Here is a 56,728-nt window from a genome sequence, read left to right as displayed (position 1 = left end):
CCACAGCCCGGTTTTTCTCTTGTCGCCCCCAAGGGCAGGGGGTCAGGCCTTGGTGGCCTTGGTGTGCTTTTCAATCAGGCTGCGCGCCGTGTCCAGCAGTTTTTTGCCGTCAAAGCCTTTCTTGTTCATGTCCTCGACCCACTCGACTTCCACCGTACGCGACTTGCGGCGGAAATCCTGAGCCTCGGCTGCGCTCACGGTGTAGATGGTGTTGCCGCGGTCGCTGGCGCTCTTGCGGCCGGGCACGTCATTGCCCTGCTGTACCTTGCCCAGCCAGGCCGAGGTGGCCATGCCGGAGTTGTTGTCAATGACTTTTTTCAGGTCGGGTGGCAGCGAGTTGTACTTGGCCTTGTTCATGGCCATCACGAAGGTGGTGGTGTAGAGGCTGCCACCGGCGGGGTCAAACTCGGCGTGAAACTTGGTGAGTTCGTTGACCTTGACCGAGGGCACCACTTCCCAGGGGATGACGCAGCCGGTGATGGTGCCTTTGCTCAGCGCGTCCGGAATGCCCGGCAACGGCATGCCCACTGGCGTCGCGCCCAGAATGCCCAGCAGCTTGGTGACCTGGCGTGTGGGGGCGCGCAGCTTGAGGCCGCGCATGTCGGCAATCGACTTCACGGGTTTGTCGACGGTGTGGATCACGCCCGGGCCATGCACATGAAGGGCGAGGACCTGGGTGTCCTTGAATTCGTCGGCCGCCATGGTCTGCACATACTCCCAGTAGGCCTTGGATGTGGCTTCGGCGTTGCTCATGATGAAGGGCAGTTCAAACACCTCGATGCGCGGGAACCGGCCCGCGGTGTTGCCGGGCAAGGTCCACACCACATCGACCACCCCGTCCTTGACCTGGTCGTACAGCTGGACCGGCGTGCCACCCAGTTGCATGGCGGGATAAGCTTCAAACTTGATGCGGCCACCGGATTCCTTTTCGACCTTCTCCATCCAGGGCTTGTGCATGCCCAGCCAGACGTTCGATTGGGGTGACATGAAGGTATGGAACTTCAGGGTCACGGGTTGCTGGGCCAGCGCCGACAGCGTCGGTGCCCCAAGGGCCGCAGCTGCGCCGGATTTGAGAAGGGTGCGTCGCTGAATCATGGGTTGTCTCCGGTTTTGATGGTCTTAACTTAATGGAACGAGGCTGGTTTGAGAAGCCGTGAATGCCCTGAGGGGGGCGCCGCTAACCGATGTACTGCACCAGCCAGAGCGAGATGGCCGGGAACAGCAGCAAGACGATGGTGCGGAGGGTGTCGCTGATAAGAAACGGCATGACGCCCCGGTAGCTCTCGCTGATCGGCACGTCTTTGGCCAGGCCGTTGACGATGTAGACATTGAGCCCGACGGGCGGTGCCAACAGGCCGAATCCCACCGTCATCAGCACCATGATGCCGAACCAGATCGCCACGGATTCCCGAGGCATGCCGAAGTCCAGCCCAATCACCATTGGAAAAAAGATCGGAATGGTCAGCAGCAGCATGGACAGCTCGTCCATGACTGCTCCCAGCACGACGTAAAACAGCAGGATGGCCGTGACCACCATGATTGGGGACAGGCCCCAACCGCCGACGACCCCTGCGAGTTGGCCCGGCACCTGGGTCAGTGCCAGTGCGGAGTTCATCAGGTCGGCACCAATGAAGATCAGGAAAATCATCGCTGAGCTCTCGGCCGTGGCATAAAAGCATTGCTTGAACTTGGCCCAGGTCATTTCGCGCTTGAGCAGCGCGGCCACAAAAGTCGCCGCCGCACCCACGGCAGCGCCTTCCGTCGGCGTGAAGTAGCCACCATAAATGCCGCCAAAAACAATCACGAAAATGATGGCAATCGGCAGGACGCCCACCATGGTCGCAAGAGTCAGGGCCGTGCGCTCCTCGTCCACTTCGGGGGCCTGACCGGGTACCAGCCTGACGTAAATGGCGATGGCCACCATGTAACCGAACATCGCGATGATGCCCGGCACCATGGCCGCCGCAAACAGCTTGGCAATGTTCTGTTCGGTCAAAATGGCGTAAATCACCAGCGGCACGGAAGGCGGAATCAGGATGCCCAGCGTGCCGCCCGCAGCCAGCGTACCGGTGGCGAGCCGGCCCGAATAGCCATGGCGCTTCATTTCGGGCAGGGCCACGCCGGTGATGGTGGCGGCGGTGGCCACCGAAGAACCGCAGATCGCCCCAAATGCGGCGCAGGCGAGCACCGAGGCCATCGCCAGCCCACCCTTGAAACGACCCATCACGGCCGCCGCGAACTGGAACAGCGACTTGCTGATGCCACCCTGTGTCGCGAAGTGCCCCATCAGGATGAACAGCGGAATCACCGACAGGTCATAGCTGGCAAAGCGCGCAAACGCCTGGGTGTTGATGAAATTTGAAAACGGAGCCCAGCCCGTCTGCATGACATAGCCAATGCTGCCGGCCGCGAACATGGCCACCGCAATTGGGACCCGCACGGCCATGAAGACCAGCATGACGCCGAAAATGATCAGGGCAAGCGTGATGGAGCTCATGGGCTAACCTCCGCGCCACGCGCTGCGGTGCTATTCGCCTTGGGAGCGGCCCGGCGGCTCATGGGTTACCCTCCGCGCTACGCGCTGCGGTGTTATTCGCCTTGGGAGCGGCCCGGCGGCTCATGGGTGCGCCTCCACATCCTTGCCAAATCCGAATATCGTTTGGTACAGGCCGATGACACTGGTCAGCACAAAGGGCGGCACCATGGCGGCATATACCACCCATTCCGGAAACCCCAGGATCTGGGTTTCGGAATGAGTGCGCCAGGAGTTGAGGCCTCCGAGCGTGGTGCGCCAGGCCAGCAAGGCAAACAGCAATGCCAGCAACAGGGCGCCGAAACGGTCCAGCCTGTCGTTGCTCGCATCACTGAGTTTTGCCGTGAAGAAATCAACAATGATGTTGCCGCGCCTGATCTGACAAAAAGGCATGAACAGCGCAATGGCAGCGCCAGCGGCGACGCCGGTCAGCTCAAAATCGCCGGCCAGTGTGGCTCCGGCGACATTGCGGCCAATCAGGCTGACACAGGTCATGAGCGTGATCACCGTGAGCAAGAGGCCGGCCAGCACAGCGCAGAGCTTTGCCAGGTGTTGCAGTAGATTCAAGCGAGGTCTCCCGAAGTAAGCGTCTGCGGGCCATGTGACAGGAGAGGGCCCCGCAATTTGTCCGGCCGATTATGCAAATACCTGCACGCTGCGGGCAGGTGGCTTACCCGCAGCGCAACGGGTATTTGCGCGATGATCGGAGTGGGTGTGCGTCCATCGCGCAAGCAGGCTGCGGCATCAGGTCGCCCGCGCCGGGGCGGGAGCCTGGCACCGCGGCCGGCGCGCCACTTCAGGCGACGCGCACCGTCAGCGTGCCGAGGCCGGCCACGCCGCCCACCATGGTGTCACCCGACACCACGGCAGCCACACCCTCTGGTGTGCCGGTGTAAATCAGGTCGCCGGGCTGCAACTCCCAGGCCACGGACAGGTGTTCTATGGTTTCGGCGATGTTCCAGATCAGTTTGGAGACATTGCTGCGCTGGCGGTCTTTTCCGCCGACCTGCAGGTAGATCTCGGCGTTGCTCACATCGCCGGCCTGGGCGACGGGCGTGATGGGGCCGATGGGCGCGGAGTGGTCATAGGCCTTGCCGATGCACCAGGGACGGCCCTGTTTTTTCATCTCGCCTTGCAAGTCCCGGCGCGTCATGTCCAGGCCGACGGCATAGCCGTAGATGTGCTTGTGGGCATCGGCGGCCTTGATGTTTTTGCCGCCCGTGCCAATCGCCGCGACCAGTTCAATTTCATGGTGCAGGTTGTTGGTCAGGCTCGGGTAGGGAATGGTGCCCGTGCTGCCGGCGTCAACCACCACAAGGGCGTCTGCCGGTTTCAGGAAGAAGAAGGGGGGTTCGCGGCCAGTGAAACCCATCTCCTTGGCATGCTCTTCGTAGTTGCGGCCCACGCAGTAAATGCGGTGGACGGGGAAGCGTTCTTTGACTCCCACGACGGGTACGGAAACCGTGGCGGGTGGGGTAAATACATAACTCATGACAACCTTTCCTCTTTGTGTATGCCCAGGGCCTGATGCACCGGGCGGTCTGAAAAACTGAACAGCACACAACCTTGCTGCGAGTGCAGTTGGGCAGTGTGCCACGACGGAATCACAAAATGGTCGTGCGGGCCAAAGTCGAATGTCCAGGACTGGCCATTGCGCTCGATGGTGACGCTGCCGTGGCCTTCCACCACGCTGAACACCGCTCCGTCGGTCTGGCGCCAGGGCTTGCCCGCAAAGCCCGCCGGCAGGCGCTGCATGAAGGTGGCCATGGTTGGCATGGGCGAGCCGCCCATGGCCGGATTGACATAGCGCAGCTTGGTGCCGTCCCAGGCATCGATCTCGGCATGGGCTTCCAGCTGGTGCAGGGCCTCGCGCGTGCGCTCGTAGGGGTAGCTGAAGATCGGAGAGGTCTGGCCAAAGGGCGCGTCGTAGCGCACCGGCAGCATGTTGGCGCCGTAGCGCTGGTAGCTGATGCCTTCGGCCTTGGTCACGGCTTGCTGTTGGGCGCTGCCGTTTTCTGCAAAGCCGGCGTCGAAGAAGCGCAGCATGGGGATGTCCAGGCCATCCAGCCAGACCACGGGCGCATCTGATTCCACACGGCCGGGGTGGCCGTGGTCGTGCCAGGTCCAACTCGGGGTGATGATGAAATCGCCTGGCTTCATCTGTGTGCGCTCGCCGTCCACCGCGGTGTAGGCGCCCTGGCCTTCGACGACAAAGCGCAGTGCGCTTTGCGTGTGCCGGTGGCTGGGTGCGATTTCGCCCGGCATGATGACCTGCAGGCCGGCATAGAGCGACTGGGTCACGCAGGACTGCCCGCGCATGCCGGGGTTTTCCAGGATCAGCACCCGGCGCACCGCCTCTTCGGCGGTGATGAGCTGGCCCGCCTGCATCAGGAAAGGGTGTACCTCGGCGTACTTCCAGAGCGCGGGCTGGCACGGCGTCGTGGGGGATGGGGGCACCAGCGCGTGCAGCACCTCCCACAGCGGCGTCATGCTGTGGAACGAGATGGCGTCATAGAAGGCCTTGCGTGCCGGGTTGTCGGCGCGGGCCGGCTGGCCTGGGTTGGGGGGAGGTGTCATGTCCATGAGGGTGTTCCGCCGCTGGTTAAATCCTGTTGACTTGCTCGCCGGTGGCTGCTCAGTCGGCGCTTTCGTCGAGGTAAACGCCGTCCTGCCTGAGCAGTTGCTGAAGTTGCCGGATGTCGATGTCGGCAAAAGTCTGGTCTTTATTCAGCAGCGCTGCCGCCGTGCCCGCCGCCTGGCCCATCACAAAGCAGCCACCGCTGGCGCGGGCCGCCGACTGGCCTTCGTGGGTCATGGAGGCGCAGCGTCCGGCCACCAGCAGGTTGCCCGTGGTGGTGGGCACCAGCATGCGCCAGGGCAGGTCGTTGTAGGCGCGTCCTTCGGCTGCATCCACGTTGCGCGGGAACTGCCAGTCGATGCGGCCGTCGGCATGCAGTTCCATGGGCCAGGCATTGATGCCGATGGTGTCGTCGAAGCGGGCCGACGAAAGGATGTCTTCGCCGCTCAGCGCGTACTGGCCCTGAATCCGCCGTGTTTCGCGTATACCCACTTGTGGCGCGATGTCGACGATGGCTGATCGTTCAAAGCCCGGCACTTCGTTACGCAGGAAGCGGAAATATTCCGTGATCTGGCGCCGGCCCTCCAGTTCGCCGTCGCTGAGCTGGCGCGCATCGGTGGCGTCCATGGCCGTGCCCTGGGCATTGCGGATTTGCGTGACGTTGGCACGCCATTCGGCCGGGTTTTTCTGGGGGCGAAGAATGGCGCCTTCGCGCGGGAATTGGTAGCGGCCCGGTTCACGGGCCTGGCTTTGCGCCATCAGCGCGTTGATGGCCTTGAAGTCACCCACGGCTGCCAGTGCGCGTGCTGCATCCACATGGCCAACGCGAAACATGGTCGAGGGAAACAGCGCGCTGCCATGCCCGTCGCCGAGTTCAAACGGCACGCCGGCAAAGTGCGCCACGTCGGCGTCGCCCGAGCAGTCGATAAAGCACCGCGCGCGAATCGCCTGGCGGCCGGATTTGGTTTCCACCACGAGTGCGCTGATCTGCCGGTCTTGCATGACCACAGCCGCGGCCCAGGCGTGAAACAGCAACTGCACACCCGAGGCCAGGAGCAACTGGTCGGCCGCGCATTTGTAGGCCGATACATCGTAGGAGCGAACGCGAATGCGGCCCTGCATGCCATCCTGCGGCGCGTTGAGGCCGCCCAGCGCGTCGATGCGCGCCAGCAGGTCATCGACCACGCCGTGCACCACCTGCTGCATCTCGCCGTTTTTTCGGCCATACAGGCCGGCAAAGTTGGTGACGCCGCCCGCCGTGCCCATGCCGCCCAGGAAGCCGTAGCGCTCTACCAGCAGGGTGCGTGCGCCATGCTTTGCGGCACTCACGCTGGCCGCCAGGCCGGCAGGGCCGCCGCCCACCACGACCACGTCAAATTCGCCATAGACGGGCAAGGTGCGGGCGGGTTCGGTGATGAAGTTCAAGTTGGACCCCCGTCCAGGCTCACTGCGTGTAGCCTGTTCCTCCCTCGAGAGGGCGGTGAATTAGCCCACCCCTGTCCAAGCTCACTGCGTGTAGCTTGTTCCCCCCTCAAGGGGGCGGCGCCTGCGGTCTGGCAAAGCCAGTCCCGCGGCACCCTGGTTGTGCTCCCTGAAGTCTTTAACCCAGCATGGACAGGCGACAGAGGCGAAGCGTCTCGCGAGCCGCGGCCTGCAAGGCCTCGAGAGCTACACGCAGTGAGCGAACGTGGGGGCTCTCCAACCCAGCAGGGGCCGCGGAACCGGCTTTGCCGGGCCGCAGGCGCAGCGGCCCCCTCGGGGGGCAGAGAGCTACACGCTGTGAGCGAACGTGGGGGCATCATTTATTCGATCCTGATGCCGCGCGTCTGGATGATGTTGCCCAAAATGGCGGCCTCATCCTTGACGCGGCTCTTCAAGCCGTCGGGCGAGGTGCCCACGGCTTGCCAGCCCTGGTTGAAGAGTTTTTGCCGCGTGTCCGCGTCGCGGATGATGCGTGGCACTTCCTGCGCCAGCCGCGCCTGGGCGGCTTTGGAAAGGCTGGCCGGGCCGATCAGTGCTGTCCAGACTTCCAGGTTGACATTCTGCAAGCCGGCCTCCGAGAGCGGGGGCACGTCGGGCACCAGCGAGGAGCGCCCACCCGCCAGACCAATGGCCCTGAGCTTGCCGGAACGCACATGCGGCATGGCCACACCCGGCGGGATCAGCGCCATCTGGATTTGCCCGCCCAGCATGGCGGTCACCACCTGCGGGTTGCCCGGAAACGGCACATGCACCGGCAGCACGCCCGGCGCACGGCTCTTGAGCAGTTCCATGCCCAGATGGGCGACCGAGCCGTTACCCACCGAGCCGTAGTTCCACTGCCCGCCACCCTCGCGGGCGGCTGTGAAGAATGCGGCTCCGCCAGGCTGGCCGGCCGGCGCCACCAGCACCAGCGGTGCGGTGGTCAGTAGCGAGATGGGGGCAAAGTCTTTGGCCGGGTCGTAGGGCAGCTTGGGGTACAGCAGCTTGGCCGAGGTCAGGTTGCCGTTGATGACAACGCCCAGCGTATGGTCGTCGGTGGCCTTGGCTACCTGGTCGGCGGCAATGTTGCCGGAGGCGCCGGGCTTGTTTTCAACAATGACCGGCTGGCCCAGTACTTTGGCCAAGGGCTCGGCAAGGGTGCGCGCGGCCATGTCGGGCGTCGAACCACCGGGAAAACCGACCAGAATACGGACCGGCCGGGTTGGCCAAGGGCTGGCAATCTCTGCTTTTTTTGAGCTATTTTGTGCTCCAACCCAGGCGGGAATGGTGCAGGCGGCTATCAAAAGTGTGGCGCGGATTGCGGCGTTGGAGAGCGCGGCAAGCGTTTTCATGGGATTCTCCGGAAACTGTAAAACTTTTATTGGAACAGTTTTGAGGGCTCGATTCCGTCGTACATCCACTTCAGCCCGGCAAACCCGGCACTCTCCGTTCCGCTCTGGAACAACTGGTTGCGCAGCTCGCGCTGCACCCCCGCCGCATGGTAAATGTCACCATAAAAGCGGGCTGTCAGCTGCACGCGGCCGGTGCGCAGGTAGCGGGCCTGCTGGTACTTCAAAAAGGCCTTCTGGATGTCGCCGCGGGTAAAGCGCAGTGCTTCGCGCAGCACCACGGCATCTTCGATGGCCTGGCCGGCGCCCTGGGCCAGGTACTGCATCATGGGGTGCGCCGCATCGCCGAGCAGCGTCACGCGCCGGTCCGTCCAGTTCTTCACGGGTTCACGGTCGCACAACACCCACATTTTCCAGGTTTCGATCTTGCCCAGCAGTTCCTTGACCTGCGGGCATGCCTCGGCAAAACGCTCGTTCAGCTCGGCCGTGTCGCCAAAGGTGTTCCAGCCTTCGTCGTACTTGTTGCTGTGGAACACCGCCACCAGGTTGAACAGCTCGCCCCGGCGAAGCGGGTAGTGCACCAGGTGTGTTTTTTCGCCGCCCCACAGCAGCACGTCGTCACTCCACAAATGGGCGGGCACGTCTTCGCGCTTGAGCACCGCGCGGTAGGCGATGTGGCCCGACACGCGCGGCTTGCCGTCACCCACAACGACTTCCCGTATCCTGCTCCAGAGGCCGTCGGCGCCAATCAACGCGCTGCCCTGCACGGTTTCGCCATCGGCCAGGCGAACGCTGACACCCCCTTCGGATTGGTCGAACGACTCGACCTTGGCATGGGTGCGCAAGGTTACATGGGGCTGCGCCCGGCAGGCATCCAGGAACACCTGATGCAGGTCGGCGCGGTAAATGACGCCATACGGAAAACCATAGGTGGCCCGGGCCATGTCGCCCAGCGCCACGCGAACGACTTTCTCGCCGGTACGCACATCGTTCATGCCCAGACCCGCCGGGAAAAATGCCACGCGATTAACGACTTCGGTCAACCCCAGATAGTCGAACATTCGGAAGATGTTGGGACCGAGCTGGATGCCGGCGCCGATTTCACCAAAAGCGGCGGCCTGCTCCAGCACGGTGACGGGATGGCCGTCCTGCGCCAGCACCAGGGCCGCCGCCAGGCCGCCAATGCCGCCGCCCGAGATGATGAGGGGAGATGTTTGTGCCATGATTTTTACAGGATGAAAATCGGGAAGGGTTCGGGAGAGGTTCGGGAATAGCCCGGGAAATACCAGGGCGCCCATAAATGATAAGTATACATATCATTTATTGACTTAGTACTTACCCTGAGCGTTTAAACTCCGCACATGGCAAAAAGCTTTAATTTCAGTGACGCTCCGGGGCACCTCATTCGCCGGGCACAACAGCTTGCAGTGGCGATCTTCATGGAGGAGACGGCGGGTTTTGACGCGACGCCGGTGCAGTTTGCCATCCTGAACGCGCTGATGGATGACCCTGGCGAAGATCAGATCACGCTGTCAGGGCGGGTGGCGTTCGACCCAGCCACTTTCGGTTCGGTGATCGGGCGGCTGGAGGCCAAAGGCTGGGTCAAGCGTGAGGCAGATCCGGGCGACAAGCGCCGCAAACTGCTCTGGATCACGCCGGAAGGGGAGAAGGTTGCGCTGCAGATGAAACGCGCGGTGAGCCGGGCCCAGCAGCGCATTGTGGGTCCGCTGGATCCTGACGAGCGGGCGCAACTGGGCGCGCTGCTCGGCAAGATGATCGCCGGGCACGAAAAAGCTGCCAGGCAATGATGGCATCTCAATGATGGCATCCTGAAGGCAGTAAATAAGAAAAACAAAGAAAAACAAAGAAAAGCGGGGCTAAAAAACCCCGCTTTTCTTTTGGTCGAACGGTTGGCTCAGGCCGATTTGGCCAGCAGGTCGAAATGCTCCACGGTGGGCGGGCCGGCAAAAAACGGCCCGACAATGGCGCGCCAATCGGCAAAGGCTGGTGACTGGCGGAAGTCCACGGTGTGATTTTCCAGCGTCTCCCAGAAGATTTGCAGGATGTAGCGCTCGGGGCTCTCAATGCCTTTGTTGACTTTGAAACCCTGAAATCCCTTGGCCTTGGAAATCACGGTGCTGACGCCACGCTGGATGGCTTCGTCAAAAGCGGCTTGCTGGCCGGGGTGGATGCGGATGTCGGCGAGTTCGAGAATCATGAACGGTCCTGTGTTGATGTTGCGCACTATCGGGGTCAATACTGCGTAGGGGGTAACTCTAGCGCCAAACTATCGAGCGCTGCGGTCAGCCTGATCTGGCAGCTGTCAAATCACCACAGCCGCACGCCGGTTCAGCAACGCGTTGGCCAGGCTGTAGGCTGTCACCATCGAGGTCTTCGGGTTGGTCGAAGAAGCTCGGCCATCGATGCGGATAGAGATGCGCCCGCTCGCGCCATCGGCCTCGATTTCATGGACATTACCGTCCACCTGTGGGTCTGCGATCAGTTCGACCTGGGTTTCGTCGAAACCCAGGCCCGCCAGTGCAATGGTTGCTGCGACATTGGCATTTTTCGGATAGGCCAGCGCCGCCATGCGAGCGCTGCCGCTGAAGAACACCGTGGGCCCGGTCAGCGCGTCGAGGTCGATGCAGGATTCGGCGGCCGTGTCGCGCCAAGCGGCAGGGGGCTTGCGTGAGCGGTATTGGACGAAACTGAGTCCGGCCCGCCGCGCCGCGCCGAGGATGTCTATGCCGCCGACGGCACCAGAGGCCAGCAACAGCTGGCGGCCACTGTTCTCAGCGGCCCGACAGAGCCTGTTGTGGCGCGCGGCATCCGCCAATGAGCCGGCCGAAACCAGCAGCAAGTCGCATCCCGCGCGCAGGACCTGTTCACCGTAGGCATCCACGGCCTGGTGGCCCGCGCATTCAACAACGATGTCCGGCGCGCTGTGCAGCAGGTCCGCAAGCGAGTTCCATCGCGGTGGGCCGGGATCCGAGCCTGGGGGAGGGGGGGTGATGGCTGTGCCGCCCATGACCAGCGCGCCTTGCACATCGACCAGGTCCGGCGACGTTTGAAGCACCCGGTACAACTCGGCGCCGATCGCGCCAAAACCGATCAATGCGACCCGCAGGGGTGGTGGGGATTTCCTGTGACATGGTGATTTTGTGGCCTTGTTTCCGCTGATGCCGAATTAGAAGTGGGAGGCCTGTCTCCATACAAACGGATTTTTTTGCTGGATTGATCACCTGGCGCGCTGAATGTCAAAACTGCGGTTAACGGCTGCGTCGAATCCGAACGATCGGGTATCGTTGCCATCGGATTTAACTGCGCGCAAATTTATATTCACATGGCCAGCAACAAGTCGGGGTTGATCGACAGCCTTTTTACAGCGTCGCCATTGGCACGGGCCAATGTGACCTTGAGACAGCTTCGCGCCTTTGTTGCCCTGGCGCAGGCCAAGAGCTTTACGGCTGCGGCGAAACAGATTCACATCACCCAGTCCGCGCTAAGCGCGCTGGTCCGGGAGCTCGAGGAGGAAGTCGGCTCTCGTCTGTTCGACCGGACCACACGCAGCGTCGAGTTCACGGTCGCCGGGTTGGAGTTGCTGCCTGTGGCACAACGCGTCCTGCACGACCTGAACGGTGGCCTGGAGGTGCTGCGTGACCTGAACCTCAAGCGCAGGGGCCGCGTCACAGTTGCCGTGACGCCGCTGCTGGCGGCCAGCTTCGTGCCATCGCTGTGCGCGGCGCTCGGCCGACGGTTCCCCGAACTGCGTGTGGTGGTTCACGACCGGCTGGCGGCAAACAACATCCATGGCGTACGCTCGGGCGAAGCCGATCTGGCGATAGGGAACTTCGGCCCGGTGAGTGACGACATCGCGCTGACATTGATTGAAGGCAGCCGGGTTGGCGTTGTCGTTCCCCGCGGGCACCGTTTCGCCGCCCAGCGTGGCGTGAACTGGGCGCAGCTCGTCGGAGAGCCCTTGATACCTGTTGAACAAGGAGAGTGCCTTCCGCCGGGTGGTCGAGCAAGCCTTGTCGCGGGCCGAGGTGATGCAGGAGCCCGCCTACGAAGTGGCCTACATGGGCACAGCCATCGGCTTGGCGCAGGAGGGGCTGGGGATCGCCATCTGCCCCTTGCATATTGCGCGGTCGCTTGACAGCACGCTGGCGCGGTTTGTTCCAATGGTCGGCCCTGCGGTCACCGATGGTGTTTACATCGCAACCCTGAAGGGGCGCTCGCTGTCCCCGGCCGCGCAGGCGTTCGTTGACCTCATCCTGGCCGGTCGGCCATGGGCTTCACTGACGGGTGTGAAAATCGGCAAATGAGCGCAGGTGCCCTGTCCTTTGGGGACACCCCAGACGGATGGCAGTGTCAGCAAGACCGTTTCAGTCCTGGGCCACCTGCAGCACCAGTTTGCCAAAGTTTTCCCCGTTGAAAAGCTTGAGCAGCGTCTCGGGAAAGGTGTCCAGGCCGACCACCACGTCTTCCTTGCTTTTCATGGTGCCGGCCCTCAGGTAACCCGCCAGCTCAGCCACGGCCAGGTGGTAGCGGTCGGCGTAGTCAAACACGACAATCCCTTCCATGCGCGCCCGGTTCACCAATAGCGAGAGGTAGTTGGCCGGACCCTTGACGGGCGTGGTGTTGTTGTACTGGCTGATCGCGCCGCAGATGATGATGCGCGCGCCGCGTGCGAGTTTGGCCAGCACCAGGTCGAGAATCTCGCCGCCCACGTTGTCGAAGTAGATATCAACGCCTTTGGGACAGTGCTCCTTCAGGCCGGCCCGCACGTCGCCGTTCTTGTAGTCGATGCAGGCGTCGAAGCCCAACTCGTTAACCACCCAGTCGCACTTGGCCTTGCCACCGGCAATGCCGACCACGCGGCAGCCCTTGAGCCGGGCGAGTTGGCCCACGGTTTGCCCCACGGCCCCGGCCGCGCCAGAGACCACCACAGTCTCGCCCGCCTTGGGCTGGCCGACGTCCATCAGGCCAAAGTAGCCCGTCATGCCCGGCATGCCCAGCACATTGAGCCACTGGGTAAGTCCCAGGCGCGGATCGATCTTGAACATGCCGCTGCGCTTGACCTGGTCCGCCGGAATCAGGCAGTACTCCTGCACATTCAGCCCGGCATTGACATAGTCTCCCACGGCAAATGCCGGGTTTTGGGAGGCGATGACCTTGCCCACGCCGCCGGCGCGCATGACCGCGCCCAGCTCGACCGGCGGGATATAGCTTTTGGCGTCGTTCATCCAGCCGCGCATGGCCGGGTCGAGGGAGAGGCAAAGGGTTTTAACCAGCACGCCACCTGGGCCGGGTTCCGCCACCGGTTCGGTGGTGAAGTCCCAGTTGGCGCGGGTGGGCAGGCCCGCCGGGCGGCTGGCCAGGCGGATCTGGCGGTTAACTAATTCGGTGATGGCGCTCATGAGGTGTCTCCATGGAGGGCAGGTTGCAGGTGACCGCTTTTTGCGGCAGCTGCGCATGGTAGCCGCGCCAGGCCCGGCCGCGAGTCGCGCAGGTGATTCGGCGGAACCTGTACAGGTCGGCAACACTTTTACAGGCTGCGCGGATGGCTGGCACCCAGCATTTCAGTTTATGCTTTCAGGATGAAGCTTCACAACTATTTCCGCTCCTCCGCCTCCTTCCGCGTCCGGATTGCGCTGGAACTCAAGGCCCTGGACTATGAGTACATTGCCGTGCACATTGCCCGGGGTGACCATAAAAAAGAACCCTATGCAGCCCTTTCTGCCGACACTTTGGTGCCGCTGCTGGAGGTGGACGGTGAAAAGCTGTCGCAGTCGATGGCCATCATCGAATACCTGGACGAGAAGCATCCGTTGCCACCACTCCTGCCCGCCGATGCGGCAGGCCGCGCCAAGGTGCGTGCGCTGGCCCAGTCGATTGCCTGCGAAATTCATCCGCTCAACAATCTGCGCGTGCTCAAGTATCTGGTGCGGGAGCTCAAGGTGGAGGAAGAGGCCAAAAACACCTGGTACCGCCACTGGTGCCGCGAAGGGCTGGAAGCCTTCGAGCGGCAGCTGGCCCAGTTGCCGGCCTCCACTTATTGCTACGGCAACACCCCCACGCTGGCCGACTGTTGCCTGGTGCCGCAGATTTTCAACGCCAAACGCTTCAATGTGAACTTCGACGGTTTGCCGCGCACCATGGCGGCGTATGACGCCTGCATGGCGCTCCCGGCGTTCCAGAAGGCCCAGCCTTCGGCCTGCCCCGATAACGAAGCCTGAAAATGTGGCCCCCACGCTCCCCACTCCGTGTGGTTCGCGAGGCCTTGCAGGCCGCGGCTCGCGGGACGCGTCGCCTCCGTCGCCTGTCCAAACCTGCTCAAGCAGGTTCGGAGCCGCAGGCTCCAGCCCCTCGGGGGCTAATTTTCCTAGGGGCGGCCCGTCGGAAAATTGCTCTGCAGACCAGGTCGCTATGGATGCACGCTGGCTGATTCCCGACTGGCCTGCGCCCAAAGGTGTTCGGGCTGTGTTCACAACCCGTTCAGGAGGCGTGTCTGCCGCGCCCTACGACAGCATGAATCTGGGTGACCATGTGGGCGACTTGCCTGAGCGCGTGGCCACCAACCGCTCGCTTTTGCAGGGTGCAACCGGCACCCGCTCCGTATTCCTCAAGCAGGTTCATGGCAGCGAGGTGCTGGAGCTTGGCCCGGACACCGCCGATGGCCAGCAGGCCGATGCCTGCGTCACGGTGCAGTCCGGGCTGGCCTGCACCATCATGGTCGCCGATTGCCTGCCTGTGCTGCTGGCCACTGAAGACGGGGCCGTGGTAGCCGCGGCGCATGCCGGCTGGCGGGGGCTGGCGGGTAGTGGAACTCAGGGTGGGCGAGGTGTTCTGGAGACGGTTTACAGCTCTTTTACCGCGCTCGCCAGGAAGAGGCGGGCGCAGGATACTATCAAAATAGTAGCTTGGCTGGGTCCGTGCATTGGGCCCTCGGCGTTTGAGGTGGGCCCTGAAGTCAAGGCGGCATTTGAAGCTGCACAGCCTGAAGCCGGTAGCCTGTTTGCGCTGGCCGGGGCTGGCAAGTACCTGGCCGATCTGCCCGCGCTGGCCCGCCTCCGGTTGCTGGCCTTGGGTGTCACGCAAATTTATGGCAATGACGGCAGTGCTCCCTGGTGCACCGTGAGCAATCCTTCAAGGTTCTTTTCCCACCGGCGGGACGCGGGCGTTGGCGGCAACGGTTTCGGCACTACGGGGCGCATGGCTGCCTGCATCTGGATGGAATGACGGGGTTGCCGTGTCCGAGATCGCACCGGCGGCGTCAACATCATCACCTGCATCGGCGCGCGTTCGCTGCGCGAACTCTTCGGCCTCGCGTTTCTTGATCGCCCTGCTGCGTGCCGGGGCACCCATTAGGTAAACCACCAATGCCGCAGGACCCGCGCCATAGAGTACAAAGGTAATAAGCGCTCCCAACACCGTTCCGTTGCTGTTGGTGGCTTCAGCAACGCTCATCATGAGCACGACGTAGATCCAGGCGATGACAATCAAATACATATAAAACTCTGAGTTCGGTCAGAAATTTCGAAGAAAACCCTACGATACTGAAAGCCTGTGTAAAAAGGCGAAAAAAGGGTCTTCAGGACTCCATCTCATCAAGGAGGCAAGATGAATTCTGACGCGCAGTGGTCCCAGGCGGCCCGACAGATGCAAGAAACTTTTGGCGCGGGCTTCCAGCAGGTGCTGGGCGCATTCGGCACAGCGCACCCACCAGCCGGTTTGCCGCAAATCGATCTGTCCACATTCCAGCAGGCTCTCCCGTCCCTCCGCTTCGATCCTGTCAAGCTGCAAGAACTGCAGCAGCAATACGTCCAAGACGCCTCAGCGCTCTGGAACCAGGGCGTTCAGACCGGTACCGCCGCCGCCGCCGTCTCTGACCGGCGCTTTTCCGGTGAAGCCTGGAATGCCAACCCTGTCTCCAGGTTCTCGGCCTCCGCCTACCTGCTCAATGCCCGCACCTTGATGGGACTGGCCGAGGCGGTGGAGGGCGATGAAAAAACCAGGGCGCGCCTCCGATTTGCCGTTGAGCAGTGGATGGCGGCAACGGCGCCCAGCAACTTTTTGGCCCTGAACGCCGAAGCCCAGCAAAAAGCCATTGCCAGCAAGGGCGAGAGCATTGCCCGGGGTATCCAGAACCTGCTGCACGACATGAAGCAGGGCCATCTGTCAATGACGGACGAAAGTGTTTTCGAGGTGGGCAAAAATGTTGCCACGACCGAAGGCGCGGTGGTATTCGAAAATGAATTCTTCCAGCTGCTGGAGTACAAACCACTGACGGAGAAGGTCTATGAAAAGCCCTTTCTGCTTGTTCCGCCCTGCATCAACAAGTTTTATATTCTGGATCTGCAGCCCGAAAACTCGCTGATCCGCTATGCAGTCAGCCAGGGCCACCGGACTTTCGTGGTGAGCTGGCGTAACCCCGACGAGTCCATGTCCGGCAACACATGGGATGACTACATCGAGCACGCCGCCATCAAAGCTATTGAGGTGGTGCAGGAGATCACCGGCGCCAAGACCATCAATGCGCTGGGATTTTGCGTTGGAGGCACGATTTTGGGAACGGCGCTCGCCGTGCTCGCCGCACGCGGTGAAAAGCCGGTGACCAGCGTCACGTTGCTGACCTCGCTTCTTGACTTCACCGACACCGGAATCCTGGATATCTTCATCGACGAAAATTCCGTCAAGTACCGTGAGGCGGAGATGGGAAAAGGGGGGCTGCTCAAGGGGCAGGACCTGGCGGCTACTTTCAGCTTCCTGCGACCCAATGACCTGGTCTGGAACTACGTGGTGGGCAACTACCTGAAAGGCGAAACGCCGCCGCCGTTTGACCTGCTGTACTGGAACAGCGACTCCACAAACCTGCCGGGCCCGTTTTACGCCTGGTACCTGCGCAACACCTATTTTGAGAACAACCTGATCAAGCCAGGCAAAACCGTGGTGTGCGGCCAAAAGGTCGATCTGGGCAAGCTCGACATGCCGGTTTATATCTACGGCTCGCGCGAGGACCATATCGTGCCAATTGGCGGGGCCTATGCGTCAACGCAGCAGCTGCCGGGCAAAAAGCGTTTTGTGATGGGCGCTTCGGGCCATATTGCTGGCGTGATCAATCCACCGGCCAAGAAAAAACGCAGCTACTGGACCAACGACAAGCTGCCGCAGGGCAAGTTTCCCGCGGAGCAGGCTGAGTGGCAGAAAAATGCCACGGAACACCCCGGCAGCTGGTGGACGGACTGGTCCGACTGGCTTAAGGGCTATGCCGGCAAGCAAATTGCCGCGCCCAAGGGCTACGGCGGTCGCCAGCACAAGAAGATCGAGCCCGCGCCGGGCCGGTACGTCAAGGTGAAGGCCTGAGGATGACCGTCTCAATCTTCATCTCAAACCTCCATAAAAACATGGAAAGTATCCAATAATTTACAGGGCTCAGGTATCAAAAAAGCCCATGGCAGACGTTCAACCGACGGGTACCTCCGGGAGAATGTCACGACAAGACTTTGCAACACGACTTCACACCAAGGATAGACATCATGGAAGACATTGTTATCGTTTCAGCAGGCCGCACGGCCGTTGGAAAATTTGGCGGTTCCCTGGCGAAAACACCTGCAACCGAACTTGGCGCAGCCGTGATCAAGGCGGTGCTCGAGCGTTCAGGCTTGAGTTCCGAGCAGGTGGGCGAAGTCATCCTCGGCCAGGTTTTGACGGCTGGGGTGGGCCAGAATCCGGCGCGCCAAGCCGTGATCAAGGCGGGCTTCCCGAACGGCATTCCCGGACTGACCATCAATGCCGTTTGCGGCTCCGGCCTCAAGGCCGTCATGCTGGCGGCGCAGTCCGTGGCGACAGGCGACAGCGAAATTGTGATTGCCGGCGGTCAGGAGAACATGAGTGCGGCGCCGCACGTGCTGAACGGCTCGCGTGACGGCCAGCGCATGGGCGACTGGAAAATGATTGACTCGATGATTGTGGACGGCCTGTGGGACGTCTACAACCAGTACCACATGGGCATCACCGCCGAGAATGTTGCCAAAAAATACGGCATTGGCCGTGAGGCGCAAGACGCCCTGGCGCTGGCCAGTCAGACCAAGGCCGCCGCTGCTCAGGACGCCGGTAAATTCAAGGACGAGATTATTCCGATTTCCATTCCGCAGAAAAAAGGCGACCCGCTGGTGTTTGCGGCCGATGAGTTCATCAACCGAAAAACCAATGCAGAGGGCCTGGCCGGCCTGCGCCCCGCCTTTGACAAGGCCGGTGGCGTTACGGCCGGAAATGCCTCGGGCCTGAACGATGGTGCGGCGGCGGTGATGGTCATGACGGCCAAAAAGGCTGCTGCGCTCGGCCTCAAGCCGCTAGCACGCATTGCAAGCTACGCCACGACCGGCCTGGACCCGGCCTACATGGGCATGGGCCCGGTTCCGGCATCGACCAAGGCGCTGCAACGCGCCGGCTGGAAGGCGCAGGATCTGGACTTGCTGGAGATCAATGAGGCTTTTGCCGCGCAGGCCTGCGCGGTGAACAAGGAAATGGGCTGGGACACCAGCAAGGTCAACGTCAATGGGGGCGCAATTGCCATCGGCCACCCGATTGGTGCGTCCGGTTGCCGCATCCTGGTGACGCTGCTGCACGAGATGGCGCGACGCGATGCCAAAAAAGGTATTGCCAGCCTGTGCATTGGCGGCGGCATGGGCGTGGCGCTCACGCTGGAGCGCTGAACCTCAGGTAAAACAGCCCGATGCCCGCGCAATTACCCCGCTGAAGGCTATTGAATAGATAGCCGATCGGAATGGAGCAGAGTAGATTAGGGTAAACAAGAGCAACGCAGAGCAACTCAGAGCAAAGCAGAACAATTTCGCAAAATTGCATATCAAGGAGAGAACGACATGAGCAAAAAAGTAGCGTATGTGACCGGCGGCATGGGTGGTATTGGAACCGCCATTTGCCAGCGGCTGGCCAAAGATGGCTTCACGGTGATCGCAGGTTGCGGACCCACGCGTGATTTCACCAAATGGCTCGACGAGCAGAAGGCGCTGGGTTACACCTTCTACGCCTCCGTCGGCAATGTGGGCGACTGGGATTCCACGGTGGCCGCCTTTGACAAAGTCAAGGCAGAGCATGGCCTGGTGAGTGTGCTGGTGAACAATGCCGGCATCACGCGCGACGGCCAGTTCCGCAAGATGAGCAAGGCCGACTGGGATGCGGTGATTTCGACCAACCTCGACAGCATGTTCAATGTGACCAAGCAGGTCATTGAAGGCATGATTGAGGCGGGCTTCGGCCGCATCGTCAACATTTCATCGGTCAATGGCCAGAAAGGCCAGTTTGGCCAGGTGAACTACTCTACCGCCAAGGCCGGCCTGCACGGCTTTACCATGGCGCTGGCGCAAGAGGTGGCGAGCAAAGGCGTGACGGTGAACACCGTCAGCCCGGGCTATATCGGCACGGACATGGTCAAGGCCATACGCCCTGATGTGCTGGAGAAAATTGTGGCTGGCGTCCCCGCCAAGCGCCTGGGCCAGCCAGAAGAGATTGCCTCCATCATTGCCTGGATTGCGTCTGAAGAAGGTGGTTATGCTACCGGCGCGGACTTCTCGCTCAATGGCGGTTTGCACATGGGCTGAGTGCCCGCATGCAGGATAAAAAAACCCGCTTCGGCGGGTTTTTTTATTGGGCACTTGACTTGATGACTGCAGATCGTACCGGTCACGGCCAAATTTTTAGCGGAGGTTCAATCAGGCTTGATGCGCGCCTGCCGCACGATGTCCTTCCAGATGGCCTGTTCACCGCGAATGAAGGCTGCGAATTCTGCCGGCGGCTGCCCGCCAATGGTTGCGCTGTCGCCCGCAAAGCGCTCAGCCGTTGCGGGTGATTGCAGCGCCTTGGCCGACTCCTGCTGCAGGCGCTGGACAATCTCGACGGGTGTGCCGGCCGGGGCCAGAATGCCGTACCACTGCACAGACTCGAAGTTGCGGTAGCCCATCTCGGCCACGGTGGGGACGTCCGGCAGGGCTGGCAGTCTGGCCGGCGTGCCCACGGCAATCGCGCGCAGGCGGCCACTGCGGATGTGCGGCAGAAGCGCTGGTGTTCCGGCAGAGAAAACCTGCGTCCGCCCTGCCAGCAGGTCGGTCAGCGCCGGTCCGGTGCCGCGGTAGGGAATATGTGTCATGAAGGTGCCGGTGACCAGCAGGATCGACCGGCCATGTGGATCCATTTCGACTGTTCAGCAGGAGCCCATCATCGATTTACGCCGTCTTGAATATTTTGTGGCCGTTGCCGAGGCCGGCAGCTTCAGCAAGGCTGCAGCGGTGCTGGTGATGTCGCAGCCCGCGCTTAGCCAGCAGGTGGCCCTGCTCGAACAGGAAATCGGTCAACGCCTGCTCGACCGCACAGGGCGTGGCGCCGAGCCTACCGACGCGGGGCTGGCGCTGCTGACGCATGCGCGGGCGATTTTTGAGCTGGCGGAACGGGCCCGGGCTGACATGCAGGAGCGCAAGCTCATCCCCAGCGGTCGCATCACCATCGGCCTGCCGCCGCGCGTCGCCCACGCCATGACGGCGGATTTGGTGGAGCGCTTTCGCGCCGAGTTCCCTGATGCCGCCATCAGCGTGGAAGAGGGGCTCAGCATTCGTCTGCGTGAATGGCTGGTGGCCGGCCGCCTCGATGTGGCGGTGCTGTTTGACCCACCCGCGTCGCCGCTGCTGAATATTGAAACCATCGTGCGTGAGCCGTTGGTGCTGATGGCCTCAACCTCCCTGCCACCACGCATCCGGCTGGCCGAGGTGGCGGCACTGTCATTGGTCCTGCCCAGCAAGCCCAATTCCTTGCGACAACTGCTTGAAAACGAGGTCAAGCCCCGAGGTTACCTGCTCAAGGTGGTGGCGGAGGTGGATTCGATCAAAACCGTGCTGTCGCTGGTTGCGCGCGGCGTGGCCGCAACCGTGCTACCGGCCAGCGCCATACGGGAGTGGACGCATGACACACCGCCTTTCATGGCTGCCATCCACGCACCCGTGATTCGCAACCGCCTATGTATTGCGGTTCCCAAGGCGCGCCCGGCTACCCGCCTGAGCCGGTTTCTCGTGAGCCTGACGCGGGAGCTGTGCGAACAATATTACGGCGATGCTGCGCACCAGCGAAAGCCGTGAACCCGGTGCTTCAGAACGCGCACTACCACGCACTGTCCCGGACTATCGCGTACTATTTTTGCTTCGCCTTGTTTCCTTCTGACTGTAGTAAATTAGATCGGCGCACTGCCTTGCGCGGCTTTCGTTCGCGCCCGCCTCTCTCCGCCTCTTGTTGAAGGAACCCCTCCCGCATGCCCCATAGCGTCTCCCTCATCAGCACCATCGCCGCCGGCCTGGGTCTGGCTTTGATCTTTGGCTTTGCGGCTGCACGGTTTCGCTTGCCCGCCATCGTTGGCTATCTGCTGGCGGGCGTGATCATCGGGCCCTTCACGCCGGGCTTTGTGGCCGATGCCGGGATTGCCAGCCAGCTTGCCGAGATTGGCGTGATGCTGCTGATGTTTGGTGTCGGTCTGCATTTCTCGCTGGATGATTTGCTGGCGGTACGCAAGATTGCCGTGCCTGGCGCTGTGGTGCAGATGACTGTGGCGACTGCGCTGGGTATGGGGCTGGCGCACTGGTGGGGCTGGAACCTGGGCGGCGCGCTGGTGTTCGGGCTTTCGCTGTCGGTGGCCAGTACGGTGGTGTTGCTCCGCGCGCTTGAGAGTCGGGGGATTCTTGATTCCGTCAACGGGCGCATTGCCGTGGGCTGGCTCGTGGTGGAAGACCTGGCCATGGTGCTGGTACTGGTCTTGTTGCCGCCGCTGGGCAGCTGGCTATCTGGTAAAACCGATGCCTCCGCCGATGTCAACATGCTGTGGAAAACGCTGGGCATGACGCTGTTGCAGGTTGGCGGCTTTGTCGCGCTGATGCTGGTCGTAGGGCGGCGGTTTTTTCCGTGGGTGCTGTGGCATGTGCAGCGCACGGGTTCGCGTGAGCTCTTTACCTTGTGCGTGGTGGCGGCAGCCGTCAGCATTGCGTTTGGTGCGACGGCGCTGTTTGGTGTGTCGTTTGCGCTGGGCGCATTTTTTGCCGGCATGGTGATGCGCGAGTCCGAGTTCAGTCACCGTGCCGCAGAAGAGTCGCTGCCGCTACGTGACGCTTTTGCGGTGCTGTTCTTTGTTTCAGTCGGCATGCTGTTTGACCCCTGGGTGCTTCTTGAGCGCCCGCTGCAGGTGCTGGCAGTGGTGGGCATCATCATCGTGGGCAAATCGCTGGCGGCCGGGCTGCTCGTCATGGCGTTTCGCTACCCGCTCAATACCGCGCTCACGGTGTCTGCCAGCCTGGCGCAGATCGGCGAATTTTCTTTCATTCTGGTAGCCCTGGGTGCGTCGCTTGGACTGTTGCCACCGGAGGGGCAAAGCCTGGTGCTGGCCGGAGCGCTGATCTCGATTGCGCTGAACCAACTGGTCTTCAAGGCCGTTGAACCTTTTCAGCAATGGATACTGGGCAAGTCCGCACTGGCACGCAAACTGGAAGCACGTGACGACCCGACGGCCCAGCTGCCGGCCAGCACTGAAGCGAAGTATCTCTCGCACCATGTGGTGCTGGTCGGTTATGGGCGGGTAGGGCGGCGCATCGCGGAGGCGCTTGGGGCCCACCACATCCCTTTTGTCGTGGCCGAGCAAAACCGCGAGGCGGTTGAACGGCTGCGGGAGCAGGGTTTGCCTGCGGTGTCAGGTGACGCGTCGGAGCCTGATGTGCTGATTCAGGCGCATATTGCGCAAGCCCGCATGCTGGTGATCGCCACACCCGACACGCTGGATGTGCGGCAGATGATTGCGACGGCCCGGGCGCTTAACCCGGCGATTGAAACCGTGGTGCGCACACACAACGAGGCGGAGGCCAAGCTGCTGGATCAGGAGAATGCCGGCAAGGTGTTTCTGAGGGAGCATGAGTTGGCACAGGCGATGACGCGCCATGTGCTTGAGCGCTCGGCCGCCAGTGTTGTGCATTAGCGGAGGCTTTTAAGCCCGCACACGAACGAAGCGCGGCGGACACGTGGGGTTGCTCATGAAGCAGCGTTTTCAATGAAGACCGAGAGGTGAGGGTGCTCACGCCTGATCAACTGCGCTTCGTGGCCATCGGTATGCATCATCTGGAAATCGGAAAAATCGAATCCGGGGCCAACCATGCAGGCCACGAGGGTGAATCCGTCGGGATGACCGGCCAGGGGCCGGGCGGCTTGCCAGAGGCCCGCCGCAATGACGTGCTGGGGTTGATGCGAGAGTGGCCCGGCCATGTCCTCCGAGGCGCTGACGCGACCGAGCGGGATACAGCTTGCCTGGTGGCGGGTCGCATCCCACGCCCAGAGTTCAAGCGGCCCGCCTTCGAGGTATACCCAGACCTCATCTGAAAGCACCTTGTGCCAACGGGAATGCTGCCCGGCCTCCAGCAGGAAGTAAATGGACGTGAGGGCTTGGCGCGCCGGCCGCCCATCCGCAGGCTGTACCTGCAGGTCCGAGCGGAAGACTTCGCGGTACCAGCCGCCCTCGGGATGGGGCTGCAGTTGCAGGCAGGCAACCAGTTGCCGGGCGCGCTGTTCACCGGTAAGGCGAGGCTGGGTCTGGGTCATGGGGCGCAGTTTGCCTCAAGTCCGATGATCCTTCACCCCCATCTCGCAGAGAGAGAGGCTTCTCGGGATGAGGCCAGAGGCTACTCCAGGTCCTCCATGGCCAGCGAGTGGTATCTCTGGGCATAGGAAAACGGCACCTTGCGCACCACCGCCATCACGCGCTCGGTGTCCTCCCCGGAGTGCACGGGAATCATCAGTCCATAGTGGCCTTCCCGTGCCAGATCGCCGAATTTATGGACGGTCGCCCCTTCGGTACCCACAGACGGCAGATGTACATCTGAATGTCCATCGGCCGGGCTGATTTCCTTGAGGATGGTTTCCGGGCTCAGAAGCATGACGCCGTCGTTGCCTGCCTCAAGTTCACTGGCAACCTTGCGGGCGTCTGCGGCATCCGGAAACATGATGACCGCGTAGCCCGTCGGGTAAAAAACACCGCCCATATTCAGTATTTTTTTGGTCAATTCAAAGTTTTTCATGGCCTGTCCTTTTTGCATCAACCTGATCATTAAGGCGCGAAAATCCTCTGCGCCCGGTCAGCCATGACATCCTCTTCCTGTCAGACTCAGGCGTCAAGACCATCGCCCACCAGTTGGTGGACCGCAGAACGGCTCAAGAGAATGGCTCAAGGCAAGTCTTCGAATTTGATGGCCGGCTCGGCCATCACGCGCACGGTGCTTTGCAGGCTGTCCACGATCTGGTTGGCAAAATAGCTGCTCTGTGTGTCGGGCTCCAGCGCGGCAAGCACGAGGTTGCCCAGAGGCTGGTTGAGCGGCACGTAGTAGCTTCCGCGCGGCACATCGACCACACCGCGCAGCAGGCTCACTTGCGTCTTGATGACCGGTGCGCCGCCTGCGATCGTGCCGCGCACGTCCTGCCGCTCGCCTGTCGTGCGCGAGCTTTCCCGGTAGCTGTCGCCCAGCAGGGAGCCGGGCTCTGCCACGCGCAACACCTGTACGCCGTGCAGGCGCAGCCGGTCCACGGCTTTGCCCGAGTCTGCGGACAGCCAGTACCCGCAGGGACGAGCGCGCACCTTGACCTTGCGCAGCGCGAGCGCCGAGTCCCAGTCCACTGTGACAGCCTTGTCGGCACCGCTCACGGGATCCAGCATGAGCAGCTCGTACTGGGCGGGCGTAGCTGCCGCTTCCACAATGGCTTCGTCCTTGCATGCCTGGGCGCTGACTTCCTTGTCGAGGTAGGGGCGGAGCTGGTTCAGGTCGCTGGCGCGCTGAGCAGTGCTGGCGAGCACGCTGCTGATGGCCGTCACGTGGGTATGCACGCGCCGCTGTATGTGCAGCCGCCCGATGCCCACACCGCGTGTTTCGATCAGCAGGCTCACGGCATTCTTCAGGCCGTTCACATTGCGGCCCGTATCAGGCTGTGTGCCGCCCATGGAGATCTTTTTATCGGCCAGGTCGGTGGATGTGGTGTAGTACCACTCGGTGCTCAGGCCCTGGGTTTTAAGGGCTGCCAGCAGGGGGCGGCGGTACCACTCCTCGGCGGCTTTGGTCAAAAACTCGGGGATATTGGCAGTGGTGGCGTATTGCAGCAGCGCGTCGAACTTCTGCACCGTGCCAAACTTTTGCTGGAAGCGGCCGACCACGGTGTATTCGTGTGCATCCACGACCACCATGGGGCGGTAGTCACGCGTAAGCTGGGCCAGTGCCTGGGCTTCAGGCGTGTTGAGCAGCAAATGGTCGCGATTCATGTCCAGCCCACCGGTGGTCACCCGCTGGTCACTGGCCGAGCCATCGGGATTGGCACGCGGAACAATGACAACATTGATGTGTTCCAGCACAGGCCGCAAACGGCCCTGTGCAAGCTCCGTGGCAATGATCAGCAGCGCCTCGCTGCCGGCGGGTTCGTCGCCATGCTGCTGCCCCACCAGCAATACCGTGGGCCGGCCTGCCGTCTGGAGGGCGGACGGGTCTGTACCGCCGGCATGGGTCAGGACCAGCGCCTCAAGGGGTTCGCCACGCTGGGACCGCCCGATGGGCAAAACGGCCGCCGTGACGCCCGGCGCACGCGACGCGGCCATCGCCTGATCGCGCAGCCAGGTCTGGATTTCAGTCTGGGTGGTGAAGCTGGTGCGGCCGGCTTGCAGGCCGGGTGTGTTGTAAATCACCGAGGGTGCCGGAAAGCGGGCAGCGACAGCGGCGCTGTACGGTGCTGGCGGATCGGCGGGCGCTGTGGAGGGCGTTGCAGCAGCGGCGGCAGACGGCGATAGGGATGAGGGTGGGGCGACCGGCGATATCTGCACGGCCGCAGAGGGCGCAGCCGGTCGTGCCACGGTGGCAGCAATGGGCCGGGGACTTGCCGGTGCGCTTGCGACCGGAGCTGGCGAGGAAGGTGTCCAGGGTGGCAGGTGTACCGACGCGCACGCCGCCAGCAAGGCCAGCGGCACCGCCGCCAACCCGATTCGTCCGGCCCAGGGCCGCTGGTCTGGCGACCGGGTGCCGGATGCATGGGGGGGTACCGCGGGTTTGCTCATGCTGTCAATTCCTTCGTGTTGTGCGCCAGCCGTTTCAGGACATGTTACCCGGCTTGGGGACGCGGTCTGCCTCGCTGGCGTGCCCCCGTCTTGCCCAGAGACAACGGGGGTAACTGTAGGCTTTTTACTCTGCTGGGATAATTGGACCCATGTCAACGCCTGTTCCCGGCTTAGCCGATTCTTTGCCTTCAATTACCGATAGCCGCGCGCATTCGCCGTGGCGTTTGAGCGTTGCCCCGATGATGGACTGGACGGACCGGCATTGCCGCTACTTTCACCGCCTGCTGACGGGCCACGCCTTGCTGTACACCGAGATGGTGACAACGGGCGCCCTGGTTCATGGCGACGTGCCGCGGCATCTGCGGTTTGGCGTGGAGGAGCACCCGGTGGCCTTGCAGCTGGGCGGCAGCGAGCCGGCCGAACTGGCCCAGTGCGCCACGCTGGGCGAGCAGTGGGGCTATGACGAGATCAACCTGAACTGCGGCTGCCCCAGCGAGCGGGTACAGCGCGGCTCCTTCGGCGCCTGCCTGATGGCCGAGCCGCAACTGGTGGCCGATTGCGTCAAGGCCATGGTCGACGTGGTGTCCGTTCCCGTGACGGTGAAGCACCGTATTGGCATCGACAAGGGCGAAAGCTACGGTTTCGTGCGTGATTTTGTGGGCGCGGTCAGCGAGGCGGGCTGCAGCACCTTCATCATCCATGCGCGCAATGCCTGGCTCAAGGGCCTTTCCCCGAAGGAAAACCGCGAAGTGCCGCCGCTGCGCTATGAACTGGTGCACCGGCTCAAGGCCGAGTTTCCGCAACTCACCATCGCCATCAACGGCGGCATCACCACCAGCACCCAGGTGGCCGAGCAGCTGCAGCAACTCGACGGGGTGATGATTGGCCGCGAGGCGTATCACAACCCCTGGTGGCTCAGCGTCTGGGATGCGGCGTTCTACGGTGCGACTGATGTCGGGCGGACGCGAGAATCCGTTGAAGCGCAGATGGTGGACTACATGGCACGCGAAGCCGCCGAGCACGGCACGCCCTGGAGCGGCATCGCACGCCATATGCTGGGCCTTCGCCATGGCCTGCCCGGTGCACGCCGCTGGCGGCAGGTATGGAGCGACCACAAGCTCAAGGCTCTGCATCCGCGCGATGTGATGGCGCTGGCGCATGGAGCTGTGCAGGAGGCTGCATAAGCCGGTTACCCCTTGTTTGAGACTAAATTGACCATTAGCCCTTGGTTAATGTAGGGCAATCAGCTATTAAAAATGTAGCAGTTGGCGCTGCCTGGAGCTGGTTGCAGCTTTTGGAAGCGCCGGGGAGGGCGGCCAGGATGGCCTGGTGCGCCGGGAGCAAATTGCTGATGCGGCGTGCGCAGCCTCCCTTGCTTCTGTACTCCCCTTGATTCCCTCAGGTCTGTGAGAGCCCGACGGCGCTGCGCCGGTCGATCTTGCGGCTGAGCACGATGGACGTCTGTGTGTGGTTGACGCCCTCAATCAGGCCGATGCGGTCCAGCAGCGTGTTGAGCTGCTCATGGGTTTCACAGCGCAGGAAAACCAGGTAGTCGAACTGTCCGCTGACGGCCGACACCTCTTCAATCTCGGGCATCTGCGCCAGTGCTTTGAGGACGGAGGCTGCTGTCTTGGGCAGGATGCTCAGACTGCAGTAGGCGCGCACAGCGGCACTGTCCAGTCTTTGGCCCAGTCGCACGCCGTACCCCGCCACCACGCCGTCGCGTTCAAGCCGTGCCAGGCGCGCCACCACCGTGGTCCGCGCCAGCTTCAGTTTGCGCGCCAGGGTGGCGGCAGGCTCGCGCGCATTCGCCTGCAGGAGGCTCAGCAAGCGCCGGTCAGTGTCATCCAGATGCATGCTCATACAAATTGACTGTTAATAAAGTCGTTATGACCAATATAAAACACGTTTTCGACGGAATTGTCAATACACATTGACAGTGATGAGTCGTACGATGAAGGTGAATGAGGCCTGGATGGAGCTTCGAGATGGAGCAGTGATGAAGTGGGCTGAAGCAGGTGTTTAGTCCTCCATAGCCGCAACAGTACGAGAACAGCACGAAAAACAGCATGAAAGGAAAGGGTATGGCCACCACTGTCAAGCCCATCACCATACTGGGTGCCGGGCAAATCGGTTTTGCCATGGCCGTGTTGCTCAAGCAGGCCGGCGATTATGAGATTCTGGTGGCCGACCAGGACAGCAACCGGCTGAAACCGCTGGCCGCCCTGGGTGTTGATGTGATGGTGGTAAATGACGAGGCCTCGCTGGCCCGCGCCCTGTCTGGGCGCTACGCCACGCTGAACGCGCTGCCCTTTCATTGCGCCCTTACCGTTGCCGGCATGTGCGCCAAGGCGCGTGTCCATTACTTCGACCTGACCGAGGACGTAGGAAGTGCCCAGGCCATTCGCGCACTGGCGGTGGATGCCGCCAGCGTGCTGATGCCCCAGTGCGGGCTGGCACCCGGCTTCATTGGCGTCGTGGGGCATGATCTTGCGCGCCGGTTTGACCGTCTGCTGGACCTGCATCTGCGCGTCGGCGCGCTGCCGCGCTATTGCCTCAACGGGTTGCGCTACAACCTGACGTGGAGCACCGAGGGACTCATTAATGAATACTGCAATCCGTGCAACGCCATCGTGGATGGCGAGCCCACGCAGGTCACGGCACTCGAAGGTTACGAGACCTTTGTACTGGACGGCGTGGAATATGAGGCCTTCAATACATCGGGCGGGCTGGGTACCCTCGCGGAGACCCTGCGCGGAAAGGCGCGCAACGTCGACTACAAATCGGCCCGCTACCCCGGGCACTGCGCCGTCATGAAGTTATTGCTGAACGACTTGCGGCTGCGTGAACGCCGGGACTTGCTCAAGGATATTCTGGAGGCAGCGATCCCGGTGACGGGGCAGGACGTCATTGTGGTGTTTGCCTCCGCTTCTGGCTACCGCAATCAGCGTCTGGTTGAGGAGTCGTATTTCGCGCGCATGGTGGGTACCGAGATTGACGGGAACTCCCTGAGCGCCATACAGTTGACGACAGCCGCCGGAATTTGCACCGCGCTCGACCTGGTGGCGAAGGGCACCTTGCCTCAAGCCGGCTTTATCGGGCAGGAGCAGATAGCGCTCGACGAGTTTTTGCAGAACCGGTTTGGCCGCGCCTGCATCGAAAATTTTGCGGAGGCAAAATCCGTATGACGACCTGCTTCAAGCTCCGCATCGAGGCTCCCGTGAGGACATGCTACGGTAAATGCAGCATGCTGGCAGTCGTGTCAGGGTGGCGCTGCCTTGCTGTTGCGCTGCTGCTGGCGAAGCATCTTCGAGCGGCTCTGCGAAACAACGTGAAACTCTTTCCGAGGTGTTTTGCCGGAGGACGGCGCCATTTGGCATTACGCTGGAGGTTCGGTGTGCGCGTCAACCGTTGCGTATTTGAAAAAAAGAAGGAGTGGCGTGCAATGCTCCTTTACCGGAACTTTTATCTGACCTTAAAATCTACCTAGCACCAAGACTTGAGGTATACATTCGAGTCATAAGCGGTAATTGAAGAGATTCTTTGCCACGGGTCGAGAACCTTCATTTGCCGCATACATAGGAGGCCCTATGGATGTCGTTCGCAATTTCCTGGCGCGGTATGAGCAAACGCGGGAGGAGGAGTTGTCCATCGAGGAATACCTCGAGGCGTGCAAGCACAACCCTCTTGTCTATGCAACGGCGGCTGAGCGAATTCTCGCAGCCGTTGGTGAACCTGAGCTGCTGGACACCCGGCATGATCAGCGGCTGTCACGCCTTTTCGGTAACAAGGTCATCAAGATCTACCCGGCATTCCGGGACTTCTACGGGCTGGAAGATCCGATCGAGCAGGTGGTGTCCTACTTCCGCCATGCCGCACAGGGCCTGGAGGAGAAAAAGCAGATCCTGTATTTGCTGGGGCCTGTGGGCGGCGGCAAATCGTCGATCGCCGAGCGGCTCAAACAACTGATGGAGCAAGTGCCTTTCTATGCATTGAAAGGCTCGCCCGTCAATGAGTCACCGCTCAGCCTGTTCAACAATGCCGAAGACGCCCCGGTGCTCGAATCCCAGTACGGCATTGCGCCGCGCTATCTGCAGCGGGTGATGTCGCCATGGGCGGTCAAACGGCTTGACGAGTACGGGGGGGACATCCGCCAGTTCCGTGTGGTCAAACGTTTCCCCTCCATCCTGAAGCAATGTGCCATTTCCAAGACCGAGCCTGGCGACGAAAACAACCAGGACATTTCTTCGCTGGTGGGCAAGATCGATATCCGCAAGCTGGAAACCTACGCCCAGGACGACCCGGATGCCTACAGCTATTCCGGTGGGCTGTGCCTGGCCAACCAGGGTCTGCTTGAATTTGTCGAGATGTTCAAGGCCCCCATCAAGGTGCTGCATCCGCTGCTCACTGCGACCCAGGAGGGCAACTTCAAGGGTACCGAGGGCTTTGGCGCCATCCCGTTCGATGGCATTGTGATGGCTCACTCCAACGAAAGCGAGTGGAAGGCTTTCAAAAACAACAAGAACAACGAAGCTTTCCTCGACCGCATCTACATCGTCAAGGTGCCGTACTGCCTGCGCGTGTCGGAAGAAGTCAAGATATACGAAAAGCTGATCCGCAACTCTTCCCTGATCAACGCGATCTGTGCCCCCGGAACGCTGAAGATGATGGCGCAGTTTGCGGTGCTGACGCGTCTGAAAGAGCCGGAAAACTCGAGCTTGTTCAGCAAGCTGCAGGTGTATGACGGTGAGAACCTGAAGGACACCGATCCCAAAGCCAAGAGCTACCAGGAATACCGCGACTACGCGGGTGTGGATGAGGGCATGAGCGGCATCTCGACGCGTTTTGCCTTCAAGATCCTGTCCAAGGTGTTCAATTTCGATTCCACCGAAATCGCGGCCAATCCGGTGCACCTGATGTACGTGCTGGAGCAGCAGATCGAGCGCGAACAGTTTTCGCCCGAGACCGAGCAGCAATACCTGGCCTACATCAAGGAAACCCTGGCGGTGCGTTATGCCGAGTTCATCGGCAAGGAAATTCAAACGGCCTATCTGGAGTCGTATTCGGAATATGGCCAGAACATTTTCGACCGCTACGTCACCTACGCCGACTTCTGGATTCAGGACCAGGAATACCGGGATACCGATACCGGGGAAATCTTCGACCGTTCTGCGCTCAATGCCGAGCTTGAGAAAATTGAAAAACCGGCAGGCATCAGCAACCCGAAGGATTTTCGCAACGAAATCGTCAACTTCGTGCTGCGCGCGCGGGCCAACAATGCGGGCAAGAACCCGATGTGGACAAGCTATGAGAAGCTGCGCAGCGTGATTGAGAAGAAGATGTTCTCGAACACCGAAGACTTGCTGCCCGTGATTTCATTCAATGCCAAGGCGAGTGCGGACGAGCAGCAAAAACACGAGGACTTTGTCAACCGGATGGTCGCCAAGGGGTATACCACCCGCCAGGTCCGGTTGTTGTGTGACTGGTACCTGCGCGTTCGCAAAAGCTCCTGAAGTTCGCAGCCTGTCGCACGGGCGCGCCATTTTGCATCAGACCGGAGATCACAGTGCTCCAGCAAGTCATTGATCGGCGGTTGTCGGGGAAGAACAAATCGATCGGCAACCGCGAACGCTTCCTGCGCCGCTTTCGCGCGCAGATCCGGGAAGCCGTTCGCCGTGCCGTGGCTGGCCGCAGTATTCACGACATCGAGCAGGGCGAGGACATCACACTGCCGCGGCGCGACGTGTCCGAGCCGGTGTTTGGACATGGATCCGGCGGCATTCGCGAGACCGTCCACCCCGGTAACCGTGACTATGTGCGCGGCGACCGGATCGAGCGTCCGTCGGGCGGTGGAGCCGGCGGGCCAGGTCCGGGTGCCAGCCAGGACGCCACCGGCGAAGACGACTTCGTGTTCCGCATCACACGCGAAGAGTTCATGCAGTACTTCTTTGACGATCTTGCGCTGCCTCATCTGGTGCGGACCCAGCTCTTGCCCGATGCACCCGAGTGGAAGTTCCGGCGTGCGGGCTTCATCTCCGAGGGAACGCCGACCAACCTGCATGTGGTGCGTTCGATGCGGGTCGCGCTGAGCCGGCGTATTGCCTTGGGCGGGGATACCCGGCGGCGGCTGCTGGAGCTGGAAGCGCAGCTGGCAGAAGCCATGCGCCAGACGCCGGCATTGCCTGGAGAGATTCATGCGCTGACCGTGCAAATTGAGGCGCTACGTCGACGGATTGGGAAGATCCCGTTTTTTGATCCGTTTGACCTGCGTTACCGTAACCGGGTCAGGGTGCCTCTGCCGACTGCCAAGGCGGCGATGTTCTGTCTGATGGATGTTTCGGGCTCGATGGACGAGGCGCGCAAGGATATTGCCAAGCGGTTTTTTATTTTGCTGTACCTGTTCCTGAAACGCCATTACGAGAGGACCGACGTCATCTTCATTCGCCACCACACGCAGGCCACCGAGGTTTCCGAAGAAGAATTCTTCCAGTCGACTGAAACCGGTGGCACGGTGGTGTCCAGTGCCTTGACGCTGATGCACCAGATTATCCAGGCCCGCTACCCGCCGGGCGAATGGAACATCTACGGAGCCCAGGCTTCGGATGGCGACAACTGGCATCAGGACTCGGCCAGGTGCCGCGAGTTGCTGATGGGCAAGCTGCTTCCGGTGTCGCGGTACTTCGCTTATGTGCAGGTGGGCGAGGAAGACCAGAACCTGTGGGAAGAGTACACCCAGGTGCAAGATACCAGCCAGAACTTCGCCATGCGCAAGATCAGCGATGCCGCGGAGATTTACCCGGTGTTCAGGGAACTGTTCAAGAAGGGCGCCAGCACATGAGCAGAACAAAGCCGCGCGTGCGCTCCGGAATGCCGCAGGCGGAACTGCCGGCTATCGAACGCCGGCCTGAGCGCCTGCCCAGCCCGCCGGACTGGTCTTTCGAGCTGATAGAGACCTATCACACCGAGATCGCGCGGGCAGCCCGGAAGTTCGGCCTGGACACTTACCCGGTACAGCTCGAGGTGATCACGGCCGAGCAGATGATCGACGCCTATGCATCCGTCGGCATGCCGGTGAACTACCGGCACTGGTCGTTTGGGAAGCAGTTCATTGCCACCGAGAAAAATTACCGTCGGGGCCAGATGGGGCTGGCCTACGAAATCGTGATCAATTCCGACCCTTGCATCGCCTACCTGATGGAAGAAAACACCATGCCGATGCAGGCGCTGGTGATGGCTCACGCCTGCTATGGCCACAACTCCTTCTTCAAGGGAAACTACCTGTTCCGCATGTGGACGGACGCCAGCTCGATCATTGACTACCTCGTGTATGCCCGTAGCTACATCGCCGAGTGCGAGGAACACCATGGGTGGGAAGCGGTTGAGGAGCTGCTGGACTCCTGCCATGCCCTGATGAGCCACGGTGTGGACCGTTACCGGCGTTCACAGAAGCTCTCGCTGGCGGAGGAGGAGGCGCGGCGCAAGGACCGCGAGGCCTATTTGCAGCAGCAGCTCAATGATCTGTGGCGCACCGTGCCCAAGTCAGCGGACAAGCAGGTTGAAAAAACCAGCCGCCGCTTTCCGATAGAGCCGGAAGAAAATATTCTTTATTTCATCGAGAAGAACGCGCCGCTGCTGGAGCCCTGGCAGCGCGAGGTGGTTCGCATCGTGCGCAAGATCGGCCAGTATTTTTACCCGCAGCGGCAGACCCAGATCATGAACGAAGGCTGGGCCACGTTCTGGCACTACACGCTGCTCAATTCCCTGTACGACGAGGGCTTGCTGACCGATGGCTTCATGATCGAGTGCCTGCGGTCGCACACCAACGTCATTTACCAGCCGCCGGTCACACACCCGGCCTACAGCGGGATCAACCCCTATGCGCTGGGCTTTGCCATGTTCAGCGACCTCAAGCGGATTTGCGTTGCGCCGACCGAGGAAGACCGTCAATGGTTCCCCGACATCGCCGGAACCGACTGGCTCAAGACGCTGGATCACGCCATGCGGCACTTCCGGGACGAAAGTTTCATCGGGCAATACCTCTCGCCTCATTTAATGCGCGAGTTCCGGCTTTTCTCCATATTGGACGATGCCGCCGAGACAGAGCTGGAAGTGTCGGCGATCCACGACGAAGCGGGTTACCGGCGGGTGCGTGAAGCGCTGTCGCGCCAGCACGACCTGAATCATCGCGAGCCCAACATCCAGGTCTGGAACGTGGACGTTCGTGGCGACCGCTCCCTCACCTTGCGCCATTCTCGCAACAATGACCGCCCGCTTATTGACGAAGCCCAGGAAGTGTTGAAGCATGTTGCCCGCCTGTGGGGTTTTCGGGTGCTGCTCGAGAGTGTGGACAAGCACGGGAAGGTGCTGCAGCACTGGGAGGCGCTGCCACACGTCTGAACGGCTGGGAATGTGTGGTCGGGAGCGAGAGGCCGCCCGGCAGGACTTTCTCTTTCCTAAGCTGCCGCTTCCAGTCCATTTTTGAAATGTTCGCGCATGCGTTGCGCCGTGCCCTCGGCGTCGCGCGCCGCCAGCGCCTGCATGATGGCCCGGTGCTCCTGCAGCGATTCTTCAATGCGCCCGGTTTTGAGCAGGGAATTGTGGCGATTGAGCTTCATCACCTTGCGCAGGTCGGCGACCATCTGATCGCGCCAGCGGTTGTTGGCAATTTCGAGCAGGCGCATGTGAAACGCTTCATTGATCTGAAAAAAGCGTTCGCGGTCGACCACTGCTTTTTCCAGTTCCTGGTGCAGGCCCTGCAATTCCTTGAGCTGGGCCGCAGTGGCGGCTGCGGCCACGACGCCTGCGGCATCGCTTTCCAGCAGGGCCAGCAGGTGGTAGACGTCCGCGAGGTCACGCTCGGAGACCTCGGTGACGTAGGCGCCGCGCCGCACTTTCATGGTGACCAGCCCTTCGGTGGCCAGCACCTTCAGGGCTTCACGCAGGGGGGTGCGGCTGATGCCGTATTCCTCCGCCAGCTTGAGCTCGTCAATCCAGCTGCCCGGGGCCAGTTCGCGGTTGAAAATACGCTGACGCAAAAGTTCAGCGACTTCTTCATAAAGCGCTCGGGGGGTGAGGGACGTTGCGGCCATAGGGGTGACTGGTTGGTGCTGACGTGACGCCTGGTGGCGTCGGATGTTGTATCTTACGTCAAACTGAATTTTGCATCAATAATTATAAATAATGTAAACTTGCCGAATTGTTAAAACGCAAGGTAAACAGGTAAAGTGGTTCGATAGAGTGCTTCGATCCTCTTGCCGCACACCCGTCATGAGCTCCAAAAAACCTTTCCCCCAGCCCGATTTCAATCCCGCCAGCCTCGAAGCATGGGCCAAATCGGCTGCCAAATCAGCGCCTGGCGGTGATGTGAGTGCGCTGAACTGGCACACACCTGATGGCATCAGCGTCAAGCCGCTTTACACCGCTGAGGACATCGAGGGCCTGCCCTACACCAACACCTTGCCGGGCTTTGAGCCCTTCATCCGCGGTCCGCAGGCCACCATGTATGCCGTGCGTCCCTGGACGATCCGCCAGTACGCCGGGTTTTCCACTGCGGAAGAATCCAATGCGTTCTACCGCAAGGCGCTGGCTGCCGGCGGGCAGGGGGTCTCGGTCGCCTTTGACCTGGCCACGCACCGCGGCTATGACAGCGACCATCCGCGGGTAACCGGCGATGTCGGCAAGGCCGGCGTGGCGATCGACAGTGTGGAGGACATGAAGATCCTGTTCGACCATATCCCGCTGGACAAGGTCAGTGTCTCGATGACGATGAACGGCGCGGTGCTGCCGGTGCTGGCCGGCTATGTGGTGGCCGCCGAAGAGCAGGGCGTCTCGCAGGATCAATTGAGCGGAACCATCCAGAACGACATCCTCAAGGAGTTCATGGTCCGCAATACCTATATTTACCCGCCCCAGCCCAGCATCCGCATCATCGGCGACATCATCGAGTACACGGCACAGAACATGCCGAAGTTCAATTCGATTTCAATCTCGGGCTACCACATGCAGGAAGCCGGCGCCAACCAGGCGCTGGAGCTGGCCTTCACGCTGGCCGACGGAAAAGAGTACGTGAAAACCGCGCTGGGCAAGGGCCTGGACGTGGATGATTTCGCCGGGCGCCTGAGCTTCTTCTGGGCCATCGGCATGAATTTCTACCTCGAGGTCGCCAAGATGCGGGCCGCGCGCCTGCTGTGGTGCCGCATCATGAAGGGCTTCAACGCCAGGAGCCCCAAATCGCTCATGCTGCGCACGCACTGCCAGACCTCCGGCTGGAGCCTGACCGAGCAGGACCCCTACAACAACGTGGTGCGCACCACCATCGAGGCCATGGCCGCCGTGTTTGGCGGCACGCAGAGCCTGCACACCAATTCGTTTGACGAGGCGATTGCGCTGCCGACCGAGTTCAGCGCCCGTATCGCCCGCAATACCCAGCTCATCATCCAGGAAGAAACCCACATTCCGCACGTGATCGACCCCTGGGCCGGCAGCTACATGATGGAAAAACTCACCCAGGACATGGCTGATGCGGCCTGGGCCATCATTGAGGAAGTCGAAGCCATGGGCGGCATGACCAAGGCGGTGGACAGCGGCTGGGCCAAGCTCAAGATTGAGGCGGCCGCGGCTGAGAAGCAGGCACGCATCGACAGCGGCAAGGACGTGATTGTCGGCGTCAACAAATACAAACTCAAAACCGAAGACGCGATTGAGTCGCGCGACATCGACAACGTGGCTGTGCGCGACGGGCAGATTGAGCGCCTGAAGGCCATCAAGGCCAGCCGCGACGGGGCCGCCGTGCAGGCCGCGCTGGACGCATTGACCGCTGCGGCTGAAAATAACCACGGCAACCTGCTGGACCTGAGCATCAAGGCCGTACGTCTGCGCGCCACCGTGGGCGAGGTCAGTGATGCACTGGAGAAGGTTTACGGGCGCCACCGCGCCGATACGCAAAAGGTGACCGGTGTGTATGCAGCTGCCTATGACTCAGCCGAAGGCTGGGAAACCCTCAAATCTGAAATCAACGCCTTTGCCGAGGCGCAAGGCCGCCGGCCCCGCGTGATGATTTCAAAACTGGGCCAGGACGGCCACGACCGCGGCGCCAAGGTGGTGGCTACTGCCTTTGCCGACCTGGGTTTTGACGTCGATATGGGGCCGCTGTTCCAGACGCCCGAGGAATGTGCCCGCCAGGCGATTGAAAACGATGTGCACGCGGTGGGCGTCTCGACGCTGGCTGCAGGGCACAAGACGCTGGTGCCGGCCATCATCGCCGAACTCAAGAAGCAGGGCGCCGACGACATCATCGTGTTTGTCGGCGGCGTGATTCCGCGGCAGGACTACGAAATGCTTTACGAGGCAGGCGTCAAGGGCATTTACGGCCCGGGTACACCGATTCCGGCCAGTGCCAAGGATGTGCTGGAGCAGATCAAGGCTGCGGTGAAGGCTTGATCCAGGTCATGCTCTCTCTTGCCCCCGTTGCTGCCTGCGATTTCGAGGAGATGCTGGCAATTCGCATGGAGACCCTGCGCGAAAGTCTTGAGCGCTTGGGGCGCTTTGATCCGGCCCGTGCGCGCGAGCGCCTGGAGGCTGGATTTGCGCCAGAATACATGCGACACATTGTGCAGGACGGCCAGCGTGTGGGCTACATCACGCTGCGTCCGGCATCCGGGCAGGTGCCGCCCACTTTGCAGCTGGATCACTTGTACATCCGGCCCATTTTCCAAAGCGGTGGCATAGGCGCATGGGCGCTGGATTGGGCCAAGGCGCAGGCTGGACTGCAAGACTGTGACATTACATTGTCTGCACTGAAACAAAGCGCAGCCAATCGCTTTTATCTGCGTCACGGATTCATTCAGGTTGGCGAAAGCGAGTTTGATCTGGATTACCGCTGGTCCCAATCACGCGGAGTGCCGGCGTGAGCAYGCTTGAATCGATCATTCACGGCGCGGCGCTGGCCCAGCGCCGCGCCATCGCCAAAGCTATTACCTTGCTGGAGTCGACGCGCGCCGACCATCGCGCCCAGGCCGATGAATTGCTCACCAGCCTGCTGCCTTACACCGGCAAATCATTCCGCCTTGGCATCAGCGGCGTGCCTGGCGTGGGAAAGTCCACCTTTATTGAGGTGCTGGGCCTGTATTTGATAGCGCAGGGCCACCGCGTCGCCGTACTCACCATCGATCCGTCTTCTACCGTCTCCGGCGGCTCCATCCTCGGAGACAAGACCCGCATGGAAAAACTGTCGGTCCACGAGCGCGCCTACATCCGCCCCAGTCCGTCCAGCGGCACGCTGGGCGGCGTGGCGGAGAAGACGCGCGAGGCCATGCTGGTTTGCGAAGCGGCCGGCTATGACGTGGTGATTGTCGAAACCGTGGGTGTCGGCCAAAGCGAAACCGCCGTCGCCAACATGACCGACATGTTCGTGCTGATGCAGCTGCCCAATGCCGGCGATGACCTGCAGGCCATCAAGAAGGGCGTGATGGAGCTGGCCGACCTGGTGATCATCAACAAGGCCGACCTTGATGCCGATGCCGCCATGCGTGCCGAGGCGCAAATCACCTCGGCCATGCGCCTGTTTGGCCTGGTCAACAACGCCATGGGAAGCGCACAGGCCGGTGAGTTCGACAAACACTGGCATGCCCGGGTCGTCCAGCTCAGTGCGCTGCACAACAAGGGCGTCGACGCCTTCTGGGCAGCGGTGACGCAGTTCAAGAACCTGCAAACCAGCGATGGCAGGCTCGCGGAGCGCCGCCGTCACCAGTCGCTGTCGTGGATGTGGGAGCGCATCGATGCTGGGCTCAAGCAGGCTTTCAGGCACGACCCGGCCGTCAGCGCGATGCTGCCCGCACTGGTGGCCCAGGTGGAGAACGGCAGCATCCCCGCCTCAACCGCAGCACGGAATCTGCTTGCAGCCCAATTGGGATGTGCGTCGGCAGCCATCAAATAAAGAGCATCTCAAAAGGTACAGAAAGTAAACCATGCAAGACATCCTCGAACAACTCGAAAAAAAACGTGCTGCAGCCCGCCTCGGCGGTGGTCAGAAGCGCATTGACGCCCAGCATGGCAAGGGCAAGCTCACCGCGCGTGAGCGCCTGGAGCTGCTGCTCGATGAAGGCACCTTTGAAGAATGGGACATGTTTGTCGAGCACCGCTGCACTGACTTCGGCATGGCCGACAACAAGATTCCCGGCGACGGCGTGGTCACCGGCTACGGGATGATCAACGGCCGGCTGGTGTTTGTCTTCAGCCAGGACTTCACGGTATTCGGCGGTGCACTCAGCGAAGCCCATGCCGAGAAAATCTGCAAGGTGATGGACCAGGCCATGAAGGTCGGCGCGCCGGTGATTGGCCTGAACGACTCGGGCGGCGCGCGCATCCAGGAAGGCGTAGCCTCGTTGGGCGGCTATGCCGACGTGTTCCAGCGCAACGTGATGGCCAGCGGCGTGATCCCGCAGATCAGTATGATCATGGGGCCCAGCGCGGGCGGCGCGGTGTACTCACCGGCCATGACCGACTTCATCTTCATGGTCAAGGACAGTTCCTACATGTTCGTCACCGGCCCCGAAGTGGTGAAGACCGTCACGCACGAAGAGGTGAGCGCCGAGGAACTGGGGGGTGCCATCACGCACACCACCCGCAGTGGCGTGGCCGACCTGGCCTTCGAGAACGACGTCGAAGCACTGTTGATGCTGCGCCGCCTCTACAACTATCTGCCGCTGAACAACCGCGAGAAAGCCCCGGTGCGCCCCAGCGCCGACCCGGCCGGGCGGATGGACCTGAGCCTGGACACGCTGGTGCCCGAGAACCCCAACAAGCCCTACGACATGAAGGAGCTGATCGTCAAGACTGTGGACGATGGCGACTTCTTCGAGATCCAGCCCGAGTACGCCAAAAATATCGTCATCGGCTTTGCGCGCATGGAGGGCCAGTCGGTCGGCATCGTGGCCAACCAGCCGCTTGTGCTGGCAGGCTGCCTGGATATCAAGAGCTCGATCAAGGCCGCGCGCTTTGTGCGGTTTTGCGATGCATTCAACATCCCGGTCATTACGTTTGTCGACGTGCCAGGTTTCATGCCCGGCACCAGCCAGGAATACGGCGGCATCATCAAGCACGGCGCCAAGCTGCTTTACGCCTATGCTGAGTGCACCGTGCCCAAGATCACGGTCATCACCCGCAAGGCCTACGGCGGTGCCTACGACGTGATGAGTTCCAAGCATTTGCGCGGCGACGTGAACTTTGCCTGGCCCAACGCCGAGATCGCCGTGATGGGCGCCAAGGGCGCGGTGGAAATCATTTTTCGCGAAGACAAGGGCGACCCGGCCAAGCTGGCGGCCAAAGAGGCGGAATACAAAGCCCGCTTTGCCAATCCGTTTGTCGCCGGTGCACGCGGCTTTATCGACGACGTGATCCTGCCGCACGAAACGCGCAAACGCATTTGCCGTTCGCTGGTCATGTTGCGTGACAAGAAGATCGAGAACCCGTGGCGCAAGCACGGGAATATTCCGCTGTGATGCAAATCGCCAAACCCATGAGCGTTCCTTTGACATGGCCAGCCTGAGCATCTGGCTTGACGCCAAACTGGCCGCAGGGTCCGTCAAGCAACATCGTCAAATTCAATCACCTGCGCTCAACACGCGGTGGCTGCAGACACCCGCCGGCACGATGCGCGTATTTGACTCTGGGGGTGACAAGCCTTGCGTTGTCATGGCCCCCGACGGCCCGAACGTGCTTGAGCATTACCAGGGCTTGTTCGCCTTGTTGGCGCCGCAGGTGCGCGTGGTGTGTTTTGACATGCCGGGCTTTGGATTTTCAGCGCCGAGTGCAGCGTATGACCACTCGCTGGAACAAGGCGCAGCGGCCATCCTCTCGGTTCTGGATCAGCTGAATATCGCCAAAGCGACGCTGGCTTTGAGCTGCGCCAATGGGTTCTACGCAATGCGGGTGGCACAGCGCGCGCCGCATCGCGTCGCCAGTCTTTTGCTGTCACAAACGCCATCGGTCGAGGCCATGCACCGCTGGACTGAGCGGGTCGTGCCACGGCCTTTGACGGTGCCCGTGCTGGGGCAGCTGGTGAGTCGGGTATTTCGGCAAAAAATGGCGGTGTCCTGGTACCGCATTGCATTGCCCAAGACGACCGACGGCGCGCCATTTCAACAAACAGCACGCCACGCCTTGCGCTGCGGCGGCTGCTTCAGTCTGGCTGGTGTGGTGCAAGGTTTGATAGGCGAGTCCGTCGATGCCACCCAAGGTATCGGCACACCCTGCACCGTGCTGTGGGGCAGTCAAGACCGCTCGCATCGGCTGACCGACCCGCTGGCTATCCTGCGCGATGTCCCGCATGCCGAGGTCGTCCGGTTTGACGATTGCGGTCATTTCCCTGATCTGGAAAACCCGCAACTGTTCGTTCAGACGCTCTTGTCACAGATGGCCCGCTACAAGCACGCTTGAGATTGCCCAGCTCAACGACTCACCATGCCCAAAGCCGAAACCGCCGCCCGCGCCAAAGTCTTGACGGACATTCCGAACATCGGCGCGTCGATTGCACAAGACCTGCAATCGGTTGGCATCAACACGCCGGCGGATGTGGCACACATGGACCCGCTGGCGGTGTTTGAAGCCCTGCGCACCCCCATGGGCCATCGCCATGACCCCTGTGTACTCGATACTTTTATGGCAGCCAAGAAATTCATGAATGGTGGTCCACGCCAACCTTGGTGGGACTTCACGGCAGAGCGCAAGGCGCTGCTGGCAAAACACGATAGGAGATAAACATGTTTACGAAAATACTGATTGCTAACAGGGGAGAGATCGCCTGCCGCGTCATCCAGACCGCCCGCAAGATGGGCATCAAGACGGTTGCCGTCTATTCCGACGCTGACAAGGACGCGCGCCATGTGGAGCTCGCCGACGAAGCTGTCAACATCGGCCCGGCGCCCAGCCGCGAGAGCTATTTGCAGGCCGACAAAATCATTGCTGCCTGCAAGCAGACGGGTGCGCAGGCCATACATCCCGGCTACGGCTTTCTGAGCGAAAACGCCGAGTTTTCGAAGCGGGTGGAGGAAGAGGGCATCATCTTCATTGGGCCCAAGCACTATTCGATTGCCGCGATGGGCGACAAGATCGAATCGAAAAAACTGGCGGGTGCAGCAGGCGTGAACTGTATCCCCGGTGTGAACGATGCCATTGAAACCGCCGAAAAAGCGGTGGAGATTGCCAGGGGGATTGGTTACCCGGTGATGATCAAGGCCAGCGCAGGCGGTGGCGGCAAGGGCCTGCGGGTGGCCTTTAATGACAAGGAGGCGCTGGAGGGCTTTACCTCTTGCCGAAACGAGGCGCGCAGCAGCTTTGGCGACGACCGCGTTTTTATTGAAAAGTTTGTTGAAGAGCCGCGGCACATTGAAATCCAGTTGCTGGGCGACAGCCACGGCAATGTGGTGTACCTCAACGAGCGAGAATGCTCGATCCAGCGCCGCCACCAGAAGGTCATTGAAGAGGCGCCGTCGCCCTTCATCAGCGACGCCACGCGCCGGGCCATGGGCGAGCAGGCGGTGGCGCTGGCCAAGGCGGTGAAATACCAGAGCGCCGGCACCGTGGAGTTCGTCGTTGGCAAGGACCAGAGCTTTTACTTTCTGGAAATGAACACTCGCCTGCAGGTGGAGCATCCGGTAACGGAGTGCATCACCGGGCTGGACCTCGTGGAGCTGATGATTCGCGTGGCGGCCGGCGAGAAACTGCCGATCGAACAAAAAGACGTTCAGCGCAATGGCTGGGCCATCGAATGCCGCATCAACGCGGAAGACCCATTCCGCAGTTTCCTTCCGAGCACCGGGCGCCTGGTGCGCTTCCAGCCGCCCAAACAAACCATGTTTTCAGCCGACCCCTCGCAACTCTTTGGCGTGCGGGTCGACACCGGCGTGCAGGATGGCGGCGAAATCCCGATGTTCTATGACTCGATGATTGCCAAGCTCATCGTGCATGGCAAGGACCGCCACGATGCGATTGCCAAAATGCGCGAGGCGCTCAATGCATTTGTGATCCGCGGTATCAGCAGCAACATCCCGTTCCAGGCGGCGCTGCTGGCGCACCCGAAGTTTGTCGCGGGGGATTTCAATACCGGATTTATCGCGGAAAACTATGGCAAGGGTTTTCGTGCCGAGGATGTGCCACATGACGACCCGGACTTCCTGGTGGCGCTGGCAGCCTATGTGAATCGCCGCTTGCTGGGCCGGGCTGCGGGCATCAGCGGCCAGCTGCCGGGCCACGGCTTGACGGTGGGGGAAGAGTTTGTGGTCATCAGCCTGGGGGCGGACGGGCAGAACAGCCCGCGTCCGGCGCTGGTTCGGGATTATCAAGCGGAGTCTGGCTCCAGCGTCGTGGAAACAGGTGACAAGTGCTATGAAATATGTAGCGGTTGGCATCTGGGCGGCGCCCGCATCCGTGGCACGGCGAACGGCCAGCCCTTCGCGGCCCAGGTTGAGCGCGGCGTGGGCAAAAACCCGTTGGCCATCCGCATTGCGCACAACGGCACACGGCTGGATGCCCTGGTGCTGTCGCCTCGTGCCGCACAGCTTCATGCCCTGATGCCCTACAAGGCGCCTCCAGACATGAGCCGCTATGTGCTGTCGCCGATGCCAGGCCTGCTCGTCGAAGTGGCCGTGCAACCGGGGCAGAAGGTGCAGGCCGGGGAACGGGTCGCGGTGATTGAAGCCATGAAAATGGAAAACGTGCTGTTTGCCGTGGCTGACGGCGTGGTCGGCAAGGTGCTTGCAGCGAAGGGTGAGTCGTTGGCAGTGGACCAGCCTATTGTGGAGTTCGCATGAATGTGGCCCCCACGGTCGCTCGCTTTGCGTAGCTTCCTGCCCCCCGAGGGGGCCACTGCGCCTGCGGCCCGGCGAAGCCGGTTCCGCGGCCCTTGCTTGGATAAGACAGCCCGCGCCTGTCACCTCGGGTTGATCGGCGGCGATGATTGTTCGTTGAGGAAAATAATATGACGCGTCCCTTTAAAGTGCTGGGCATCCAGCAGATCGCCATAGGTGCAACCAGCAAGGAGCGTCTGCGTACCTTGTGGGTCGACATGCTGGGCCTGGAAGTCACCGGCAATTTTGTCAGCGAGCGCGAGAATGTCGATGAAGACATTTGCGCCATGGGCAGCGGCCCCTTCAAGGTCGAGGTGGATCTGATGCAGCCGCTGGACGCGGCGAAAAAGCCGGCCGTGCACACCACGCCGCTCAATCATGTCGGGCTCTGGATTGACGACCTGCCCAAGGCGGTGGAATGGCTGACGGCGCAGGGCGTGCGTTTTGCCCCAGGCGGCATACGCAAGGGGGCCGCCGGCTTTGACATCTGCTTCCTGCACCCGAAATCAAATGGCGAGTTTCCAATTTCGGGAGAAGGTGTGCTGATCGAGATGGTGCAGGCGCCGCCGGAAGTGATCAAGGCATTTGCCGCCATGGGCTGAACGGCCCCGCACCGGTGGGCGAATCGGGCAGGCGGCACAATACAGGCTGCTTTTTTATAAAACCGATTCGTCTGGAGCATCGTTTCATGGATTTGAGCCGTTTCCCTCGCCGTCGTTACACTCAGGGGCCAACGCCGCTGGAGTTTCTGCCCCGCTTCACTGAAGCACTCCGCGCCACTTGCCCCTCCGGCAGTGGCCCCAATATCTGGATCAAGCGCGACGACATGCTGGGCCTGACGCCCGGCGGCAACAAGACGCGCAAGCTGGAGTTCCTGGCTGCCGACGCACTGGCCCAGGGAGCCGACACGTTGATTACCTGCGGCGCGCCACAGTCCAACCATTGCCGCGCCACGCTGTGCGCCGCCATCAAGGAAGGGCTCAAATGCCGCTTCGTGATTGAAGAACGGGTGCCCAATAGCTACAAGCCAGAGGCCAGCGGAAACAACTTTCTCTTCCGCCTGCTGGGCGTCGAGGCCATTACCGTCGTGCCTGCGGGTACCAACATGATGGAGGCCATGCAAAAAGTCGCCGCCGACCTGGCCAAAGAAGGCCGCAAGGGCTATATCGTGCCGGGTGGTGGTTCCAACGCGGTTGGCGGCCTGGGCTACGTGGCCTGCGCGCAGGAACTGCAACAACAGTTTTTCGAGCAGGGCGTGCAGATCGACAAGATCGTCGTGGGCTCCGGCAGCTCGGGTACGCACGGCGGCCTGCTGGCCGGCTTCCTGGGTAACCACATCCACATTCCTCTTATCGGCATTGGCGTGAGCCGCGACCCGGCGGACCAGGATCCTCTCGTGCACAAGGAAGCCCAGGCCGTGGCTGACCTGTTGGGCCTGAACATGACCATTCCGCGCGAAGCGGTCGTGAGTTTTGGCGATTGGTGGCGGCCCAAGTATTCGGTGCCCAACCAGGCCATGGTCGAGGCCGTGCAAATGCTGGCGCGCACCGAGGCAATTTTGCTGGACCCGGTGTACACCGGCAAGATCATGGCAGGGCTGATCGGACTGGCCCGCAAGGGCTATTTCCGGCAGGATGAAAACGTGCTGTTCATCCACACCGGCGGGGCACCTTCGCTGCATGCCTATGAGGCCGAGGTTTTGGGCCTGACTGAATTGCGGGCTTGAGTGGCCTGAGTAGCCGGAGCAGGTGAAGGGCTTGGCCCGAGCTTGTGTCGTGGCCTGCCCGAATTTTTCGGCTATGGTTTATTTTGTCGCTGTGCCCGGGCCCGGGCCAGCGCCGCTTCAATCACCGCACGCTTGCGCTCCACGATAGCGGTATCCGACTCTGGCCGTGCAGGCAGGCCCGCAGCCGGAAGCTCTGGTTTTTTCTCCGCACTTTCAGGTTTTTGGGCGACCTCAACCTCGTCTTTCCCCAGTCTTTTGCTGTGAAAAGAGTAGCGTGCGAGGGCGGTGTCGGCCGCTTCCTGCGACCAGGCACCCCAGCCGGTACGCGTGCCCGTGACATTTTCCAGGCTGATGCAGTCGACCGGGCACACCGGGATGCAGAGCTCGCAGCCAGTGCAATAAGGCTCAATCACGGTGTGCATCATTTTGTTGCTGCCCACAATGGCATCGGTCGGGCAGGCCTTGATGCACAGCGTGCAGCCTATGCACCAGGCTTCGTCGATGATGGCAACCCCCCGCGGGGCTTCGGTGCCGTGCACGGGGTTCAGTGGCAGAACGGGCAGCCCGGTGATGCTTGCCAGCCGCTGGATACCCTCGGCGCCGCCGGGCGGGCACTGGTTGATGGCGGCTTCGCCGCTGGCAATAGCCTGCGCATAGGCCGCGCAGTCGGGATAGCCGCAGCGGGTGCACTGCGTTTGCGGCAATGCGGCATGGAGTCGGGCAGTCAAGTCGTTCATGGGGGTGTGCGGCGGCCGGAGATGATAAGCCCTTGTTCAGGCCGGTGTGGGGAATTGTTTGATCGGGTCGGCTTATTGCTGGGCCGGAATGGAAATCACGCGTTGGCCGTCGGGCATTGTTTTTATGTCTGCCGCCTTGGTGTTCTTTTTCGTTTTTCCGACCTGCACCGGGATAGCCAGCGCTTCGGCCATTTCCCCGGACCGAAGGTACACATGAATGTAATGCAGTCCTTCGCTTTGCGGCACCAGGCTCAGCACATAGTCCACTGACGCCGCCGTTTGCACCGCATTGCTCGCCGGCAGGTTGCTGTCCAGGCGCAGGCCGCCGCTGGGAGCCAGTTCGATGGTCAGTGGCTGTCCGGAGGCAGGGCGCTGCACCTTCAGGCGCACCTGGCTTCGACCGCCCACGGTGGGACTGTCGACGGCATAACGGATGCGAACGCCCATGTTGGTCTTGGCCGTACGCGCCAGCCCGGTGGTGGCCTGTACCGGCTTCCCGGCGACTTGCTGTTCGGCCGGTACGAGCTGGCCGGCTACCATGCTGCCCCCGGCAAGGGCAGGTGAGGACAGCATGCAGGCCAGCACACAGACCGGGATGAGGGGGGAAAGAGGGGAMCGAGGAGGGAAGGGGGAAAGAACCTGGCTATTTTTCATGGCGAACTCCTGGGCCCACGGCGTCCTGGTTACTGCACCGTCAGGCTGAAGCAGGCGCTGGTATTGCCGCCGCTGGACGTCGGGCGGAAAAGCCTGAAATCGGTGATGGCCAGCACATAGTCACCAGCCGGCAGATTCCAGTTCGCCGTTTCTGAATTGGACACGGTCCCGTTGGCCTCCAGCAGCCGGCCCGCGCTGTTGTACAGGACGAAGTCGGGATCGCTCACATTGGTGGTGCTGCTGCTTTGCGCGACAACGACGGTGCGGTTGCCCGCCGGCAGCGTCAGGCGGACGTGGCGATATTCCCCCGCCTTGTTGGCGTCAAGGTAGGGATCGACCGCATTGCCCACGCACACATTGGCGAGGACGGTATTGAGCGAACCATAGGTGAGGTAGATCGGATTGATGTTGGCAATCACCGGGCTGCCGAAGTTGGTCTCATTGTCGGCATAGGGTGTCGTGGGTAGAGCGATGCTCTGCGTGGCCAGAATGCTGGCGACGAGAGCATTGTTGGACGTGTCATTTGCAAGCACCCGGGCAAATGAGTGGATGCTGGAGAGAGCGGCTGAAACCTTCAGCCCCGTCTTCAGGGTGCTCCAGACCTGGCTGAAGCCAATCGACGCGTGGTTGCTGAAATCCCAGAACATCTTTTCCACGCTGTGTTCCTTGAACCAGCCCGGGTTTGTGCTTTCGCCGACGGACACATTGAAACTGCCGCCGCTGGCCTGGCTGGGCCCAATCGTGTCTGAGTAAATCGGGTTGTTGAGCGCAATGCCCGACCAGCCGTTGCTCCAGCCTTCCGAGAACGCCACGCGCAGGTCAAGGGGGTCGTCGGGCCCCCCATGCAGGCCACCCACCGAGTCGTCGCGTGCGAAGGCTTCCTGCAGGTAGTGCCCGAGTTCATGCGCCACCACATGCGTGTCGTACTCGTCGGTGTCGTTGTCGGCAAATCCCAGGAAGTAGAGGTTGCGGAGCACGGTGTTGCCGCTTGTCGAACGCTGGTAAGACGATGTCCCTATTTGTCCCAATGCAACATCGCCATTTGACGCAACATTGTTGGGACTCCAGTTCACAGTCAGTTTGGGAAAGCTGACGGCCGGATCTACCGAGATGATTTTCTGGGCGGCCTGGTAAATCGTATCCAGAATCGCGAACGGGCCCGCGGCACGCTCGGCATCGATGTAGGCGTTGCCGTTCCAGCCCGAGGCGGCGTGGAGGTTCTGGGTCAAGGCGGGGCTGACGCCGGTTGCAAAGGGGGCGCCGTCAATGGCCCACTGCGCACCGGCACTGGTATTGTCGATCACCGATATGTCGGCTGCATTGCCGCCAATCGCCTTCATGGTGGCTTTTGCGCGAATAAACACGGTTCGTCCAGCTGCCAGGGTAAAGGTGTAGTCGCCTGCGGCATTGGTGCTGGCCGTGGCCAGGATCGACTGGGCGCCCGCATCGACCGCCTCAACGACGACTGAACGCGCAGGCCGGCGGGCCGTGTGGTCATAGTCGAGCCGCGGAAGCGCGCCTGTGAGTGCGACGGGCACGAAATCGAAGGTGACCTTGCCGCTGACCACCGTCGGGCCGCCTGTGCCGGAACTGGAGGACCCGCCGCCACCGCCACCGCAGGCTGCCAGCAGGAAACACAGCACACAGGCACCCGCCAGTTGTCGCATTTTTGCTTATCCTCGAACGAAGTATCAACAGGCGCCACGACAAGGTTCGCCGTCACGGCGCGGCCCCTTCATGCCAGGGCCTCATGCCATTCATTGGTTACCCGGCCCGGCGGTGCATTGCTTGAACTCAATCCTGAACCCGTGCCCGCACCGGCAGCAGCTATCCAGGTTTAGGGTGAAGCGGCTTCGTAAAGTTCAAACACCAGAGCAGCTTGTTTTGATCAGCTTGTTCTGCGCACCGTCTTTGTGGCTCCACGGCCTGACGGTTTTGCCGCCGCTTTTGCGGTTGGTTTTGCCGTTGGTTTTGCCTTTGAGGCAGCTACTGCGGCCACTTTGCCGGTATGGCGTTTCGCCGTGCCGCCCGATGGCGCGGCTGGCTTTGCCGGTTGTGCAGCCAGAGGAGGTGATGTGTTGGCGGCCTTGCGCTGGCCGTGTTGCTCAAAAATAAAGGCTTTGACCTGCGGGTAAACGATCTCGCGCCAGCGGCGGCCGCTGAAGATGCCATAGTGCCCGGCGCCTTTGACTTCCAGGTGTTTCTGGCGGGCCTTCGGAATGTTGTAGCAGAGGTCATGGGCGGCTTCGGTCTGGCCAGAGCCGGAAATGTCGTCCAGTTCACCTTCAATGGTGAAGTGGGCTGTCGTTTTGATGTCTTCGGGGCGTACGCGTTCGATCTTGCCGTCCACACCCACGACATCCCAGGTACCGTTGACCAGCTTGAACTCCTGGAATACGGTGTTGATGGTCTCAAGGTAGTAATCGGCGTCCATGTCGAGCACCGCGTTGTATTCGTCGTAAAACTTGCGATGGGCTTCCGCGCTGGCATCGTCGCCCTTGAGCAGATCCTTGAAATAGTCGTAGTGGCTGCTGGCGTGGCGGTCGGGGTTCATGGCTACAAACCCGGTATGCTGCAAAAAGCCGGGGTAGACCCGCCGTCCCGCACCCGGGAAGTTGCTGGGCACCCGGTAGATCACGTTGTTTTCGAACCACTCAAAGCTCTTGTTCATTGCCAGGTTGTTGACCGCGGTCGGCGACTTGCGCGCGTCAATCGGCCCGCCCATCATCGTCATGCTCAGGGGGGTCAGCTCGCCGCGCGACGCCATCAGCGAAATGGCCGCCAGCACCGGCACGGTGGGCTGGCAGACGCTGATGACATGGCAGTTGCCGTAAATGCCCTGGAGATGGCGAATGAATTCCTGCACGTAATTGACATAGTCATCGAGGTGGAAAGAACCCTCGGACAGGGGGACTGTGCGGGCGTTTTTCCAGTCGGTGACGTAGACCTTGTGGTCCTTGAGCATGGTTTTGACGGTGTCGCGCAGCAAGGTGGCGTAGTGGCCCGACAGCGGCGCGACGATCAGCACCGCCGGCTCGCCCTTCAGGCCGGTCAGCGTGGCAGGGTCGTCGGTGAAGCGCTTGAAGCGGCGCAGCTCGCAAAACGGCTTGTTGATTTCCACCCGTTCGTGGATGGTCACATCCGTGCCGTTCACATCGACGGTCTTGATGTCGAATGCCGGCTTTTCGTAGTCTTTGCCCAAGCGGTAAATCAGGCTGTAGCCGGCGGCCACACGCTGCGCAAAAGGGTTTTGCCCCATCGGCGACAAGGGGTTGCTGTAGAGCTTCGCAGCCGCTTGCGCAAAATCAACAAAGGGCTCCATCAACGTGCGCTGGGCTTCATAGACTTGGTAGAGCATGGGACAAACCTTCGTAATTTCTGGATTAATCTGGGGCGAAATCTGTGCGAAATCGGTGCATGTTGCAGTGCAATATAACAGGCGTTGACCCCTTCAGGCCTGAGGGGTACTACCCATTTGGGGCCGTTTTTAACAGGGATTCGGCCAAAGTGCCACTTGTGTGGGGCTGCTGACTTCATTTGGTGGTTCGTCTTCGGCCTCCGGTCCTCCCTATTCCCCAAAAAGAACTTGCCGCCTTGTCCCGCTGGCAACAAGTCCCTGTTTGCAAGGCTTAATATCTGAACATGTTTGCGAACCGGTAATGTCCCCGGTGCTGCAACACCCCGCTACAGGAAAACACCCATGCTTCCCATCCCTGACGCCGCCACGCTGGACCGGCTAGCAGCCCTGAAGAAATCAGAAAGAATGCCGGTGTTTTTTCTGGGCCATGGCAGTCCCATGAACGTGCTTGGCGACAACGAATACCGGCGTAGCTGGCAGGCTCTGGGCGGCGAATTCGGCTCCAGGTGGCCCCGTCCGCAACTGATTCTGTGCATTTCCGCGCACTGGCTGACCGAAGGCTGGTGGCTGACGGCCATGGCGCAGCCCAAGACCATCCATGACTTTGGCGGTTTTCCGCAGGAGCTCTTTGACCAGCAATACCCTGCACCGGGCGACCCCGCGGCGGCGCAGGCCATCAGCCTGCTGGTGCGGCAGCGCGCCTCGGCACCGCTGGGGCTGGACGTGGGTGAATGGGGACTGGACCACGGAAGTTGGTCGGTACTCAAGCCCATGTTTCCCGATGCGGGCATCCCGGTCATTCAGCTCAGCATGGATTACAGCCGGGCGCCCGAGGACCACTATGCGCTGGCGCAGCAGCTTAAGCCACTGCGCGACCGGGGCGTGCTGATCGTGGGCAGCGGCAACATCGTCCATAACCTGCGCCAGATGCAGCGGGGTGCCACTGGCAGCCAAGCCTACGATTGGGCCCTGGAATTTGACCAGACGATTGGCGGCTACCTGCAGCAGGGTAACCTCGCCGCCCTGCAGGGTTTCCAGAAGCTCGGGCAGGTGGCCAAAATGGCCCACCCGACCCACGAGCACTATCTGCCGCTGTTATACGCGGCGGGAGCCGTCGAGGCCCGGGAGCCGATGCGTTTTTTCAACACGAGTTTTCAGGCCGGCTCGATCTCGATGCGCTCGGCCATTTGGGGGTAATTAGTGCAAAGGGCCTTCATGCCCAGTGCTCAGGCTGTCCTGAATTTGCTATTAATTCGACAGCATGATGTGTATCTATTCAGGGGGTTGCAGCCGTTTTTTCGTCAAGAAAATCTCAAGGCGGCCAGCAAGCTGTCTAGTGGCGGATTTCGAGCCAACTCCAGCGTGCCTGATAGTCCAGCGCCTTTTGCTCGAACAGCGGGCGATGGTTGCACAGCGGGTTGGGGCTCAAAAGCCCTTGGTACAGTCCGTCCAGGCCGTTTGGCGCATAAAGCTCGAGGCCTGAAGGGCCCGGCTTCAAGCCCACGCAGGTGCAGCGCACCAGAAAACGGTCTATGCCCTCGCGCGAGCTGCGCAGGGCCGGGTAGGGGAAACCGAAATACGCTTCGTACCAGGTATGGACGCGGGCCTGGTTTTTAGCCTCGATCAGCACGCCAAGGTCGGAAAAGCAGGCCTGAACCTGTTGGTTGACCCGGGTTTCGGCCGACTCCGACAGGTCGGTGGCGTCGAAATAGAACAGGTCATAGTCTTTGATGCCGATCCCGGGTTCGCGGCCTGAACGCAGGTTCCAGGCGGTCTGGAACAGACAGCCCGCCACCAGCCAGGCATCGGGCAGGTTCAGGCGGGGAAGGCGATCCAGGATCGCGCGGTTGTGCGGGTTCTCAAGCACGTCCCGGGCGAACTGTTCGCCGTCGGCCGGCACGGCGCTTAGATGACCTTGGCGATGGACGCGCAAACGTAGTCGATGTTCTTGCTGTTGAGCGCGGCCACGCACATGCGGCCGGTGTCGGTGCCGTACACGCCAAACTCGTTGCGCAGGCGCACCATTTGGTCTTTGGACAGGCCGGAGTAGCTGAACATGCCGATCTGGGTGGTGATAAAGCTCATGTCCTGCTTGACGCCAGCGGCCTTCAGGCCGTCGACCAGTTTCTGGCGCATGGCCTTGATGCGAACCCGCATCTCGCCGAGTTCCTTTTCCCACAGCGCACGCAATTCGGGGTTGTTCAGCACCGCAGCGACCACCGCGCCGCCATGGATGGGCGGGTTGGAGTAATTGGTGCGGATCACGATCTTGAGCTGGCTCAGCACGCGGGCGGCTTCTTCCTTGCTCTTGCACAGCACGCTCAGGGCGCCGACGCGCTCACCATAGAGGCTGAAGCTCTTGGAGAAGGACGTGGAGACGAAGAAATCCAGGCCGGAAGCCACGAATTTTCCGATGACGGCGCCGTCTTCGGCAATACCGTAGCCAAAGCCCTGGTAGGCCATGTCAAGAAAGGTCACAAGGTCTTTGGCCTTGACCGTGGCAATCACCTGGTCCCACTGGGCGGGTGTGATGTCATAGCCGGTCGGGTTGTGGCAGCAGGCGTGCAGCACGACGATGGTGCCGGGTGCGGCGGCGTTCAGGCTGGCCAGCATGCCTTCAAAGTTCACGCCGCGTTTGGCCGCATCGTAGTAGGCGTAGGTGTCGACCGTGAAGCCTGCATTGGTGAACAGGGCGCGGTGGTTTTCCCAGCTGGGGTCGCTGATCAGCACCTTGGCATCGGGGTTGAGGTGCTTGAGAAAGTCTGCGCCGATCTTCAGGCCGCCGGTGCCGCCGATGCCCTGGACCGTGGCAATACGGCCGGAGGTCACAGGTTCGCTGTCGGCGCCAAATACCAGGCCCTTGACGGCCGCGTCATAAGCGGCAATACCGTCAATCGGCAGGTAACCCCGGGCCGTTGGCGTGGCCATCATGGTTTTTTCAGCGGCTTGCACGCATTGCAGCAGCGGCAGCTTGCCGTTGTCGTCGAAATAAACACCTACCCCGAGGTTGACTTTGGCCGGGTTGGTGTCTGCGTTGAACTGCTCGTTCAGGCCCAGAATCGGGTCACGCGGGGCCATTTCGACAGCGGTAAACAAAGACATGAAAAAATCCTCAGGAAGTAATGAAAGAAAGAATCAGCGGAAGAGAGCGGAAGAAGCAATCAATGCAGGCAGGCCGGTTTTACTGGGTTTACTGCGGAGCGGGCATTTCGGGGGTTTTGAGCTTGTTATTTCAGATTTCGTCCGAATGTCGTATTCTGTTTAGTTGCCCTTGATTTTAACGGGCCCAGATTGAGGTTCTATGCCAGAAGTCACTGAAGTCATTACGGATTTGCCTGATTTATCCCCTGCCGGAGAATTTGTCAGCTTTCCTGATTCGCCCTTTGAGTTGTTCATGCCTTACCCGCCGGCGGGCGACCAGCCGACCGCGATTGCCCAACTGGTGGAGGGTATCAACGATGGCGAGGTGTTTCAGACCCTGCTGGGCGTGACGGGTTCCGGCAAGACGTTCACGATGGCCAATGTCATTGCACGCCTGGGGCGCCCCGCGATCGTGTTTGCGCCGAACAAGACCCTGGCGGCACAGCTTTACAGCGAGTTCCGGGAGTTTTTCCCGAAGAACGCGGTGGAATATTTTGTCAGTTATTACGATTACTACCAGCCCGAAGCCTACGTGCCGCAGCGCGATCTCTTTATTGAAAAAGACTCGGCCATCAACGAGCACATCGAGCAGATGCGCCTTTCAGCCACCAAGAGCGTGCTGGAGCGCCGCGACACCATCATCGTCGGCACGGTGAGCGCCATTTATGGCATTGGGGCGCCTGAGGACTACACCCAGATGCGCTTCATTGCGCGTATTGGCGACAAGATGGGGCAGCGCGACGTCATTGCCCGCCTGATCCGCATGCAGTACACCCGCAACGAGCAGGATTTCGCGCGCGGCACTTTCCGGGTGCGCGGCGATGTGATCGACATTTTTCCGGCCGAGCATTCCGAGCTGGCCATCCGCATCGAGCTGTTTGACGACGAGATTGAATCCCTGCAGCTGTTTGATCCGCTCACCGGGCGTATCCGGCAGAAAATTCCGCGTTTTGTGGTGTATCCCAAGAGCCACTACGTGACGCCGCGCGACAAGGTCATGACGGCGGTGGAAACCATCAAGCTGGAGCTGTCAGAACGGGTGGGCCAGTTTATTGCGGACGGCAAGCTGGTCGAGGCCCAGCGGATCGAGCAGCGCACCCGGTTTGACCTCGAAATGCTCAGCGAGATCGGGCACTGCAAGGGGATTGAAAACTACACCCGCCACCTGAGCGGCGCCGCGCCGGGCTCGCCGCCGTCGACGCTGTGTGACTACCTGCCCAAGGATGCGCTGATGTTTCTTGACGAGAGCCACGTCATGATCGGGCAGCTCAACGCCATGTACAACGGCGACCGGGCGCGCAAGACCACGCTGGTGGAGTATGGTTTTCGGTTGCCCAGCGCGCTGGACAACCGGCCGCTCAAGTTTGAAGAGTTCGAGTCCAAGATGCGGCAGGCCATATTTGTATCGGCCACACCCGCGGCTTACGAGCAGGCGCATGCCGGCAACGTGGTCGAGCAGGTGGTGCGGCCCACGGGCCTGGTGGATCCCGAGGTTGAAGTGCGGCCGGCAACCCACCAGGTTGATGACGTTCTGCAGGAGATCCGCATCCGGGTCGAGCGGAACGAACGGGTGCTGATCACCACGCTGACCAAGCGCATGGCCGAGCAGCTCACCGATTACCTTGGCGACAACGGGGTGAAAGTGCGTTATCTGCACAGCGACGTGGATACGGTGGAGCGGGTGGAAATCCTGCGCGACCTGCGGCTGGGCGCGTTTGACGTGCTGGTCGGCATCAACCTGCTGCGCGAGGGGCTGGATATTCCCGAGGTTTCGCTGGTTGCCATCCTGGATGCCGACAAGGAGGGCTTTTTACGGGCCAAACGCAGCCTGATTCAAACCATTGGCCGAGCCGCCCGAAACCTGAACGGCCGCGCCATTTTGTACGCCGACCGCATCACGGACTCCATGAAAAAGGCCATGGATGAGACGGAAAGACGCCGCAACAAGCAGATCGCCTTCAACCTCGAGCACGGCATCACCCCGCGCAGCGTGGTCAAGCGCATCAAAGACCTGATTGACGGCGTATACAGCGAAAAATCCGGCAAGGAAGCGGAAAAGCTCGAAATGCAAAAAGCGCTGGTGGAGGACATGAGCGAGAAAGACATCGCGCGGGAAATCAAGCGTCTGGAAAAGCAGATGATCGAGCACGCCAAAAACCTGGAGTTCGAGAAAGCCGCCAGGATCCGCGACCAGTTGCACATACTGAAAGAGCAGGCTTTTGGCGCGCCGGGCGTGGACAATGTCGCGGTTATTGCCGCTGCAGGCTCAGGCCAGCGGTAGTTTGTCTGCGCCGTCGCGTCAGCACTTGCGTGATTATTTTGCACCTAAATGGTGCAAAAATGCCGCCTGCTACGGGTTACTACCCGTCCCAGGGGGCATACCCATGCAGAAATCGCGCCTATGTTATACTTGACGAAAACAGTCAAGAACAACCTGGCAACAAAAAGAGCCCCTGCGACACCCCGTTGACTGACCTGGGCTGCTGGAGGACGAGTTCTCTGAGGGTCACAAGCTTTCAGGGTGAAAACGACAGTCAAGCCAACTTAAAGGAGCTTGTTATGCGCCTCACAACCAAAGGCCGTTTTGCGGTCACTGCGATGATTGATTTGGGACTGCGCCAGAATAGTGGCCCGGTCACCTTGGCTGCCATCAGCCAGCGTCAACAGATTTCCCTGTCCTATCTTGAGCAACTCTTTGGCAAATTGCGCCGGCATGAGCTGGTGGAGTCCACCCGGGGTCCTGGTGGTGGCTATACCTTGGGCCGCAAGGCCTCGGAGATCACCGTTGCCGACATTATTGTGTCGGTGGACGAGCCGATCGACGCGACCCAGTGCGGTGGCAAGGAGAATTGCCTGGGTGACGGCGGGCGCTGCATGACGCATGAGCTGTGGGCCTCCCTGAACAGCCGCATGGTGGAATTCCTTGATTCCGTGACTTTGCAAAAACTGGTGGAAGACCAGTTGGCCAAAGGCGTGGTGGTCGAGAATACTCCTCAGGTGAAAAAGGCCGTTTTTGCTGCACCGGTGGTCAAACCCATCCGCGTCAATGCGCCCAACTCCGTATTCGCCCTGGGGAACGCATTTTCCAAATCCTGAGGGCCTTAACGCGGTATTTTGCCGGTGTCGACCTGCGGATGAACTGAGGTCGTCGTTTTGAGCTGCCAGCCAACCTTGTGAATTAAAAAAGCTAGCTAAATGGATACCCCACACTTTCCTATTTA

50 protein-coding genes and 1 pseudogene (1 of these 51 only partly in view) are annotated in these 56,728 nt (G+C 61.2%); 27 read left to right on the top strand and 24 right to left on the bottom strand.

Annotated features, from left to right (window positions below):
- Positions 1-42: 42 nt before the first annotated feature.
- The 8 genes from AC1DUR_RS01360 to AC1DUR_RS01325 all read right to left on the bottom strand — a co-directional run bounded on the left by AC1DUR_RS01360 (position 43) and on the right by AC1DUR_RS01325 (position 9,144).
- A complete protein-coding gene (locus AC1DUR_RS01360; RefSeq protein ID WP_477716994.1) occupies positions 43-1,095 on the bottom strand; it encodes a TRAP transporter substrate-binding protein in 1,053 nt (350 codons plus the stop codon).
- An 82-nt stretch (positions 1,096-1,177) separates the two neighbouring features.
- Positions 1,178-2,497, bottom strand: coding sequence for a TRAP transporter large permease (locus AC1DUR_RS01355; RefSeq protein WP_477716993.1), 1,320 nt, complete (start codon positions 2,495-2,497; stop codon positions 1,178-1,180).
- Positions 2,498-2,617: 120 nt separating this feature from the next.
- A complete protein-coding gene (locus AC1DUR_RS01350) occupies positions 2,618-3,100 on the bottom strand; it encodes a TRAP transporter small permease (RefSeq protein WP_477716992.1) in 483 nt (160 codons plus the stop codon).
- A gap of 229 nt (positions 3,101-3,329) precedes the next feature.
- Positions 3,330-4,025 (bottom strand): fumarylacetoacetate hydrolase family protein, encoded by a 696-nt coding sequence (locus AC1DUR_RS01345; protein ID WP_477716991.1) that lies wholly within the window; start codon positions 4,023-4,025, stop codon positions 3,330-3,332.
- On the bottom strand, positions 4,022-5,116 hold the full coding sequence (gene gtdA, locus AC1DUR_RS01340) for a gentisate 1,2-dioxygenase (protein WP_477716990.1): 1,095 nt from the start codon (positions 5,114-5,116) through the stop codon (positions 4,022-4,024). Before gtdA ends, AC1DUR_RS01345 begins: the two co-directional genes overlap by 4 nt.
- Before the next feature lie 52 nt (positions 5,117-5,168).
- Positions 5,169-6,536: an FAD-dependent oxidoreductase gene (locus AC1DUR_RS01335; RefSeq protein WP_477716989.1), complete on the bottom strand. Its 1,368-nt coding sequence runs from the start codon at positions 6,534-6,536 to the stop codon at positions 5,169-5,171.
- Between the two features lie 377 nt (positions 6,537-6,913).
- Positions 6,914-7,924 (bottom strand): Bug family tripartite tricarboxylate transporter substrate binding protein, encoded by a 1,011-nt coding sequence (locus tag AC1DUR_RS01330; protein ID WP_477716988.1) that lies wholly within the window; start codon positions 7,922-7,924, stop codon positions 6,914-6,916.
- A 26-nt stretch (positions 7,925-7,950) separates the two neighbouring features.
- A complete protein-coding gene (locus AC1DUR_RS01325; RefSeq protein WP_477716987.1) occupies positions 7,951-9,144 on the bottom strand; it encodes a 3-hydroxybenzoate 6-monooxygenase in 1,194 nt (397 codons plus the stop codon).
- A gap of 138 nt (positions 9,145-9,282) precedes the next feature.
- On the opposite strand from AC1DUR_RS01325, the gene AC1DUR_RS01320 reads away from it, so the two are divergent.
- Entirely contained in the window at positions 9,283-9,729 is a 447-nt protein-coding gene (locus AC1DUR_RS01320) for a MarR family winged helix-turn-helix transcriptional regulator (protein ID WP_477716986.1), read from the top strand.
- A gap of 107 nt (positions 9,730-9,836) precedes the next feature.
- On the opposite strand, the gene AC1DUR_RS01315 is transcribed toward AC1DUR_RS01320, so the two are convergent.
- Both AC1DUR_RS01315 and AC1DUR_RS01310 read right to left on the bottom strand, forming a co-directional pair.
- Positions 9,837-10,139, bottom strand: coding sequence for an antibiotic biosynthesis monooxygenase family protein (locus AC1DUR_RS01315; RefSeq protein WP_477716985.1), 303 nt, complete (start codon positions 10,137-10,139; stop codon positions 9,837-9,839).
- A gap of 105 nt (positions 10,140-10,244) precedes the next feature.
- Positions 10,245-11,036, bottom strand: a complete 792-nt coding sequence (locus tag AC1DUR_RS01310; protein WP_477716984.1) for an aspartate dehydrogenase — start codon at positions 11,034-11,036, stop codon at positions 10,245-10,247.
- 228 nt (positions 11,037-11,264) lie between these two features.
- On the opposite strand from AC1DUR_RS01310, the pseudogene AC1DUR_RS01305 reads away from it, so the two are divergent.
- Positions 11,265-12,246: pseudogene (locus AC1DUR_RS01305) on the top strand (LysR family transcriptional regulator).
- Between the two features lie 60 nt (positions 12,247-12,306).
- Here AC1DUR_RS01305 and AC1DUR_RS01300 read toward each other — a convergent pair.
- Positions 12,307-13,341 carry an NADP-dependent oxidoreductase gene (locus AC1DUR_RS01300; protein WP_477716983.1) on the bottom strand — a complete coding sequence of 345 codons (1,035 nt, stop codon included), beginning with the start codon at positions 13,339-13,341 and terminating at the stop codon, positions 12,307-12,309.
- Positions 13,342-13,521: 180 nt separating this feature from the next.
- Here AC1DUR_RS01300 and maiA point away from each other — a divergent pair, with 180 nt between their 5' ends.
- Positions 13,522-14,160 carry a maleylacetoacetate isomerase gene (gene maiA / locus AC1DUR_RS01295; protein ID WP_477716982.1) on the top strand — a complete coding sequence of 213 codons (639 nt, stop codon included), beginning with the start codon at positions 13,522-13,524 and terminating at the stop codon, positions 14,158-14,160.
- Positions 14,161-14,350: 190 nt separating this feature from the next.
- Entirely contained in the window at positions 14,351-15,163 is an 813-nt protein-coding gene (pgeF, locus tag AC1DUR_RS01290; RefSeq protein ID WP_477716981.1) for a peptidoglycan editing factor PgeF, read from the top strand.
- Here the strand turns inward: pgeF and AC1DUR_RS01285 are convergent.
- Positions 15,071-15,433, bottom strand: a complete 363-nt coding sequence (locus tag AC1DUR_RS01285; RefSeq protein WP_477716980.1) for a hypothetical protein — start codon at positions 15,431-15,433, stop codon at positions 15,071-15,073. The two genes, pgeF and AC1DUR_RS01285, sit on opposite strands and share 93 nt — an antisense overlap.
- A 111-nt stretch (positions 15,434-15,544) precedes the next feature.
- Between AC1DUR_RS01285 and AC1DUR_RS01280 the strand changes: the two genes are divergently transcribed.
- The 3 genes from AC1DUR_RS01280 (at position 15,545) to phbB (ending at position 19,545) form a co-directional block, all read left to right on the top strand.
- A complete protein-coding gene (locus tag AC1DUR_RS01280; protein ID WP_477716979.1) occupies positions 15,545-17,287 on the top strand; it encodes a PHA/PHB synthase family protein in 1,743 nt (580 codons plus the stop codon).
- A 173-nt stretch (positions 17,288-17,460) separates the two neighbouring features.
- Positions 17,461-18,639, top strand: a complete 1,179-nt coding sequence (locus AC1DUR_RS01275; RefSeq protein ID WP_477716978.1) for an acetyl-CoA C-acetyltransferase — start codon at positions 17,461-17,463, stop codon at positions 18,637-18,639.
- Between the two features lie 168 nt (positions 18,640-18,807).
- Positions 18,808-19,545: an acetoacetyl-CoA reductase gene (gene phbB, locus AC1DUR_RS01270; RefSeq protein ID WP_477716977.1), complete on the top strand. Its 738-nt coding sequence runs from the start codon at positions 18,808-18,810 to the stop codon at positions 19,543-19,545.
- A 107-nt stretch (positions 19,546-19,652) separates the two neighbouring features.
- Here phbB and AC1DUR_RS01265 read toward each other — a convergent pair whose 3' ends face one another.
- On the bottom strand, positions 19,653-20,135 hold the full coding sequence (locus AC1DUR_RS01265; RefSeq protein ID WP_477716976.1) for a Bug family tripartite tricarboxylate transporter substrate binding protein: 483 nt from the start codon (positions 20,133-20,135) through the stop codon (positions 19,653-19,655).
- On the opposite strand from AC1DUR_RS01265, the gene AC1DUR_RS01260 reads away from it, so the two are divergent.
- Together AC1DUR_RS01260 and AC1DUR_RS01255 are read left to right on the top strand one after the other, a co-directional pair.
- Entirely contained in the window at positions 20,101-21,069 is a 969-nt protein-coding gene (locus AC1DUR_RS01260; RefSeq protein WP_477716975.1) for a LysR substrate-binding domain-containing protein, read from the top strand. The genes AC1DUR_RS01265 and AC1DUR_RS01260 overlap by 35 nt on opposite strands.
- Positions 21,070-21,239: 170 nt before the next feature.
- Positions 21,240-22,943: a cation:proton antiporter domain-containing protein gene (locus AC1DUR_RS01255; RefSeq protein WP_477716974.1), complete on the top strand. Its 1,704-nt coding sequence runs from the start codon at positions 21,240-21,242 to the stop codon at positions 22,941-22,943.
- A 53-nt stretch (positions 22,944-22,996) separates the two neighbouring features.
- Here AC1DUR_RS01255 and AC1DUR_RS01250 read toward each other — a convergent pair whose 3' ends face one another.
- The 3 genes from AC1DUR_RS01250 to AC1DUR_RS01240 form a co-directional block, all read right to left on the bottom strand.
- Complete coding sequence (locus AC1DUR_RS01250) at positions 22,997-23,560, bottom strand: cupin domain-containing protein (protein ID WP_477716973.1); 564 nt, start codon at positions 23,558-23,560, stop codon at positions 22,997-22,999.
- 80 nt (positions 23,561-23,640) lie between these two features.
- A complete protein-coding gene (locus tag AC1DUR_RS01245; RefSeq protein WP_477716972.1) occupies positions 23,641-24,036 on the bottom strand; it encodes an RNA-binding protein in 396 nt (131 codons plus the stop codon).
- A gap of 146 nt (positions 24,037-24,182) precedes the next feature.
- The gene (locus AC1DUR_RS01240; protein WP_477716971.1) at positions 24,183-26,048 is read right to left on the bottom strand and encodes a M14 family metallopeptidase; all 1,866 of its coding nucleotides are present in this window, start codon (positions 26,046-26,048) and stop codon (positions 24,183-24,185) included.
- 149 nt (positions 26,049-26,197) lie between these two features.
- Between AC1DUR_RS01240 and dusA the strand changes: the two genes are divergently transcribed.
- Positions 26,198-27,232 carry a tRNA dihydrouridine(20/20a) synthase DusA gene (dusA, locus tag AC1DUR_RS01235; RefSeq protein ID WP_477716970.1) on the top strand — a complete coding sequence of 345 codons (1,035 nt, stop codon included), beginning with the start codon at positions 26,198-26,200 and terminating at the stop codon, positions 27,230-27,232.
- 214 nt (positions 27,233-27,446) lie between these two features.
- Here dusA and AC1DUR_RS01230 read toward each other — a convergent pair whose 3' ends face one another.
- Positions 27,447-27,911 (bottom strand): Lrp/AsnC family transcriptional regulator, encoded by a 465-nt coding sequence (locus tag AC1DUR_RS01230; protein WP_477716969.1) that lies wholly within the window; start codon positions 27,909-27,911, stop codon positions 27,447-27,449.
- Positions 27,912-28,132: 221 nt separating this feature from the next.
- Here AC1DUR_RS01230 and AC1DUR_RS01225 point away from each other — a divergent pair, with 221 nt between their 5' ends.
- The 4 genes from AC1DUR_RS01225 to AC1DUR_RS01210 all read left to right on the top strand — a co-directional run bounded on the left by AC1DUR_RS01225 (position 28,133) and on the right by AC1DUR_RS01210 (position 34,445).
- A complete protein-coding gene (locus AC1DUR_RS01225) occupies positions 28,133-29,236 on the top strand; it encodes a saccharopine dehydrogenase family protein (RefSeq protein WP_477716968.1) in 1,104 nt (367 codons plus the stop codon).
- Positions 29,237-29,638: 402 nt separating this feature from the next.
- Positions 29,639-31,561, top strand: coding sequence for a PrkA family serine protein kinase (locus tag AC1DUR_RS01220; protein ID WP_477716967.1), 1,923 nt, complete (start codon positions 29,639-29,641; stop codon positions 31,559-31,561).
- A gap of 47 nt (positions 31,562-31,608) precedes the next feature.
- On the top strand, positions 31,609-32,886 hold the full coding sequence (locus AC1DUR_RS01215) for a YeaH/YhbH family protein (RefSeq protein WP_477717224.1): 1,278 nt from the start codon (positions 31,609-31,611) through the stop codon (positions 32,884-32,886).
- A gap of 29 nt (positions 32,887-32,915) precedes the next feature.
- Complete coding sequence (locus tag AC1DUR_RS01210) at positions 32,916-34,445, top strand: SpoVR family protein (protein WP_477717223.1); 1,530 nt, start codon at positions 32,916-32,918, stop codon at positions 34,443-34,445.
- Positions 34,446-34,501: 56 nt separating this feature from the next.
- Here the strand turns inward: AC1DUR_RS01210 and AC1DUR_RS01205 are convergent, their stop codons facing one another.
- Entirely contained in the window at positions 34,502-35,137 is a 636-nt protein-coding gene (locus AC1DUR_RS01205) for a GntR family transcriptional regulator (RefSeq protein WP_477716966.1), read from the bottom strand.
- Positions 35,138-35,315: 178 nt separating this feature from the next.
- Here AC1DUR_RS01205 and scpA point away from each other — a divergent pair, with 178 nt between their 5' ends.
- From scpA to cuyA, 9 genes are all read left to right on the top strand, one after another.
- Entirely contained in the window at positions 35,316-37,487 is a 2,172-nt protein-coding gene (gene scpA, locus AC1DUR_RS01200) for a methylmalonyl-CoA mutase (RefSeq protein WP_477716965.1), read from the top strand.
- Entirely contained in the window at positions 37,484-37,957 is a 474-nt protein-coding gene (locus AC1DUR_RS01195; protein ID WP_477716964.1) for a GNAT family N-acetyltransferase, read from the top strand. Before scpA ends, AC1DUR_RS01195 begins: the two co-directional genes overlap by 4 nt.
- Positions 37,954-38,982 carry a methylmalonyl Co-A mutase-associated GTPase MeaB gene (gene meaB, locus AC1DUR_RS01190; RefSeq protein ID WP_477721088.1) on the top strand — a complete coding sequence of 343 codons (1,029 nt, stop codon included), beginning with the start codon at positions 37,954-37,956 and terminating at the stop codon, positions 38,980-38,982. Before AC1DUR_RS01195 ends, meaB begins: the two co-directional genes overlap by 4 nt.
- Positions 38,983-39,013: 31 nt before the next feature.
- Positions 39,014-40,546: an acyl-CoA carboxylase subunit beta gene (locus AC1DUR_RS01185; protein WP_477716962.1), complete on the top strand. Its 1,533-nt coding sequence runs from the start codon at positions 39,014-39,016 to the stop codon at positions 40,544-40,546.
- Positions 40,547-40,580: 34 nt separating this feature from the next.
- Positions 40,581-41,483: an alpha/beta fold hydrolase gene (locus tag AC1DUR_RS01180; protein WP_477716961.1), complete on the top strand. Its 903-nt coding sequence runs from the start codon at positions 40,581-40,583 to the stop codon at positions 41,481-41,483.
- Positions 41,484-41,507: 24 nt separating this feature from the next.
- Positions 41,508-41,804: a helix-hairpin-helix domain-containing protein gene (locus AC1DUR_RS01175; protein ID WP_477716960.1), complete on the top strand. Its 297-nt coding sequence runs from the start codon at positions 41,508-41,510 to the stop codon at positions 41,802-41,804.
- Between the two features lie 2 nt (positions 41,805-41,806).
- On the top strand, positions 41,807-43,855 hold the full coding sequence (locus tag AC1DUR_RS01170; protein ID WP_477716959.1) for an acetyl-CoA carboxylase biotin carboxylase subunit: 2,049 nt from the start codon (positions 41,807-41,809) through the stop codon (positions 43,853-43,855).
- Between the two features lie 167 nt (positions 43,856-44,022).
- Positions 44,023-44,493, top strand: a complete 471-nt coding sequence (locus tag AC1DUR_RS01165; protein ID WP_477721087.1) for a VOC family protein — start codon at positions 44,023-44,025, stop codon at positions 44,491-44,493.
- 86 nt (positions 44,494-44,579) lie between these two features.
- Positions 44,580-45,617 carry a D-cysteate sulfo-lyase gene (cuyA, locus tag AC1DUR_RS01160; protein ID WP_477716957.1) on the top strand — a complete coding sequence of 346 codons (1,038 nt, stop codon included), beginning with the start codon at positions 44,580-44,582 and terminating at the stop codon, positions 45,615-45,617.
- A 71-nt stretch (positions 45,618-45,688) separates the two neighbouring features.
- Here the strand turns inward: cuyA and rsxB are convergent, their stop codons facing one another.
- The 4 genes from rsxB to AC1DUR_RS01140 form a co-directional block, all read right to left on the bottom strand.
- Entirely contained in the window at positions 45,689-46,354 is a 666-nt protein-coding gene (rsxB, locus tag AC1DUR_RS01155; RefSeq protein ID WP_477716956.1) for an electron transport complex subunit RsxB, read from the bottom strand.
- A gap of 72 nt (positions 46,355-46,426) precedes the next feature.
- Positions 46,427-47,008 carry a hypothetical protein gene (locus AC1DUR_RS01150; protein ID WP_477716955.1) on the bottom strand — a complete coding sequence of 194 codons (582 nt, stop codon included), beginning with the start codon at positions 47,006-47,008 and terminating at the stop codon, positions 46,427-46,429.
- Positions 47,009-47,037: 29 nt separating this feature from the next.
- On the bottom strand, positions 47,038-48,675 hold the full coding sequence (locus AC1DUR_RS01145) for a hypothetical protein (RefSeq protein WP_477716954.1): 1,638 nt from the start codon (positions 48,673-48,675) through the stop codon (positions 47,038-47,040).
- Positions 48,676-48,896: 221 nt separating this feature from the next.
- Positions 48,897-50,366 carry a polyhydroxyalkanoate depolymerase gene (locus AC1DUR_RS01140; protein WP_477716953.1) on the bottom strand — a complete coding sequence of 490 codons (1,470 nt, stop codon included), beginning with the start codon at positions 50,364-50,366 and terminating at the stop codon, positions 48,897-48,899.
- A gap of 342 nt (positions 50,367-50,708) precedes the next feature.
- Here AC1DUR_RS01140 and ygiD point away from each other — a divergent pair, with 342 nt between their 5' ends.
- Positions 50,709-51,563 (top strand): 4,5-DOPA-extradiol-dioxygenase, encoded by an 855-nt coding sequence (gene ygiD / locus AC1DUR_RS01135; RefSeq protein ID WP_477716952.1) that lies wholly within the window; start codon positions 50,709-50,711, stop codon positions 51,561-51,563.
- Positions 51,564-51,699: 136 nt separating this feature from the next.
- On the opposite strand, the gene AC1DUR_RS01130 is transcribed toward ygiD, so the two are convergent.
- Entirely contained in the window at positions 51,700-52,299 is a 600-nt protein-coding gene (locus AC1DUR_RS01130) for a nucleotidyltransferase family protein (RefSeq protein ID WP_477716951.1), read from the bottom strand.
- Positions 52,272-53,468 carry an amino acid aminotransferase gene (locus AC1DUR_RS01125; protein ID WP_477716950.1) on the bottom strand — a complete coding sequence of 399 codons (1,197 nt, stop codon included), beginning with the start codon at positions 53,466-53,468 and terminating at the stop codon, positions 52,272-52,274. The genes AC1DUR_RS01130 and AC1DUR_RS01125 overlap by 28 nt, the downstream gene beginning before the upstream one ends.
- A 199-nt stretch (positions 53,469-53,667) precedes the next feature.
- Here AC1DUR_RS01125 and uvrB point away from each other — a divergent pair, with 199 nt between their 5' ends.
- The 3 genes from uvrB to AC1DUR_RS01110 form a co-directional block, all read left to right on the top strand.
- Complete coding sequence (gene uvrB, locus AC1DUR_RS01120; protein ID WP_477721086.1) at positions 53,668-55,788, top strand: excinuclease ABC subunit UvrB; 2,121 nt, start codon at positions 53,668-53,670, stop codon at positions 55,786-55,788.
- Positions 55,789-56,066: 278 nt separating this feature from the next.
- Positions 56,067-56,603, top strand: a complete 537-nt coding sequence (gene iscR / locus AC1DUR_RS01115) for a Fe-S cluster assembly transcriptional regulator IscR (RefSeq protein ID WP_477717222.1) — start codon at positions 56,067-56,069, stop codon at positions 56,601-56,603.
- A 99-nt stretch (positions 56,604-56,702) separates the two neighbouring features.
- Positions 56,703-56,728, top strand: the 5' portion of a protein-coding gene (locus AC1DUR_RS01110; protein ID WP_477716948.1) for an IscS subfamily cysteine desulfurase. 1,192 nt of this gene lie beyond the right edge of the window; the window shows 26 of its 1,218 coding nt (coding positions 1-26); the start codon lies at positions 56,703-56,705; its stop codon lies beyond the right edge, outside the window.

This window comes from Polaromonas sp. P4_F4, from assembly GCF_056401355.1.
Note: the sequence above shows the minus strand (reverse complement) of the source record. Positions and strands in the feature narration are given on the sequence as shown.

Bases quoted from the DNA above. Each gene is read 5' to 3' on its own strand.
- AC1DUR_RS01175 (WP_477716960.1), top strand. From the start codon at position 41,508: ATGCCCAAAGCCGAAACCGCCGCCCGCGCCAAAGTCTTGACGGACATT.
- AC1DUR_RS01245 (WP_477716972.1), bottom strand. From the start codon at position 24,036: ATGAAAAACTTTGAATTGACCAAAAAAATACTGAATATGGGCGGTGTT.
- dusA (WP_477716970.1), top strand. From the start codon at position 26,198: ATGTCAACGCCTGTTCCCGGCTTAGCCGATTCTTTGCCTTCAATTACC.
- AC1DUR_RS01255 (WP_477716974.1), top strand. From the start codon at position 21,240: ATGCCCCATAGCGTCTCCCTCATCAGCACCATCGCCGCCGGCCTGGGT.
- AC1DUR_RS01180 (WP_477716961.1), top strand. From the start codon at position 40,581: ATGGCCAGCCTGAGCATCTGGCTTGACGCCAAACTGGCCGCAGGGTCC.
- ygiD (WP_477716952.1), top strand. From the start codon at position 50,709: ATGCTTCCCATCCCTGACGCCGCCACGCTGGACCGGCTAGCAGCCCTG.
- rsxB (WP_477716956.1), bottom strand. From the start codon at position 46,354: ATGAACGACTTGACTGCCCGACTCCATGCCGCATTGCCGCAAACGCAG.
- AC1DUR_RS01170 (WP_477716959.1), top strand. From the start codon at position 41,807: ATGTTTACGAAAATACTGATTGCTAACAGGGGAGAGATCGCCTGCCGC.
- AC1DUR_RS01185 (WP_477716962.1), top strand. From the start codon at position 39,014: ATGCAAGACATCCTCGAACAACTCGAAAAAAAACGTGCTGCAGCCCGC.
- iscR (WP_477717222.1), top strand. From the start codon at position 56,067: ATGCGCCTCACAACCAAAGGCCGTTTTGCGGTCACTGCGATGATTGAT.
- maiA (WP_477716982.1), top strand. From the start codon at position 13,522: ATGAAGCTTCACAACTATTTCCGCTCCTCCGCCTCCTTCCGCGTCCGG.
- AC1DUR_RS01240 (WP_477716971.1), bottom strand. From the start codon at position 26,048: ATGAGCAAACCCGCGGTACCCCCCCATGCATCCGGCACCCGGTCGCCA.
- AC1DUR_RS01280 (WP_477716979.1), top strand. From the start codon at position 15,545: ATGAATTCTGACGCGCAGTGGTCCCAGGCGGCCCGACAGATGCAAGAA.
- AC1DUR_RS01250 (WP_477716973.1), bottom strand. From the start codon at position 23,560: ATGACCCAGACCCAGCCTCGCCTTACCGGTGAACAGCGCGCCCGGCAA.
- AC1DUR_RS01145 (WP_477716954.1), bottom strand. From the start codon at position 48,675: ATGCGACAACTGGCGGGTGCCTGTGTGCTGTGTTTCCTGCTGGCAGCC.
- AC1DUR_RS01360 (WP_477716994.1), bottom strand. From the start codon at position 1,095: ATGATTCAGCGACGCACCCTTCTCAAATCCGGCGCAGCTGCGGCCCTT.
- AC1DUR_RS01165 (WP_477721087.1), top strand. From the start codon at position 44,023: ATGACGCGTCCCTTTAAAGTGCTGGGCATCCAGCAGATCGCCATAGGT.
- phbB (WP_477716977.1), top strand. From the start codon at position 18,808: ATGAGCAAAAAAGTAGCGTATGTGACCGGCGGCATGGGTGGTATTGGA.
- AC1DUR_RS01275 (WP_477716978.1), top strand. From the start codon at position 17,461: ATGGAAGACATTGTTATCGTTTCAGCAGGCCGCACGGCCGTTGGAAAA.
- AC1DUR_RS01285 (WP_477716980.1), bottom strand. From the start codon at position 15,433: ATGTATTTGATTGTCATCGCCTGGATCTACGTCGTGCTCATGATGAGC.
- AC1DUR_RS01210 (WP_477717223.1), top strand. From the start codon at position 32,916: ATGCCGCAGGCGGAACTGCCGGCTATCGAACGCCGGCCTGAGCGCCTG.
- scpA (WP_477716965.1), top strand. From the start codon at position 35,316: ATGAGCTCCAAAAAACCTTTCCCCCAGCCCGATTTCAATCCCGCCAGC.
- pgeF (WP_477716981.1), top strand. From the start codon at position 14,351: ATGGATGCACGCTGGCTGATTCCCGACTGGCCTGCGCCCAAAGGTGTT.
- AC1DUR_RS01140 (WP_477716953.1), bottom strand. From the start codon at position 50,366: ATGCTCTACCAAGTCTATGAAGCCCAGCGCACGTTGATGGAGCCCTTT.
- AC1DUR_RS01315 (WP_477716985.1), bottom strand. From the start codon at position 10,139: ATGATTCTCGAACTCGCCGACATCCGCATCCACCCCGGCCAGCAAGCC.
- AC1DUR_RS01220 (WP_477716967.1), top strand. From the start codon at position 29,639: ATGGATGTCGTTCGCAATTTCCTGGCGCGGTATGAGCAAACGCGGGAG.
- AC1DUR_RS01325 (WP_477716987.1), bottom strand. From the start codon at position 9,144: ATGGCACAAACATCTCCCCTCATCATCTCGGGCGGCGGCATTGGCGGC.
- AC1DUR_RS01345 (WP_477716991.1), bottom strand. From the start codon at position 4,025: ATGAGTTATGTATTTACCCCACCCGCCACGGTTTCCGTACCCGTCGTG.
- cuyA (WP_477716957.1), top strand. From the start codon at position 44,580: ATGGATTTGAGCCGTTTCCCTCGCCGTCGTTACACTCAGGGGCCAACG.
- AC1DUR_RS01125 (WP_477716950.1), bottom strand. From the start codon at position 53,468: ATGTCTTTGTTTACCGCTGTCGAAATGGCCCCGCGTGACCCGATTCTG.
- gtdA (WP_477716990.1), bottom strand. From the start codon at position 5,116: ATGGACATGACACCTCCCCCCAACCCAGGCCAGCCGGCCCGCGCCGAC.
- AC1DUR_RS01355 (WP_477716993.1), bottom strand. From the start codon at position 2,497: ATGAGCTCCATCACGCTTGCCCTGATCATTTTCGGCGTCATGCTGGTC.
- AC1DUR_RS01300 (WP_477716983.1), bottom strand. From the start codon at position 13,341: ATGAGCGCCATCACCGAATTAGTTAACCGCCAGATCCGCCTGGCCAGC.
- AC1DUR_RS01225 (WP_477716968.1), top strand. From the start codon at position 28,133: ATGGCCACCACTGTCAAGCCCATCACCATACTGGGTGCCGGGCAAATC.
- AC1DUR_RS01205 (WP_477716966.1), bottom strand. From the start codon at position 35,137: ATGGCCGCAACGTCCCTCACCCCCCGAGCGCTTTATGAAGAAGTCGCT.
- AC1DUR_RS01230 (WP_477716969.1), bottom strand. From the start codon at position 27,911: ATGAGCATGCATCTGGATGACACTGACCGGCGCTTGCTGAGCCTCCTG.
- uvrB (WP_477721086.1), top strand. From the start codon at position 53,668: ATGCCAGAAGTCACTGAAGTCATTACGGATTTGCCTGATTTATCCCCT.
- AC1DUR_RS01265 (WP_477716976.1), bottom strand. From the start codon at position 20,135: ATGGATCCACATGGCCGGTCGATCCTGCTGGTCACCGGCACCTTCATG.
- AC1DUR_RS01320 (WP_477716986.1), top strand. From the start codon at position 9,283: ATGGCAAAAAGCTTTAATTTCAGTGACGCTCCGGGGCACCTCATTCGC.
- AC1DUR_RS01330 (WP_477716988.1), bottom strand. From the start codon at position 7,924: ATGAAAACGCTTGCCGCGCTCTCCAACGCCGCAATCCGCGCCACACTT.